This window comes from Photobacterium sp. HL06 (assembly GCF_059552575.1).
Map to the genome: position 1 here is coordinate 2,534,202 of NZ_CM183914.1, position 57,671 is coordinate 2,591,872.

General features: G+C 45.9%; 56 protein-coding genes and 2 pseudogenes (2 of these 58 cut by a window edge). 18 read left to right on the plus strand and 40 right to left on the minus strand.

What is annotated here, in order from left to right; translation table 11 throughout:
• The 3 genes from AC51G0_RS11625 to AC51G0_RS11635 all read left to right on the plus strand — a co-directional run.
• A protein-coding gene (locus tag AC51G0_RS11625; RefSeq protein ID WP_496298596.1) for a hypothetical protein crosses the window boundary here: on the plus strand, positions 1–246 show its 3' portion. Its footprint begins 150 nt before the window's first position; the window shows 246 of its 396 coding nt (coding positions 151–396); its start codon lies off the left edge, out of view; the stop codon is at positions 244–246.
• A gap of 67 nt (positions 247–313) precedes the next feature.
• The gene (locus AC51G0_RS11630) at positions 314–1,936 is read left to right on the plus strand and encodes a mechanosensitive ion channel family protein (protein ID WP_496298598.1); all 1,623 of its coding nucleotides are present in this window, start codon (positions 314–316) and stop codon (positions 1,934–1,936) included.
• A gap of 367 nt (positions 1,937–2,303) precedes the next feature.
• Positions 2,304–2,741, plus strand: coding sequence for an META domain-containing protein (locus tag AC51G0_RS11635; protein WP_496298599.1), 438 nt, complete (start codon positions 2,304–2,306; stop codon positions 2,739–2,741).
• A 54-nt stretch (positions 2,742–2,795) separates the two neighbouring features.
• Here the strand turns inward: AC51G0_RS11635 and AC51G0_RS11640 are convergent, their stop codons facing one another.
• A complete protein-coding gene (locus tag AC51G0_RS11640; protein ID WP_496298601.1) occupies positions 2,796–4,415 on the minus strand; it encodes a CHASE domain-containing protein in 1,620 nt (539 codons plus the stop codon).
• A 136-nt stretch (positions 4,416–4,551) separates the two neighbouring features.
• Complete coding sequence (metE, locus tag AC51G0_RS11645; protein WP_496298602.1) at positions 4,552–6,852, minus strand: 5-methyltetrahydropteroyltriglutamate--homocysteine S-methyltransferase; 2,301 nt, start codon at positions 6,850–6,852, stop codon at positions 4,552–4,554.
• Positions 6,853–7,132: 280 nt separating this feature from the next.
• Between metE and metR the strand changes: the two genes are divergently transcribed.
• Positions 7,133–8,044 (plus strand): HTH-type transcriptional regulator MetR, encoded by a 912-nt coding sequence (metR, locus tag AC51G0_RS11650; protein WP_496298603.1) that lies wholly within the window; start codon positions 7,133–7,135, stop codon positions 8,042–8,044.
• Between the two features lie 11 nt (positions 8,045–8,055).
• On the opposite strand, the gene AC51G0_RS11655 is transcribed toward metR, so the two are convergent.
• Together AC51G0_RS11655 and AC51G0_RS11660 are read right to left on the minus strand one after the other, a co-directional pair.
• A complete protein-coding gene (locus AC51G0_RS11655; protein ID WP_496298604.1) occupies positions 8,056–8,244 on the minus strand; it encodes a DUF4250 domain-containing protein in 189 nt (62 codons plus the stop codon).
• 134 nt (positions 8,245–8,378) lie between these two features.
• Positions 8,379–9,050: an HI_1241 family integral membrane domain gene (locus AC51G0_RS11660; protein WP_496298605.1), complete on the minus strand. Its 672-nt coding sequence runs from the start codon at positions 9,048–9,050 to the stop codon at positions 8,379–8,381.
• A 310-nt stretch (positions 9,051–9,360) separates the two neighbouring features.
• Here AC51G0_RS11660 and AC51G0_RS11665 point away from each other — a divergent pair, with 310 nt between their 5' ends.
• Positions 9,361–10,554: a GGDEF domain-containing protein gene (locus AC51G0_RS11665; RefSeq protein WP_496298607.1), complete on the plus strand. Its 1,194-nt coding sequence runs from the start codon at positions 9,361–9,363 to the stop codon at positions 10,552–10,554.
• Positions 10,555–10,780: 226 nt separating this feature from the next.
• On the opposite strand, the gene AC51G0_RS11670 is transcribed toward AC51G0_RS11665, so the two are convergent.
• Complete coding sequence (locus AC51G0_RS11670) at positions 10,781–13,222, minus strand: putative bifunctional diguanylate cyclase/phosphodiesterase (RefSeq protein WP_496298608.1); 2,442 nt, start codon at positions 13,220–13,222, stop codon at positions 10,781–10,783.
• A gap of 24 nt (positions 13,223–13,246) precedes the next feature.
• Positions 13,247–13,990 carry a substrate-binding periplasmic protein gene (locus tag AC51G0_RS11675; RefSeq protein ID WP_496298609.1) on the minus strand — a complete coding sequence of 248 codons (744 nt, stop codon included), beginning with the start codon at positions 13,988–13,990 and terminating at the stop codon, positions 13,247–13,249.
• Positions 13,991–14,298: 308 nt separating this feature from the next.
• On the opposite strand from AC51G0_RS11675, the gene glpA reads away from it, so the two are divergent.
• The 4 genes from glpA to AC51G0_RS11695 all read left to right on the plus strand — a co-directional run bounded on the left by glpA (position 14,299) and on the right by AC51G0_RS11695 (position 20,706).
• Positions 14,299–15,981, plus strand: coding sequence for an anaerobic glycerol-3-phosphate dehydrogenase subunit A (glpA, locus tag AC51G0_RS11680; RefSeq protein ID WP_496298611.1), 1,683 nt, complete (start codon positions 14,299–14,301; stop codon positions 15,979–15,981).
• A complete protein-coding gene (glpB, locus tag AC51G0_RS11685) occupies positions 15,978–17,312 on the plus strand; it encodes a glycerol-3-phosphate dehydrogenase subunit GlpB (protein WP_496298612.1) in 1,335 nt (444 codons plus the stop codon). The genes glpA and glpB overlap by 4 nt, the downstream gene beginning before the upstream one ends.
• The gene (gene glpC, locus AC51G0_RS11690) at positions 17,309–18,520 is read left to right on the plus strand and encodes an anaerobic glycerol-3-phosphate dehydrogenase subunit GlpC (protein ID WP_496298614.1); all 1,212 of its coding nucleotides are present in this window, start codon (positions 17,309–17,311) and stop codon (positions 18,518–18,520) included. The genes glpB and glpC overlap by 4 nt, the downstream gene beginning before the upstream one ends.
• A gap of 299 nt (positions 18,521–18,819) precedes the next feature.
• The gene (locus AC51G0_RS11695) at positions 18,820–20,706 is read left to right on the plus strand and encodes a methyl-accepting chemotaxis protein (RefSeq protein ID WP_496298615.1); all 1,887 of its coding nucleotides are present in this window, start codon (positions 18,820–18,822) and stop codon (positions 20,704–20,706) included.
• A 286-nt stretch (positions 20,707–20,992) separates the two neighbouring features.
• Here AC51G0_RS11695 and AC51G0_RS11700 read toward each other — a convergent pair whose 3' ends face one another.
• Positions 20,993–22,198, minus strand: a complete 1,206-nt coding sequence (locus AC51G0_RS11700; RefSeq protein WP_496301931.1) for an MFS transporter — start codon at positions 22,196–22,198, stop codon at positions 20,993–20,995.
• 122 nt (positions 22,199–22,320) lie between these two features.
• Between AC51G0_RS11700 and AC51G0_RS11705 the strand changes: the two genes are divergently transcribed.
• The 5 genes from AC51G0_RS11705 to AC51G0_RS11725 all read left to right on the plus strand — a co-directional run bounded on the left by AC51G0_RS11705 (position 22,321) and on the right by AC51G0_RS11725 (position 28,161).
• A complete protein-coding gene (locus AC51G0_RS11705) occupies positions 22,321–23,193 on the plus strand; it encodes a LysR family transcriptional regulator (RefSeq protein WP_496298617.1) in 873 nt (290 codons plus the stop codon).
• Positions 23,194–23,525: 332 nt separating this feature from the next.
• The gene (gene dcuC / locus AC51G0_RS11710; protein ID WP_496298619.1) at positions 23,526–24,881 is read left to right on the plus strand and encodes an anaerobic C4-dicarboxylate transporter DcuC; all 1,356 of its coding nucleotides are present in this window, start codon (positions 23,526–23,528) and stop codon (positions 24,879–24,881) included.
• A gap of 461 nt (positions 24,882–25,342) precedes the next feature.
• A complete protein-coding gene (locus AC51G0_RS11715; protein ID WP_496298620.1) occupies positions 25,343–26,887 on the plus strand; it encodes a methyl-accepting chemotaxis protein in 1,545 nt (514 codons plus the stop codon).
• Between the two features lie 147 nt (positions 26,888–27,034).
• Entirely contained in the window at positions 27,035–27,754 is a 720-nt protein-coding gene (locus tag AC51G0_RS11720; protein ID WP_496298622.1) for a winged helix-turn-helix domain-containing protein, read from the plus strand.
• Entirely contained in the window at positions 27,733–28,161 is a 429-nt protein-coding gene (locus AC51G0_RS11725) for a hypothetical protein (RefSeq protein ID WP_496298624.1), read from the plus strand. The genes AC51G0_RS11720 and AC51G0_RS11725 overlap by 22 nt, the downstream gene beginning before the upstream one ends.
• A gap of 398 nt (positions 28,162–28,559) precedes the next feature.
• On the opposite strand, the gene AC51G0_RS11730 is transcribed toward AC51G0_RS11725, so the two are convergent.
• Positions 28,560–28,787, minus strand: coding sequence for a hypothetical protein (locus AC51G0_RS11730; RefSeq protein ID WP_496298625.1), 228 nt, complete (start codon positions 28,785–28,787; stop codon positions 28,560–28,562).
• A 330-nt stretch (positions 28,788–29,117) separates the two neighbouring features.
• Here AC51G0_RS11730 and AC51G0_RS11735 point away from each other — a divergent pair, with 330 nt between their 5' ends.
• The gene (locus AC51G0_RS11735) at positions 29,118–29,702 is read left to right on the plus strand and encodes an AAA family ATPase (protein ID WP_496298626.1); all 585 of its coding nucleotides are present in this window, start codon (positions 29,118–29,120) and stop codon (positions 29,700–29,702) included.
• 200 nt (positions 29,703–29,902) lie between these two features.
• On the opposite strand, the gene AC51G0_RS11740 is transcribed toward AC51G0_RS11735, so the two are convergent.
• The 3 genes from AC51G0_RS11740 to AC51G0_RS11750 form a co-directional block, all read right to left on the minus strand.
• Positions 29,903–30,334 carry a bacteriohemerythrin gene (locus tag AC51G0_RS11740; RefSeq protein WP_496298628.1) on the minus strand — a complete coding sequence of 144 codons (432 nt, stop codon included), beginning with the start codon at positions 30,332–30,334 and terminating at the stop codon, positions 29,903–29,905.
• 318 nt (positions 30,335–30,652) lie between these two features.
• Positions 30,653–31,504: an endonuclease/exonuclease/phosphatase family protein gene (locus AC51G0_RS11745; RefSeq protein ID WP_496298630.1), complete on the minus strand. Its 852-nt coding sequence runs from the start codon at positions 31,502–31,504 to the stop codon at positions 30,653–30,655.
• 408 nt (positions 31,505–31,912) lie between these two features.
• A complete protein-coding gene (locus tag AC51G0_RS11750) occupies positions 31,913–32,038 on the minus strand; it encodes a hypothetical protein (RefSeq protein WP_496298631.1) in 126 nt (41 codons plus the stop codon).
• A gap of 516 nt (positions 32,039–32,554) precedes the next feature.
• On the opposite strand from AC51G0_RS11750, the gene AC51G0_RS11755 reads away from it, so the two are divergent.
• Together AC51G0_RS11755 and AC51G0_RS11760 are read left to right on the plus strand one after the other, a co-directional pair.
• Complete coding sequence (locus tag AC51G0_RS11755; RefSeq protein ID WP_496298632.1) at positions 32,555–33,388, plus strand: tetratricopeptide repeat protein; 834 nt, start codon at positions 32,555–32,557, stop codon at positions 33,386–33,388.
• Between the two features lie 95 nt (positions 33,389–33,483).
• Complete coding sequence (locus AC51G0_RS11760; RefSeq protein ID WP_496298634.1) at positions 33,484–33,972, plus strand: hypothetical protein; 489 nt, start codon at positions 33,484–33,486, stop codon at positions 33,970–33,972.
• A gap of 602 nt (positions 33,973–34,574) precedes the next feature.
• Here AC51G0_RS11760 and AC51G0_RS11765 read toward each other — a convergent pair.
• Both AC51G0_RS11765 and AC51G0_RS11770 read right to left on the minus strand, forming a co-directional pair.
• A pseudogene (locus AC51G0_RS11765) lies at positions 34,575–34,846 on the minus strand (VOC family protein); the annotation flags it as partial.
• Between the two features lie 241 nt (positions 34,847–35,087).
• Positions 35,088–35,531, minus strand: a complete 444-nt coding sequence (locus AC51G0_RS11770; protein WP_496298636.1) for a GNAT family N-acetyltransferase — start codon at positions 35,529–35,531, stop codon at positions 35,088–35,090.
• 130 nt (positions 35,532–35,661) lie between these two features.
• Here AC51G0_RS11770 and AC51G0_RS11775 point away from each other — a divergent pair.
• A pseudogene (locus tag AC51G0_RS11775) lies at positions 35,662–35,824 on the plus strand (IS4 family transposase); the annotation flags it as partial.
• Positions 35,825–36,261: 437 nt separating this feature from the next.
• On the opposite strand, the gene AC51G0_RS11780 reads toward AC51G0_RS11775, so the two are convergent.
• From AC51G0_RS11780 to AC51G0_RS11910, 27 genes are all read right to left on the minus strand, one after another.
• Positions 36,262–36,573 carry a MarR family transcriptional regulator gene (locus AC51G0_RS11780; protein ID WP_496298637.1) on the minus strand — a complete coding sequence of 104 codons (312 nt, stop codon included), beginning with the start codon at positions 36,571–36,573 and terminating at the stop codon, positions 36,262–36,264.
• A gap of 49 nt (positions 36,574–36,622) precedes the next feature.
• Complete coding sequence (locus tag AC51G0_RS11785; RefSeq protein ID WP_496298639.1) at positions 36,623–37,903, minus strand: tyrosine-type recombinase/integrase; 1,281 nt, start codon at positions 37,901–37,903, stop codon at positions 36,623–36,625.
• On the minus strand, positions 37,903–38,877 hold the full coding sequence (locus AC51G0_RS11790) for a hypothetical protein (protein ID WP_496298641.1): 975 nt from the start codon (positions 38,875–38,877) through the stop codon (positions 37,903–37,905). The genes AC51G0_RS11785 and AC51G0_RS11790 overlap by 1 nt, the downstream gene beginning before the upstream one ends.
• Before the next feature lie 2 nt (positions 38,878–38,879).
• On the minus strand, positions 38,880–39,083 hold the full coding sequence (locus tag AC51G0_RS11795; RefSeq protein ID WP_496298642.1) for a tail protein X: 204 nt from the start codon (positions 39,081–39,083) through the stop codon (positions 38,880–38,882).
• Positions 39,080–39,448 carry a phage tail protein gene (locus AC51G0_RS11800; protein ID WP_496298644.1) on the minus strand — a complete coding sequence of 123 codons (369 nt, stop codon included), beginning with the start codon at positions 39,446–39,448 and terminating at the stop codon, positions 39,080–39,082. The genes AC51G0_RS11795 and AC51G0_RS11800 overlap by 4 nt, the downstream gene beginning before the upstream one ends.
• Before the next feature lie 9 nt (positions 39,449–39,457).
• Positions 39,458–42,163, minus strand: coding sequence for a phage tail tape measure protein (locus tag AC51G0_RS11805; RefSeq protein ID WP_496298646.1), 2,706 nt, complete (start codon positions 42,161–42,163; stop codon positions 39,458–39,460).
• A gap of 121 nt (positions 42,164–42,284) precedes the next feature.
• A complete protein-coding gene (locus AC51G0_RS11810) occupies positions 42,285–42,854 on the minus strand; it encodes a phage tail assembly protein (RefSeq protein WP_496298647.1) in 570 nt (189 codons plus the stop codon).
• A gap of 59 nt (positions 42,855–42,913) precedes the next feature.
• The gene (locus AC51G0_RS11815; protein ID WP_496298649.1) at positions 42,914–43,405 is read right to left on the minus strand and encodes a phage major tail tube protein; all 492 of its coding nucleotides are present in this window, start codon (positions 43,403–43,405) and stop codon (positions 42,914–42,916) included.
• On the minus strand, positions 43,398–44,573 hold the full coding sequence (locus AC51G0_RS11820) for a phage tail sheath protein (RefSeq protein ID WP_496298650.1): 1,176 nt from the start codon (positions 44,571–44,573) through the stop codon (positions 43,398–43,400). The genes AC51G0_RS11815 and AC51G0_RS11820 overlap by 8 nt, the downstream gene beginning before the upstream one ends.
• Entirely contained in the window at positions 44,573–44,764 is a 192-nt protein-coding gene (locus AC51G0_RS11825) for a hypothetical protein (protein WP_496298652.1), read from the minus strand. The genes AC51G0_RS11820 and AC51G0_RS11825 overlap by 1 nt, the downstream gene beginning before the upstream one ends.
• A gap of 263 nt (positions 44,765–45,027) precedes the next feature.
• Positions 45,028–45,396 carry a hypothetical protein gene (locus AC51G0_RS11830; protein WP_496298654.1) on the minus strand — a complete coding sequence of 123 codons (369 nt, stop codon included), beginning with the start codon at positions 45,394–45,396 and terminating at the stop codon, positions 45,028–45,030.
• A gap of 1 nt (position 45,397) precedes the next feature.
• Positions 45,398–46,306: a hypothetical protein gene (locus AC51G0_RS11835; protein ID WP_496298656.1), complete on the minus strand. Its 909-nt coding sequence runs from the start codon at positions 46,304–46,306 to the stop codon at positions 45,398–45,400.
• Positions 46,306–46,965: a hypothetical protein gene (locus AC51G0_RS11840; protein WP_496298658.1), complete on the minus strand. Its 660-nt coding sequence runs from the start codon at positions 46,963–46,965 to the stop codon at positions 46,306–46,308. The genes AC51G0_RS11835 and AC51G0_RS11840 overlap by 1 nt, the downstream gene beginning before the upstream one ends.
• A gap of 8 nt (positions 46,966–46,973) precedes the next feature.
• Positions 46,974–47,276: a hypothetical protein gene (locus AC51G0_RS11845; protein WP_496298659.1), complete on the minus strand. Its 303-nt coding sequence runs from the start codon at positions 47,274–47,276 to the stop codon at positions 46,974–46,976.
• Positions 47,269–47,649, minus strand: coding sequence for a hypothetical protein (locus AC51G0_RS11850; protein ID WP_496298661.1), 381 nt, complete (start codon positions 47,647–47,649; stop codon positions 47,269–47,271). Before AC51G0_RS11850 ends, AC51G0_RS11845 begins: the two co-directional genes overlap by 8 nt.
• Positions 47,650–47,658: 9 nt before the next feature.
• Complete coding sequence (locus tag AC51G0_RS11855) at positions 47,659–48,183, minus strand: phage tail-collar fiber domain-containing protein (RefSeq protein ID WP_496298662.1); 525 nt, start codon at positions 48,181–48,183, stop codon at positions 47,659–47,661.
• Positions 48,180–48,833 (minus strand): phage tail protein I, encoded by a 654-nt coding sequence (locus AC51G0_RS11860; protein WP_496298664.1) that lies wholly within the window; start codon positions 48,831–48,833, stop codon positions 48,180–48,182. Before AC51G0_RS11860 ends, AC51G0_RS11855 begins: the two co-directional genes overlap by 4 nt.
• On the minus strand, positions 48,817–49,797 hold the full coding sequence (locus tag AC51G0_RS11865; protein ID WP_496298665.1) for a baseplate J/gp47 family protein: 981 nt from the start codon (positions 49,795–49,797) through the stop codon (positions 48,817–48,819). Before AC51G0_RS11865 ends, AC51G0_RS11860 begins: the two co-directional genes overlap by 17 nt.
• A 325-nt stretch (positions 49,798–50,122) precedes the next feature.
• Positions 50,123–50,812, minus strand: coding sequence for a phage baseplate assembly protein V (locus AC51G0_RS11870; protein ID WP_496298666.1), 690 nt, complete (start codon positions 50,810–50,812; stop codon positions 50,123–50,125).
• Positions 50,790–51,296, minus strand: a complete 507-nt coding sequence (locus AC51G0_RS11875; RefSeq protein WP_496298667.1) for a hypothetical protein — start codon at positions 51,294–51,296, stop codon at positions 50,790–50,792. Before AC51G0_RS11875 ends, AC51G0_RS11870 begins: the two co-directional genes overlap by 23 nt.
• Positions 51,265–51,783: a phage tail protein gene (locus AC51G0_RS11880; RefSeq protein WP_496298668.1), complete on the minus strand. Its 519-nt coding sequence runs from the start codon at positions 51,781–51,783 to the stop codon at positions 51,265–51,267. The genes AC51G0_RS11875 and AC51G0_RS11880 overlap by 32 nt, the downstream gene beginning before the upstream one ends.
• Complete coding sequence (locus AC51G0_RS11885; protein WP_496298669.1) at positions 51,752–52,090, minus strand: hypothetical protein; 339 nt, start codon at positions 52,088–52,090, stop codon at positions 51,752–51,754. The genes AC51G0_RS11880 and AC51G0_RS11885 overlap by 32 nt, the downstream gene beginning before the upstream one ends.
• Positions 52,091–52,092: 2 nt before the next feature.
• Positions 52,093–52,410: a capsid cement protein gene (locus AC51G0_RS11890; protein WP_496298670.1), complete on the minus strand. Its 318-nt coding sequence runs from the start codon at positions 52,408–52,410 to the stop codon at positions 52,093–52,095.
• Between the two features lie 96 nt (positions 52,411–52,506).
• Positions 52,507–54,564, minus strand: a complete 2,058-nt coding sequence (locus AC51G0_RS11895; protein WP_496298671.1) for a ClpP-like prohead protease/major capsid protein fusion protein — start codon at positions 54,562–54,564, stop codon at positions 52,507–52,509.
• Complete coding sequence (locus tag AC51G0_RS11900; RefSeq protein ID WP_496298672.1) at positions 54,548–56,032, minus strand: phage portal protein; 1,485 nt, start codon at positions 56,030–56,032, stop codon at positions 54,548–54,550. The genes AC51G0_RS11895 and AC51G0_RS11900 overlap by 17 nt, the downstream gene beginning before the upstream one ends.
• Positions 56,025–56,237: a DUF6148 family protein gene (locus tag AC51G0_RS11905; protein ID WP_496298673.1), complete on the minus strand. Its 213-nt coding sequence runs from the start codon at positions 56,235–56,237 to the stop codon at positions 56,025–56,027. Before AC51G0_RS11905 ends, AC51G0_RS11900 begins: the two co-directional genes overlap by 8 nt.
• On the minus strand, positions 56,234–57,671 hold the 3' portion of the coding sequence (locus AC51G0_RS11910) for a terminase gpA endonuclease subunit (protein WP_496298674.1). Its footprint extends 656 nt past the window's final position; 1,438 of the gene's 2,094 nt are visible here — the last part of the coding sequence; its start codon lies off the right edge, out of view — the gene reads right to left on this strand; its stop codon occupies positions 56,234–56,236. Before AC51G0_RS11910 ends, AC51G0_RS11905 begins: the two co-directional genes overlap by 4 nt.

The window sequence follows — 57,671 nt, forward strand, 5'->3', positions numbered from 1 at the left end:
TCATTCTATAAAACTAGAAATGTTAATCTGCAGCTGATGGCTGAAACCATTGCCGTCTCGGCCTGCGACACCCTGATCTGCGACCGCCAACATTATAATGCCCTAATCTACATTTTAAGCCTCCGGCAGCACCCTATGACCGTTATCCTTAATCAGGAAGACTATATGCCTGACTGGTGCAGCCAGCTATCCAATCACCGTTTTTTATGTCAGCAAGATATAGGCTGCAAGGCATTAGTGCCCTGAACAATGACAGCAAGGGGTCGATCTCCTGCTGTGATATTTTCAATCAGTTAGCAGAGTGAGCCGTAACATGCGCATACTGATGATTACCATGCTTTTCATCTCGTCATTGGTATTGGCCGACCAACACGATGAACAATCACAAAAGCTGGCTTTGCTGGATCAAGAAATTACCGCCCTCTACCAAGAATCCCTGACCAAATCAGGCTCGGCAAAAAGTGTCGTTGAAATGCAGCTACTCAACAAAAATGACGAGCTGCGTAATGTCATCAAGCACTTAATCGACAGCCGCACCGAAGAAACCGCCCCTTTGTTGCTACAGCATGTAAAGCAACAAGTGACCTTCATTTCGCAGGCATCTGAATTTCTGAGTGAAAAAATTACCGCTGACGAGAAAAAGCTCGACGAGGCCAGTCAGGAAGAAAAGTTGATGGTGCAAAAGTCCCTAGATGAAGCACGCCGTTTCTATACCCGGATGCTTGGCGAACAATGGGTGAACTATAAATGGCTCGAACTGCTCGGCACACCCGATCCTGAAAGTGCGCAAGCGCTCGTCGACGATATTAAGCACCGGCTAGACTTCATGTCAGCTTCTCTCACCTTTGATAGCCAACAGGAAGCTCTGCTCACCAAGCAATTGAAAACGGCATCAGAAGGCGAGAAGCCATCGATCCAGCTGCAGCACCTTCTGACTCAGAGGAATGTTGCCAGTGACATCGATAACCTGAATTTTCTTGTCGAGCTGGCTGATAAAATGGAGATCGAGACCACCCAATATACCCAGCAAATGTTTGAGGTGACAGGAAACTTAACTGACGAACTCCTTAAGCCCAAAGTGCTGATCTCGCTGCTTTCAAGCTGGGTAAAAAACGTTGGGCAGTGGTTAGTCGACAATACCCCGCAAGTGCTGTTCAAATTGTTCATTTTTGCTTTCATCATTTTCGTCTTCAGGATCTTAAAAAAACTGACGCGAAGAATGGTCACCCGGGCAGTATCATCACCCAACCTGCGTATGTCTCAGCTGATGCAGGATTTCTTTATCTCAATGAGCGGGAAAGGCGTGTTCATCGTCGGGTTGTTGATTGCCTTGTCGCAAATCGGCCTTAACCTGACCCCAATCCTGACAGGTTTTGGGGTGGCGGGCGTGATCATAGGCTTTGCACTACAAGATACCCTGTCCAACTTTGCATCTGGCATGATGTTGCTGATCTACCGCCCTTTTGATGTCGGTGATTTTGTCGAGGCAGGCGGTGTTTCAGGCAAAGTCAGCCATATGAGCCTGGTCAGCACCACAATCAAGACATTTGACAACCAGATCATGATTGTCCCGAACAGCAAAATCTGGGGCGATACCATCAAGAACGTGACCCATGAGCGTGTACGCCGTGTCGATATGGTCTTTGGTATTGGCTATGGTGACAGTGTCGAACAGGCCGAGCAGGTACTGAACGATATTGTTGACACACACCCTGCGATACTGCGATCCCCAGAAAAAACCATCAAGCTACATACCTTGAATACCTCGTCAGTCGACTTTATTGTTCGCCCCTGGGTGAAAACCGAAGATTACTGGGATGTATATTGGGATATTACCCGTGAAGTAAAACTTCGTTTCGACAAAGAGGGGCTGTCCATCCCGTTTCCTCAGCAAGACGTTCATCTTCATATGGTCGACAAAAAAGATGAACGATAAGAACAGCAATAATGTCACGCTGGAAATCATTCAGAAAATCAATGTCACTTGCTTATTAAGCGCACATGAATGGTTAAAATCTATTGAACCGTGTAGAAATGACATCCGCCTAACATAAACCGAGCTAACATTTGGCAAGCTACCCTTAATAAAGGAACAGCCGAGATTAATAAATATTCACAAAAACAGTGATCTTTTCTAATCTATAGGTATTTACGAAGTGTTCATAATAGGGAACTCTTGCTCTATATTAGAGTCATACAAAAAGAAACAGCGTATAATTGATACTATAAGTTATTAACCTATTATTCAGGGAACTTATGTTCGAATAAGCGCAACATAAAAATCATACTCCGGGAATCATATTATGAAAAAACGTTTTCTAGCCGTTTTAGCATTACCAGTTATCCTTGCTGCTTGTGCAGCCAACAATAGCAGCAGTGCAAAGGTAGTCGCCGAGTCAGATTTGGCAACCCATAACTGGGTATTAACCAAAGTAGATAACAAAGCGGTTGAACTACCGGAGCCTTTTAAAGCGCCAAACCTTGAATTGAGCACTGACATGTCAGCCAATGGCCACTCTGGCTGCAACCGTTACTTCGGACAGGCTGAATTAAAAGACGGCAAGCTACGTATTGAAAAGATGGGAATGACGATGATGGCTTGCCCAGATCCTGCAATGGAAATGGAAAGAGTAATGAGCAGCACCCTAATGGAATGGAGCGATGCAAGCGTTACCGGTAATGAGCTGACGCTGACAAATGCCAACAGTACACTGACCTTCAAGCGTAGCGATGTAAAGTAAACCAATACCAGCAGGGCGAGCTATTCCCTCGCCCTGAATGCTAAAATTAAAAAGCTAACATTGCGTCGCCATTACCGCAGGCAGCTCAGCGTGGAGCTTGATCACCCTCACTCTGTTCCTCCCCGCCTTCTTAGCCTGATATAAAGCTGCATCAGCGGTGTTAAACAACATATCAGTTGTATGCCCTTTAATACTTTCCGCCGATATTGCCCCAATGGATACGGTAACAAATGCCGCCTCTTTTGCCCCCCGGTGCTCGATACTCAAACGTTCAACAGCGGCGCGACACTGTTTAGCAACAACTTCACCATTAGTGGTATTTGGCAGCAAAATACCAAACTCTTCTCCGCCTATACGTGCCACCATGTCCGCCGGACGCTTCAGCACACGTTCAATTTCAGTTGCCACCAACTTCAGGCAGCGATCACCGGCCTGATGCCCATAGGTATCATTAAACGCTTTAAAATAGTCGATATCGATAAGGAGCAAAGCGATAGGTTTGTCTTCACGCTGTGCCCGCCGAAATTCCTGTTCAAAATATTCATCGAAAAACCGTCGGTTGGCAATTCCCGTTAGACCATCCGTTTTAGTCATGCGTTCAAGCTTGGTATTTGCTTCATTCAACTCTTTATTTTTAATATCGACTTCTTGCAATATCACCTTATTACGCTTCATTGTTATGAAACCAAACCAGATGGACATACCAAAAAATACATTCCCTACCGCGAACACAATCCAGGGAGTTTCCGTTCTTTTCTTTGCAAAGTACGCCTTTGTTGGGGTCGCTTCGAGTACCCAACGCCGCCCTCCTCGATCAAGGACCTCATGGGTATAGCTGTACTCTGTTTCTAATGAATGCTGCTGGTTACCAAAATTAGATTGCTTATATAACACCTTATTATCAGCCGATGCCCCTACATCGATCAGGGTATACATCATTTTCTCTTCTTCACCACTGACATAAGTGGCCGAAAGTATTTCATCCAGTTTAAACACCCCCAAAACGAACCCTAGCAATGTTTCTTGCCGCTGCTGAAGCGTCTGCGGTGAAACTATCTGATAGACAGGGATAAAGCTTAATAAACCATTTTGCTTATCGTTGGTCTGAACCAGTTTTAGCCCCTCCGAGAGCTGCAAACTGCCTGTATCTCTCGCTCGATGAATTGCATCAAGTCGAACTGAATTCGAGCCTAACTCATAGCCTAAAGCGGCTTCATTGCCCGCTATGGGCTCAAGATAATACACAGGGTAGTAAACCGGCCTAACCGGTGCGCGAACCATCTCTCCCGTTGCAACCCGCTCGGTAAACATAAAACCTGGAATACGTGTTGCCGCTTCTCCTTCCATTGATGCACGTTGATATCCCTTCACTATTGGGATCCACTCTAAGGCCTGGATTGTCGAATGGCGTTTCAGGATTGTTGTCGCTAATGCCGAAAAGTCATCAGCCTCAAGTAGGCCATAGCTGTCATAAGCCAGTTTGATACTGTGCAAAGCTTCAAAATGCAGCTCCATTTCCTTGGCGATGGCATCTGATTTTTTCTCAACTTCGGTTTCAAATTCACGATGGATGTTTACTGTTTCAACTTGATAAAAAAGCCCAAAAAGAAGGCATGATAAAACTATGCCCATCAAAATCGAAAATAATGTGATGAAATATAGTCGGCGCTCCATAAAATCCTTTTTATCAATATTCACTCCATTCTATTCATTTAAGTCTTTTTTTGTTTTTTTTCCAATATTTATGAAAACCCTAACAAAAAAAAGAGCGCACATGCGCTCTTTAAAATCATCGAAGACTCTTTTTATGTTATACCGCTTTTGCCTGCCATTGTTCTCGAAGGGCTTTAGCGGCTGTCACCAAGTTACTTAATGCTGCTTCAGTCTCTTCCCAGTTACGGGTTTTCAAACCACAGTCTGGATTAATCCATAGCCTTTCTGCGGGAATCAACGCTTCGGCTTTTTCTACCAGCTGGGTAATATGCTCAACATCCGGAATATTCGGCGAGTGGATATCGTATACACCTGGCCCAATCTCATTTGGATAATCAAACTCTTCAAAGGCTTTGAGCAACTCCATATCCGAGCGTGAAGTTTCAATCGTGATCACATCCGCATCCAGTGCCGCAACAGACTCAATAATATCGTTGAATTCGCTATAACACATATGGGTATGAATCTGCGTTTGCGGCTCAGCGCTGGCCGCTGAAATCTTGAAAGCATTGACCGCCCATTTAAGATACGCCTGCCACTGCGAAGCTTTCAGTGGTAACCCTTCACGAATAGCAGGTTCATCAATCTGGATGACCTTAATCCCGGCAGCCTGGAGATCAGCCACTTCATCACGTAATGCCAGAGCAATCTGGTTAGCAACAGCTTCCCGAGTCAAATCTTCACGCGGGAATGTCCAACCAAGGATTGTCACTGGCCCGGTGAGCATGCCCTTCACCAGTTTGTCAGTTAGCGACTGGGCATAGCTTGTCCACTCTACTGTCATCGGTTTGGCACGGTAGATATCAGAGACAATAATCGCAGGCTTTACACAGCGGGAGCCATAACTTTGTACCCAGCCAAAACGGGTTACAGCGAAACCTTCCAGTAGCTCGGCAAAATACTCGACCATGTCATTACGTTCGGCTTCTCCGTGAACCAGCACGTCTAGATCGAGCTCTTTCTGACGCTCAATCGCATCGGCGATATGGCCTTTCAGTGCCGTATTATATTCGGCCTCTGTGAGTCGGCCGGCCTTAAAGTCGCGACGCTGAACGCGTATTTCATCGGTTTGTGGGAATGAGCCAATCGTCGTCGTTGGCAGCAATGGCAAATTAAGTGCAGTACGTTGTTGCCTTGCTCGCTCGGCATAAGGCGCTTTGCGCTCTGCCAAGGCAGGCGTGATTGCCAGAGTACGCTGGCGTACCTCAGCATTGTTTACCAATTCGCTGGTTGCTCGGGCTTTGATCGGGGCGCTGTAGTGCAGGCACTCTTGCTCAGCTAATTGACTGCCATCCAGTGCCTGAGCCAGCAACGTCACTTCACGACATTTCTGCTTGGCAAACGACAACCACTGGCGCACTTCAGAATTAATCTCGGTTTCCAAATCTAAATCAATCGGGCTGTGCAGCAATGAGCAAGAACTCGCCAGCCACAAACGTGAACCCAGTTTTTCCTTGACTGGTTGTAAGCTTGTCAGCAATTGCGCCAGATCGGCACGCCATACATTACGGCCATTAATGACTCCGGCAGAAAGTACCCAGTTTTCAGGCAAAGCTGCAACCACTTCACCCAGTTGCTCTGGCGACGATGATAAATCAACATGCAGACCATCGACTTTCAACTCAACAATTTTGTCTAGGTGATGAGTAATGTTGTCAAAATAAGTCGTCAATAGTAGTTTCGTACCGCCATTTAATACCTGGTAGGCCAGTTTAAATGACTCAGCCCATGCTTTTGGCAACTCAAGCGCCAATACCGGCTCATCAATCTGTACCCACTCCACACCAAGTCCGGCCAGCTTACCCAGGATCTGCTGATACGCCGTCAACAAACGCGGCAATAGAGACAGGCGATCAAAACCTGCATCTTTTTCTTTACCAAGCCACAGATATGACACAGGCCCCAACAGAACAGGCTTCACGTCATGTCCGGCTTTTTTAGCCTCCGCCACTTCCTCAAAAAGTTGCTGCCAGCTAACACTAAACTGATCTTCTTTGCTAAATTCCGGCACGATATAGTGATAGTTGGTATTAAACCACTTAGTCATATCTGAGGCAGCACAGGCGCACCCTGTCGGAGCCTTACCGCGAGCGACACGGAATAAGGTATCGAGATCAGGAAAACCGTTGTTGTGGCGCTTAGGGATGTGGCCCAGCAGCATGCTGGTGCTCAACACATGATCGTACCAGGCAAAATCACCCACCGAGACATAGTCTAATCCGGCACCTACCTGATCCCCCCAATGACGATGACGCAGCAAACTGCCGACATCCTTCAGATCTTTTTGCTCAATCTCGCCTCGCCAGTACTTTTCCTGGGAAAACTTTAACTCTCGCTGGCTACCTACACGTGGGTAACCCAGAATATGGGTGGTGGTTTTATTAGTCTTCGTTGTCATTATTGCAGTCTCTCTAATGCTGGTAACTGTCGATGACTAAACAATGACTTAACCTCATAACATGAACAATTTCTTATCACTCACATTGATTATGAGAAAAATTAATAGTCATAAGATCTCATAACCAACCACCCATATAGCCGTCTAGATGTTTACACCGCCCAAGTTAGCAGGTACATTGAAACTATCGACTCATCCCGCAGTCATCTGAAACCGGCTGTATTTCAACGGATAAAGTTTAGGAATGAGTATTTTGCGACAGGGACAGTAAGAAGAAGTCATGATTGAAATTAAACACCTTAGAACACTATCGGTATTACGGGATACAGGCTCGCTGACAGCAACAGCCAATACCTTATGCCTGACCCAATCTGCACTATCCCACCAGCTTAAAGATTTGGAACAACGGCTCGGCGGCCAGCTATTTCTAAGAAAAACCCGCCCGGTCAAGTTCACAGCAGAAGGTGAAATACTCCTTCGCCTGGCTGACGAGCTGATCCCGCGTATCACCAAGGCCGAGCATGAACTTGCCAGCCTGAAAGAAGATGCCAATGGCCGTTTGCATATGGCCATTGAATGCCATTCCTGTTTTCAGTGGTTGATGCCAGCACTGAAGGAATACCAGATCAACTGGCCTAGCGTGACACTGGATTTTTCATCAGGTTTCGGCTTTGAGCCCCTGCCGGCGCTGAGCGCTGGCGAACTCGACTTGGTGATCACTTCCGATATCCAACCCCGTAGTGAAGTGCACTTCGAGCCTCTGTTTGATTTCGAAATGCGCCTGATAGTATCGCCACAATCTCCACTGGCAAACAAAGACTACATCTCCCCACAAGACTTGGCCGAACAAACCATGCTCAGCTATCCGGTTCAGAAAGGACGACTCGATGTAGTAAAGCATTTTTTGCAACCGGCAGAAATCGAGCCAGCCAACTGGAAGCAGGCCGACAATACATTAATGTTGGTACAAATGGTGTCAGCAGGATTGGGAGTCGCGGCACTACCTAACTGGGCTATCTACGACTTTGCCCGCCAGGGGTTAGTGGTTAGCAAACCACTTGGGGATGGGTTATGGCGACGGTTATTTGCTGCGATTCGCTCCTCTGAGCGGGAAAGGCATTATCTGCAGGCGTTCTTTGCTACAGCCAAACAGCAATGCCAAACCCACCTAGAGGGAATTAAGGCAGCTTAAAGTAAGGTCGCTTATTTAAACTGGTTAGAGATGGGATCGTAGTGATAACCCAACGCTTCCATCTTATTGTTCAATTCATCAGAATCCAGCTCGTATCGACTCACTAACTCTTCGATCGTCGAGCACTCCAGGCGAAGCCTTTCGTTAACAATACCGAGAACGATATTGCCATCCATATTCAGTAAATTGCTAATTTCCATACTAACCCCTTAGATCGTCTTCATCGGTATCAGTGCCCTGTACCTACAGATAAGCATAGCCATTCTCCGCTAGCCTGCTACAAAAAGCCCTTCCATTTGGAAGGGCTCAGACCATCAACTTGCTAAGAATGGGATCAGAATAGTGCTAGCTGCATACTCCCTGACGCCACCAGCAGCAATGAAGCCGCCAACAGCTGCCAACGGTTTACAGTCTTCGTCAGTAAGAGATGCCCAGCCCAGACCAACAACGACAACACCAGTAAAACCAATGCCCCCACAACGTCAGTCGTCATTGTCTGCAATGTTGGCTCGTCCATGCCGGTAAGTAGCCACAGCATCAGCAACACGCTAATAATCGCACTGACAAAGCCGGTAAAAGGTAAGATCCGGTGAAATGCCTGCAGGCGCGTACGCGCCAGGGTCAATAATAAATGAGCCAGAGACGCACCAAACAGAGCCACGGCCATAAGACTCAAGCCTATCTGAGGAAGACTCATTGCTGGCAAAAGCAATAGCCAGCTTAGTGCTGCCAGAGTATCAGCAGCATAAAGTACTTTAAGGGGCCCGGCATCACGCGTTTTACCTGTCTTTACCTTAAAGGTAAAGACACCCAACGTAAGCAAAGGCAACACGGCAGCAGGCTGGCTGATCACCGCCACAACCCAACCAGCCAAGATTACAGGCAACATTTTATGTACCCTGCCTCGTTGGCCCGGACAAATCTCACCTTTGGTTAACACCAAAGTCAGAATCAGCTGTGCTCCTAATAAAGCGGGGATCAGAAACGTCAAATAACCTGTAAACATGCTTACACTTGTGTTGATAAAAATGAGGGGGGATCATAGCAAGTTCATTGATTGATTGCACAAGCAAGTCCTCGGTAAACCGCCCTTTCTGCCATTTTTTCTGTCAACATTTGGCGACCCATTAATTTATCGAACCAATAACATTAGAAATACCAATCAATATACTGGATCAATATCACGGTTTGTTTATTCAATATGTAGAATAATTATCCTTTAATCACGGACAATTTGTGTTGACTTTGCGCTGCCTCATTTTATATGCAAATAAAAACAATAATTGGCAGACAAACATTCAAATAACAGGACGCAGATGACTAGGCCGACTCAAGGAATGCAAGACAATCAAGAGCAGCTGTTAAAAACACTAAAACTATATATTCCTGATTTATGGAGTGCAAAAGCGCATAGCGCGACGTTTCAGAACACCCGAAGTGGTTATCTGCGTAACCGTATATCTATGCTTTCCGTGGTTTGGGGCATTTTGATCATTCTCTGGGTACCATTCGATATTATTTTCCTGCCCGAACGCCTAGGGGCAGACGTTGCCATCGCCCGTATTGCTCTCGGCGCAGCTTTATTTACCATTGCCAGAATCAACAGCCAGCAAACCACACTAAAGCAAGCACAGTGGTGTATGAGCTCGATGGTACTTGGGCTAAACCTGTTCTATCTCTATTCCATGCAGGTGCTCGATTTTCCAGTCGCCCACAGTGGTATTGAATATGGATATACCTTACTCCCTATCCTCCATGTCGCCATCCTGACCATTCTTCCCGTCACCTTAAAAGAAAGCCTCGGGCTATTGGCTATTACTGCTATCACCCAATTATTTGTCGATTTCCAGGCCCACCGGATACTCACGCCTGAAAATCTTGCCGATTACTGGCTGCAGAATGTCCTTGCTCTAATGGTCATCTGGTCACAACTGTCCAAGCTGTATATGCTGATGCGCCTGTATCGCCAGGCAACCCTAGACCCACTAACCGGCATCTATAACCGACGCATGCTACTGCAATTGGCACAAAAATCGCTCTCCCACTGCGATTCACGAGGGACGCCATTTTCTGTCCTGCTGTTCGATATCGACAAATTCAAACGTATCAATGATACCTGGGGTCACGGTGCTGGCGATAAAGTACTACGTGGGTTTGCCGATTTTATGCAAAGCAAAATCCGCAAAACAGATCTCTTCGGCCGCTATGGCGGGGAAGAGTTCATCCTCTTTCTCCCACGCTGTGATGCAGACATGGCAGAACAAATCGCAGATCGAATGCTCCGCCATATCCGCCAGCTCGAGCTACCCATTGGTTATGACGAAACCAAGTTACAAATAACAACCTGTATTGGTATTTCAACCTTCTCCGGCGGTGATACGCTGTCATCAATGATTGAACGCGCAGATCGCGCCTTGTATGAGTGCAAAGATTCAGGCCGAGATTGCTGTCGCTTCCATCCCATTGGCTTTCGTTACCAGGGCAATGAGCGCCGTAAAGTGTTCGCCTGACACAAGGTGAGGCTTACACAATCCACAAAGAACCATCTGTGCGCATAGCATTATACGTTATGCACACAAATGGCTCAGTAGTTATACTGCCTTGTCTGCCATTGACAGCGGTAATCGTTAGCCGAGTAAAGTTACTCGATGAGGAACAATCCGTCTTAGCGTAGAAACGCCAACAAGATCATTTGGAATTAGACATAGTCTCTTGAAAATATGAAAATCGGTGCAGCTATACTTCTTCACAACTTTGCGCCAAAACCTCTAAGCGCTCTCTATTCCTCATTGATTGCTGAAACTCCTGCAGCGGTTGTGGATATCCTAATAGATAACCTTGAAACTGCTCACAACCTAGGTGATTTAAAATTGAGAGCTGCGCTTTGGTCTCAACCCCTTCGGCTATTACGGTCATCCCTAATTTTCTTGCCATGGTCACCACAACTTCAACAAGAGAAGAAGTATCTGAACCGTCCGTCAGACCATCAACAAAGGAGCGGTCGATTTTAAGTACATCAAGTGGGAGCTCTTTTAAATACTTTAAAGAAGAGTAGCCAGTTCCGAAGTCATCAATAGCGAATGTTATGCCTTTATTTCTGAGCAACTGCATCTTATTTTTCGCCAGCTCAAAATTATGCAGCAATAGGTTCTCTGTTATTTCAAGTTCTATGTACTCTCCAGCCACATAAAACTCATCTAAGAGTTCAATAATGTAAGACACAAAATCGACTTGCAGGAAATGAGCGGGACTGACATTAATGGCCATTCGCTTAAAGCTATCCGGGAGCCCATCATGGCACCATTTGCTTAATACACTAATACTTTCTTTCAGGACCCACTTATCAATATCAACAATTAAACCATTCTCCTCAGCCTGCGGAATAAAAGCACCAGGCATCACGATGCCTTTCTCAGGATGGCGCCATCGAACAAGAACTTCAGCGCCAAAGATTTCACCGTCCGATCTGGTTTGAGGTTGGAGCCATATTTCAAGCTGATCCTGGCTTAATGCTTCATGTAACCCTTCTTCTAACTGTAATATTTGTCGGGCGGCAAACTGCATTTCTCGTTCGAAGAACTGGATACTATTTCGACCTAAGGCTTTAGCTCGATACATCGCTGTATCCGCTCGGCGTAATAGCTCATGCGCATCAATACCCTTTTCTGGAAATATTGCAATACCAATACTACTTGTCGTATGAAGTGTTATATCGTCTATTTGAATCGGCTCAGAAAGAAACGTTAACAACCGTTTGGCCAGTAGTAGCGCACGCTCAGCTGCAATTTCACTACTGCTATCTATATGAGGTAAGGCAAGCACAAACTCATCGCCTCCTAGCCGGCCACATGTCGCCTCATCCGGTGCAATGTCACGAATTCGATTTGCTACTTCACATAAGACGCTATCACCGACCGAATGCCCCATTGAATCATTAATATTCTTAAATCGGTCTAAGTCAAAATAGAATACCGCACCATATATTTCTTCTCGAAGATGCGATTGGATTCCACTTTCTAGCCTTTCTGAAAATAAGCGTCGATTAGCAAGTTGAGTCAACGAGTCATAATAGGCCAGTTGATGAATTCGCTGTTCTGCAACCACTCTTTCCGTTACATCCCTAGCATTCACCATCACGTAATCATTACCATCAAGTAATAATGAAGCAACTCGGCATTCTAAGTATAACTCTTGTTGTTGGCCTAGCTTGGCTGGGAGAAATACATCTTCATAGCCTAGGATTTCTTCCTTAATCACTCTTTTAAAAAACAGTTTCAATTCGGCTAAAGAATATAATTGGCTGTAAACCGCTAAACTTTCCCCTGTTAATTGATCTGACTCACAGCCTGTTATAGATTCGGCTCGGTTGTTTACCAAGAAAATTTCAGTATTCGGCAAACAGAGAAACATGGCATCACTGGAGTTTTCCATCAATAACCGAGAAAACCTTTCATTTCTACTGACTTCCTCTAACATCTGGCTGAGTTTCGCCGACGTAGACTGATTTGCATGCCACTCTTCTCTGAAGCGCTGAACCAGTAACCCAAGTTCGTCCTCTTTAGTATAAGGTAAAGAATCAATATCTCCCGAGGTGTTTAAACTCCTGATCCATTGAGAAATACGGATCACCGGCATTGAAATATAATGATAGGTAATACCCAGAAACAATGCGGAAAGTATAAGAGTAAAAAAGATGGAGAAACCAATACTGACAATAACTCGGCTCGCTATTCCATTCGCTAATGCCGACTCATCAACAGCAATTTCAAGGCTCGCTTGTCGTTTGCCTCTCGAGCCAACATTAATGCTATAAGTGCGCTGCAGAGGCACATGTATCAACATAGAGACCAGACGCCGGAACTCCGTCATCACGTATGACTCACTACGCTCTTTTACCCCAAGGACGTCACCAAAATCATCGAGTACTTGAGCGTGTTTTATTAAAGGGTGGCGAATTAGAGAGGTAAGAATATCGTTAGCCTGCTGTTCATCCAGATTATATGAAGCACGACCCAGTGTATCACGATGTAAATCCACAGAACGCTCAATACTTTCTGACTGGCTGATTCGCACTTGCTGCAAATCAAAATATACTTGCGCTATCGAAGACAGAATCCCGCAACAGAGCGAGGCAATGAGAACGTAAACAGCTTGCTTAACTGCTAAATTCAATTTCAAATCCTTTTCCCTCAGTCATCGAATCTAAAAATACTTATCTTGTATTCGTTGATAAGTACCATTTTGTTTGATGACAGCAAGCCCTTGATTAAAAGAGCGTACAATTTCAGCGCTGTTAGGATAAGCCTTACTTACACATAGATGCAGATTATGCGACGGTATATCATCTAAGTATGTTGCTTTAATATGGGGTTTTTCTCCCATATTCTTCGCACGATACCGCGTGGGAAACTCAGGGCCATAGAAAACGTCAACCCCACGATACAACACACTCACTAAACTGGAACGAAGGTCTTTGGTCACGGTGTGGGGGATCCCTTGTTTGATGAGCTTAGTTTCGCTTCCCCATCCCTCAATTGTGGTAACACTGTAGCGCTTTAAATCCGCTAGCTTATGGATTGAACTCGTATCCATTTCCTTGTGCGTGATCGCTGCCTGCCGAGTGATACTGACTGGCTCACTAAACAACATGTATTCCAATCTTGACTTACGTTGGCTGCAAGACATCGATCCTGCAATCTCGCCATTTTTCATCAACTTCATAATTCGCTTCCATGGCAATACGTCAAACTCAACGGGCTGCCCGACAACATCAAACGCTGCAGATACGACGTCAACATCCATACCGCTTACTTGATTTCTGTCGTTTACGAGAAGATAAGGAGGATAGTTTACGGCATAAAAAACAAGCTCATCCTGAGAGAAACACGGCAAACTCATCATGCAGCTGAACAGCAAGACACTTCCGGATAGCCAACCTTTCACCATAACGCCCCTAACGAATATTCCTTATTCTGTATACACAATACTAGCTGTAAGTTATCAGTCGTTTCAAGTTAAAGAAAATGCCATCCTGAGGCCGTCTTCGTATTCACCGGTCCACCCTATAACTCATGGCTCTTTTTTGTTTAGTTTTCACTCAAACAAACGAAAACGGGTGCGAACGAACGCTCGTTCGCTCATTAATGTGTAATAGATCAAATAAAACCCGCGCCAAAAGTGGCATATTTATTCTCATAAGATAGGGAATCAAACAGTTCCTGAGTAACTGGCCAAAACAATAAGCGAAAACGAACATGAATAGTTGGTTTGAAACAGACGTTGTTATCATCGGTGGGGGCGCAACCGGCACGGGCATCATGCGTGATTGTGCATTACGAGGGATGAATTGTATTCTGGTTGAAAGGGATGATCTCGCTTCAGGCACAACCGGACGCAACCACGGCCTGCTCCATTCAGGGGCGCGTTATGCTGTTACTGATCAGGAATCCGCCGAAGAATGTATTCAGGAAAACCGGATCCTGAAAAATATTGCCCGCCACTGCGTTGAAGATACGCAAGGGCTGTTTATCTCATTGCCTGATGATGATCTCGACTTTCAGAAAACCTTCCTGTCAGCCTGCCAGAGTGCTGATATTGATGTCGAGCAGTTAACCCCTCAGGAAGCACTGCGACTAGAACCAAACTGTAACCCCGATCTCATTGGCGCCGTTAAAGTGCCTGACGGTACACTGGACCCATTTCGTCTTGCCGCATCCAACGTACTCGATGCCGTTGAACACGGTGCGCGATTGTTCAACCACACCATGGTTACCGGCCTGATCCGCGATGGTCATACCGTAAAAGGGGTAAACTGCCTGAATTTGAAAACAGGCGAGCACTTTGCCATCCATGCAAAACAGGTTGTCAATGCCGCCGGGATCTGGGGTCAGCAGATCTGCGAATATGGCGATCTAAATATCAAGATGTTCCCGGCAAAAGGATCCCTGCTGATCCTTGATTATCGTATCAACAATTTGGTGATCAACCGCTGCCGTAAGCCTTCAGATGCCGACATCCTGGTACCTGGTGACACCATTTCCCTGATCGGAACCACTTCGGAACGTATCGACTACGACAAGATCGACGATCTGCACGTAACCAGTAAAGAAATCGACGTCTTATTGGAAGAAGGTGCCAAGCTCGCCCCGATTATGGCCAATACCCGTGTACTGCGTGCTTATGCCGGGGTACGTCCTTTGGTTGCTGTTGATGGCGACACCACTGGCCGTAATATCAGCCGTGGTATTGTATTGCTTGACCATGCTGAGCGTGATGGCATGGACGGCTTCATTACCATCACTGGCGGTAAGCTGATGACCTACCGCATGATGGCTGAATGGACCACGGATCTGGTGGCTAAAAAGCTTGGCAATACCCAGCGTTGTATTACCCATGAAAAGCCACTTCCAGGTTCAGAAAAAGCGGTCGAGAAATCGAAGAAAACAGCTAGCCTTGCAAAACCCGTCTATCAATCAGCCTACTATCGTCATGGTGAACGAGCAGAAAAATTTCTCAAAGGCGACAAAAAAAGCCAGGCAGTGATCTGTGAGTGCGAGATGGTGACTTGTGGTGAAGTGGAATATGCCATTAAAGAGCTTGATGTCCACAACCTGGTTGATTTACGTCGCCGTACCCGCGTCGGCATGGGACCTTGCCAGGGAGAACTCTGCTCTTACCGTGCAGCAGGATTATTCTCAGAGTATGGCAAGACCTCCGGTACCGAAGCCAGTCACCTGCTAAGCGAGTTTCTTGAAGAGCGCTGGAAAGGCATCAAGCCCGTGTTCTGGGGTGATGCACTGCGTGAAGGTGAGTTCACCTATTGGATTTACGAAGGCTTATTTGGTGTCAGCGATCTCCCTGAACAACAGACTATAGCGACAAAGAATCAAGCACCTAAAACCACAACCAGCGAAACATCAGACGAGGCCGCACAATGAAATTTGATAGCTTAATTATTGGTGGTGGTGTTGCCGGCTTAAGTTGTGCGATCCGCTGTGCCGAGGCAGGATTGAAAACGGCTGTTATTGCTGCAGGCCAGAGCGCCCTACACTTTTCATCGGGTTCTATCGATGTACTGAGCCGTCTACCCGACGGACAGCCAGTTGCTAACCCTTTTGCAGCTTTTGATACACTGAAAATTCAAAGCCCTGATCACCCTTATAGCAAACTTGGCGACAAGCCAGTCCGAGAAGCACTGGCTTGGTACCAAGCCATGATGGAAAAGCGCAGTGTATACCTGACAGCGCAAGAAGATGACTCCAACCATCTACGCGTTACACCGATGGGAACATTCCGTTCAACTTGGCTATCCCAACAAACGGTTCACCAATTTCCATTTTCAGATGTAGCACAAGGTTTGAGTAAAATCGCACTTGTCACCATTGATGGCTTCCGAGATTTCCAACCTAAGCTCGCTGCCGACAACTTGGCAAAACTACCTCAATTTAAAGATGTTGCTATCAGTACTGCAGCTATTGAACTACCCGATTTTGACACCATGCAGCGCAACCCGTGTGAATTCCGCTCTATTGATCTTTCACGTGTACTGCGCGATGAAACCAAGCTTCATACTTTCGCCAAGTCGATGATCCATCAAGTGGGCCAGGCCGATCTGGTGATACTGCCAGCAATATTCGGCAATGGTGACGGTGCTGCCACCATCAAGCTGCTAGAAGGCTTAACGGGCTATAAGATATGTGAAATTCCGACCATGCCACCTTCCCTGCTAGGCATTCGCCTTGAAGAAACCATGAAGTCACACTTCATGGCGCTAGGCGGCTTAATCCTGGCTGGTGACGAAGTACGAAGTGGTGATTTCGAGAACGGTGAACTTAAACGTATTTACACCAAAAACCATCGTGATATGCCACTAACCGCCGATCACTACCTTATAGCAAGCGGGAGTTTTTTCAGTCGCGGCATGAATGCGCAGCGCCATGCCATTGAAGAACCCGTATTCGGGCTGGACATGACCGAACTTCCCCACCGGGATCACTGGTATCAATCCGAGTTCTTTACCAAGCAAAGCCACCCGTTCCTAAAAATGGGGGTTACCAGTAATTCATACTTACAGCCGTCAATTAACGACCAGACAATCGGCAACCTTTATTGCGCCGGTGCCCTACTCGCACATTATGATCCTGTCTTTGAAGGGTGTGGAAGTGGTGTCGCAATCAGCACCGGATACTATGTGGCCGAACAAATGATTAAGGCACAGCAACACTGCCAAACAACAGAAAACGAACAACAAGAAAGGACTATCGCATGAGCCTTCTAAAAAAAGACACCAGTTTTGATCAGTGCATCAAGTGCACCGTATGTACCGTATACTGCCCAGTTGCGAAAGCGAACCCACAGTATCCCGGGCCAAAACAGTGCGGTCCTGATGGCGAACGCCTGCGTATTAAAAGCCCTGAATTTTATGATGAAACCCTGAAACTGTGCACCAACTGCAAGCGCTGTGAAACAGCCTGCCCATCCGGAGTGAAGATCGGAGACATGATTGCGGTCGCTCGTGATGAACATGCCAAACTACCGCTGAATATCAAGACGATCCGAGATTTTGTTCTCAGCCATACCGATCTGATGGGCTCTGCGGCAACGCCTTTTGCGCCAGTCGTCAATGCCATCACCAGCATGAAACCTGTCAAAAAAATCATGCACAAAACTATTGGGGTGCATGATCACAAGAGCCTGCCAAAGTATTCCCACGGTACTTTCCGCCGCTGGTATAAACAAAACTGTACCAGCCAGGCATTGTATCCACAGCAGGTTCACTACTTTCACGGCTGCTATGTGAACTACAACCATCCACAACTTGGCAAAGACTTTGTCAAAGTGATGAATGCAATGAGCATTGGTGTTCAACTACTGGATAAGGAAAAGTGCTGCGGAGTTCCGTTGATTGCCAATGGTTTCTTTGATAAAGCGAAGAAAAATGCCAAGTTAAACGTTGAAAACTTTACCGCAGCCATTGAAAAATATGACGCGCCAATCATTTCGACCTCTTCAACCTGTTCGTTCACCCTTCGTGAAGAATACCCTGAAGTGCTAAAAGTTGATAACAGCCAGGTCGCTGACAAAATGGAATTTGTCACTCGCTTTTTACTCAAGAACTTCATGAACGGTAATGCTCCGAAGATGAAGCCGATCAATAAGAAGGTGGTCTACCACACGCCGTGCCACCTTGAGCGTACTGGCGGCAGCCTGTATACCATTGAGCTACTCAAAATGATCCCGGGATTAGAACTCGTCGTTTTAGATAGCCAATGCTGTGGCCTTGCTGGTACCTATGGCTTTAAAACAGAAAACTATGACACCTCGATGGCCATTGGTAGCAAACTCTTTAAGCAGATCCGCGAGGAAAACGCCGATTTTGCTATTACTGATTGCGAAACCTGCAAATGGCAAATTGAAGAAAATACCGACCTTGAGACGATTCATCCAGTCTCTGTACTAGCCATGGCTATCGAGTAATTCAAAGGGGGCCTAGCTGGCCTCTTCTTTTTTATTACTAATATCCTGATATAGATCCTATAGTTATTCATGTGCCATAAGAAAAACAGTCAATACTGTCCAACAATACGGGCGATGACTGCCTTTATGGTCACGCCCTGCCTCTCAGGGATGAGAGAAAGGCAACATGCAGGGGCACATCAGGATGATAACCCTATCGCTGAAGTATGCAGTAGCTAGCCACTTACTATCATCATTGATCCTACCCTATGGACATCACCGTGTGGACTCGGTGTAGACAACGACTATGGGAGTCAATAATGCGCATACTGTCTCTTCAGACTATCAAAGCAAAGTTATACCTCATCTGTTTTTCTCTTGTCGCTTCAATGTTTGCATTCGGCGTCTTTGAAACTATCTCTTTCAAAAAAATCGATGATTTGCAGTTTGCCGCACAAGAGATCGCACACAGCAAAGCCGACTTGCTGAAATTACGCCGCCATGAAAAAGACTTTCTTGCCCGGTTAGATGCTAAGTACATTGAGAAATTTAACAAGGATCAAATTGCGCTAACAGACCGCATCAACCGGATCAAAGAGACCTTGAATCAATACAGCAGCCAGCATGAAAATAGTTTCAACAATGCTCTGGATTTGCTTGACCAATATTCGACCCAGTTTAACGTCATTACCGATCAAAGCATCCTAATTGGCCTGACTATGGCTGACGGACTACGTGGCAATATCGATAATGCCGCCAATGTTGCCGAAGAGAAAGTCCTCGTCACGGGCGATGAACAGTTATACCGCATGCTTCTCACCCTCCGGCGCAACGAGAAAGACTTCATCATTACCAAAAACGCCGAGCACCTGACATTCTTCAATAACAATATCGACACTCTACAACAAACGATCAGGGACAAACCATACAGCCGGGCTGAGCAAAAAGGACTAAGGCGCAGCCTGATAATGTATCAAATGATGTTTGAAGAGCTGGTTGAAGGCTACACCACGATCGGTTTGACTTATACCGAAGGGCTTTATGGCGAGCTAAGGCAAAAAGTCCATGTAGTTGAACAAGAAATCGACCAACTAGAGTTAGCAATCCTGGGTGATATCAATAGTCTACAGACGCAAGAGAAGCTCACTCTTGCTATCAGCGGTATCGCGCTCACCCTGATCATGACCATTGTCCTACTCGCTTTCAGCCGTCAAATTACCAAACGTCTGCATACTGTTAACCATATGATGAAGGACATCGCTGAAGGCAACGGGGATCTAACCGCTAGGATGAATGACGATGGCAATGACGAGCTGGCAGAGCTCAGTCACTCTTTTGACAAATTTACCTCCAAACTTCAGTCGATTATTTCGGGGATTGCGGGCATATCACAGCAACTGTCCAATGCTGCCAGCGAGTCAACCTCTGCATCTGATAACAGTTTGACCAACGCCGAGCAACAACAAGCCGAATCGTCCAATGTCGCCGCGGCTATTAATCAGCTATTAGCCACCAGCAACGAAATCGCCAGCAATATCAATGACGCCGCCAATTCCGCTGAAAAAGTAAAAGCTGAAGCGCAGAGCAGCTTGCAAACCAGCCAACAAGCTGGCGAATGCATCCAGACCCTTGCCATGGATATCGCCCAATCACAGGCACTAATTGAACGCCTTGAAGTTGAAAGTACCAATATTAATAAAGTGATTGCCGTGATCCGCGACATTACCGATCAGACTAACCTGCTGGCTCTCAATGCTGCCATCGAAGCTGCACGGGCCGGAGAACACGGCCGTGGCTTTGCTGTTGTTGCGGATGAAGTACGCCAGTTGGCACAGCGTACCCATAGTTCAACCCGGGAGATAGAAGAAACAATAGACAGACTGCACAGCGGGGTTGAGGAGAGCGTTACCATCATGCAGCAGAGCCAGTCGCAAACAGAGCTGACCGTCAACCAGACCAACCAGGCTACGGATTCGGTCAATCGCATTGTGGATGCGATTACAGAAATTTCTGACAAGAATCTACAAATTGCTTCAGCATCGGAGCAACAAGCTATGGTATCTGCTGAAATTGATAAAAATATCACTCGCATTTCAGAGCTGGCAATAAGCACCGCTACGGCGGTTAACCAGTCATCAACAGCTAGCCATGATGTTTCGACAATGGCCCAGCAACTTGATGAGGTTGTCGGCCAATTCAAATATTAAGTTAGCACCCATGTCCCCCCTTAAGCCGCAGGCTGAACACCTTCTACTGCGGCTTTTTCTTTATACCAAACTGAACAATTATCTTATCCAATCAGAGCGATGCCAGCCGTTTGATAGCAAGCCAAATTGATGAAGATATAGTGGTTCTACATCAAAGCAATTTGGGGCAGATATCGAGCGGTTGGCACGCTCCCAGAGGGCGAGTTGCTAAGGCTCAGCTACAGCGTTGCTTGATTTTGATGGATATGAATACACCTGCGATCAAGCGCCTTGTATCTGAGCCTTTTCAATCTCGCTGATAGGCAAGATAATTATTCAGTTTGGTATTACTCATTAACCGAATACATAGCAAATAAATCACGCCATACAACACCATGCCGCCAGCTAATACTCCAGGCCAGGCACCATATTGCCAGCAGGCAATCAGGTAGAAACCACCAAGGCTTCCCCCCGCATAGTAATGTACAAGGTATAGCGCAGTCGCTGTCGCTTTGGCCGTAGACGCCTTTTGGCTCACCCAAGCATAAGCCAGCGAGTGGGTAAAGAAGGCTCCGGAGCTGATGAGCATCAGGCCAATCATCATCGCCGGAATGTTCTCTGCTGCCGCAATCCACATCCCCATCACACTGATGGTGGTTCCGATTATCATTCCGGTAACTGGATTATGGGACTGGCTCCACTTGCCACTGAACTTAGCTGTCAGGGTGCCACTGAGATAACACAGAAAAATCATCGATGCCCAGCTCACCGGCACCGAATACGGGGCAGCTACCAAACGAAAGCCCATCACGGTGTAGAGGTTAACGAAAAGCGCAAAGTTAACCCCGCCAACCATCATTGCATACCACAGTACCGGTTTTCTCAGATGCTGAATCACGCTCTGGGTATGCATTCGCAACTGCCCCTTTTGAGCGACAAAATGTTGCTGTGGCGGAAGCAGTTTCCACACAACCAGTGCAACCACAAAGCTGAATGCTGCCATACTGATCACCGCCGTTTTCCAGCCCCAGTTATCTGAAATAAATCCCCCCGCCAAACGCCCGGCAATGCCACCTAATGAGTTGGCGCTAATATACCCGCCCACAGCAACCATTAGTGCCCTGGGCGTAAACTCCTCTGCCATATAGGCAACAGCAACCGCCGCAAACCCAGCCAGTGCTACTCCCATACCGGCCCGGGCAATACTCAGCATCAGCAAACTATCTGCTCTCAACATCAGCAGGCCCACAACAGGCAACAAAAACAAACTGATAAGCATCACACGGCGGCGACCAAGGATCTCCGAGCCTACCGCCCATGGCACAAGCGTCACGGCCAGTGCCAATGTCCCCGCAGCTAGCAACCAGTTCACCTCAGTCGCAGTGGCAGAAAACTCATCGGCCATCAACGGTAACATTGGCTGGAAAAGATAGAGGTTACAAAACACCAGAAATGATCCCAGTGCGAGTGCAAAGCTTGCACGCCTGTAGCCGGAGGTTTTTAGATCAATCATTGCTGTGACTGCCATACCGTAGAGGACTAATTGAAGTAGAGAACTCATAAAACGGTAGCAATTCATGGGTAATAATGAAAATATATTAAAAATATAGAGATGATAAATTTTGTTTATAGCCAATGGATATTCGCCAGCTTACCTACTTTGTTACCCTTGCCGAAACAGGTAACTTCACTCGTGCTGCACAACGGCTGCATATCGCCCAGCCAGCATTGAGCATTGCGATCAAAAAGCTGGAAGGCCAACTAGAGCTTCCTCTTTTCCACCGCAATGATCGCAAAGTTGTCCTCACCCATGAAGGCAATATCTTGCTTGGTCACGCCAGGTTGATCCTCCAACAAATGGAAGACGCCAATATCGCAATGGCAGAACTCAGGGGGCTTGAAAAGGGTGAGGTACGCCTCGGGCTTCCGAGCATGCTGGGATCTTACTTCTTTCCCGAAATCCTGATGGGCTTCAAAAGCCAATATCCCAATTTAAAGCTCACTATCGTTGAGGCTGGTACACAATCGATTCGAAATATGCTGCTTAACGGTGAGCTGGATCTCGGTATTATTCACAATGCCGACGTGCCTGACAGCCTTGTTACCGAGCACCTCATTACGTCGCAGATGGTCGCAGTGGTTAGCGAAGGGCACCCGTTATCCCATCAAGAAACAGTGAATTTTGCAGATTTCTTCAAGAACGAGCTAGTAATGTTCAAGCAAGGCTACTTTCACCGTGAGTTCATCGATAATGTCTGCCATCAATTCCAGCTAACCCCTAGCATCGCATTTGAAACTAATTTACTGCCGATGATATTGAAAATTGTCCGCAATGATTTTGCCATCACCGCATTGCTAGAAATGGTCACACACCACGAAAAAGGACTCATCCCTATTCCATTCAGCCAACCTGTTCACCTCGATATCGCGATTGCCTGGCGAAAAAATGGTTACTTATCTGTCGCCGATCGTGCCTTTATGGAATTTGTTAAAAAACACCGCCAATAAATCATATTCTTTACAATTAGCAGTACTATTATTAATCATTCCTAGTAAGCAACACTGCTTACAACTGGGGTTATCGCATTATTTCTCACCATACAACCCAAAACTATCACTTAACTTTGTTTTTACAGCAAATTTCACAATAATTTTCATACCTGCAGCACAATAACCTTACCCCAACAAAAATACTGCTTTAGATCATAATTTATGCTTGTTTATATCGTGCAAATAACACTTATTGGGTAAATTAATCGCAAATAATGTGTAAGAAAGCATTTTAGAAAATACACATTTTTACTTTATTTGTTTTATTTGTAGTTTAAGAGGACATTTCCATGTTGGAGCTAATAATTGGTCTTCTAGTTGCAGTGGGTGTAGGTCGGTACATCTTCAAAGGATACACAGCAACTGGAGTGCTTTTAACTGGCGGTATTATTTTGCTTGCCATCACTGCGGCACTGGGCAAGAACGTATTGCCTACTGGCGTGACATCGACGGGTAACCCGGTCACAGATGTCTTTGAGTACATCAAATACCTGCTGATGTACCGTGCCGGCGGCCTTGGCATGATGATCATGATGCTATGCGGTTTCGCTGCCTACATGACAAAGATCGGTGCCAACGACATGGTCGTGAAGATGGCCTCCAAGCCACTGCAATTTATTAAATCACCATATACTTTGATGGTGGCTACCTATTTTGTTGCCTGCCTAATGTCGCTTGCGGTTTCATCGGCTACAGGCCTAGGTGTTTTGTTGATGGCAACACTGTTCCCACTAATGGTTAACATGGGTATCAGCCGTGGCGCAGCTGCTGCAATCTGCGCATCTCCGGCAGCAATCATCCTGTCACCAACGTCTGGCGACGTTGTTGTGGCCGCTGAATCCGCGGGCATGGAACTTATCGACTTTGCCTTCAAGACAACGCTACCTATCTCTATCGTGGCTATTATTGCGATGGCTGCCGCACACTTTTTCTGGCAGCGTTATCTGGATAACAAAGAAGGTGTGGTTCACGAAAAGCTAGATGTTAGTGAGCTGACTGTCGATGCACCTAAATTCTTCTGTATCTTGCCTTTTACTCCAATTATCGGCGTTTTGCTTTTCAGCGGTAAATTATTCCCTGAACTTCACATCGTCACTATTTTGGTTATCTGTATGTTCCTTGCTGCGATTATCGAACTTGTTCGCCATCGTAACTCCAAGGCCGTATTTGAAGGCCTGGACGCAGCATATAAAGGCATGGCTGATGCATTCTCAGGTGTGGTCATGCTATTAATCTCAGCAGGTGTATTTGCTCAGGGCCTGAAGTCAGTCGGCTTTATCGATAACTTGCTTCACCTTGCTGAAGTCGCCGGTGCTGGCGGTATCGCTCTGATGGTCCTTCTTGTTGCCATTACAGCAATTGCGGCTATTACAACAGGCTCCGGTAACGCGCCTTTCTACGCCTTCGTTGAGCTAATCCCAAGCCTGGCAGCCAAAATGGGTATCAACCCAGCATACCTGATCATTCCTATGCTTCAGGCGTCAAACCTTGGCCGTACCGTATCACCGGTATCTGGTGTTGTGGTGGCCTGCTCAGGGATGGCTAAACTGTCTCCGTTCGAGGTCGTTAAGCGTACCTCTGTGCCGGTCTTTGTGGGTATCGCTGTTGTTATTGTTGCCACCCAAATCATGGTTCCAGCACTGTAAAATACTTAGTCACTGATTTTAAAGCCCGCATACTCTGCGGGCTTTTCTTTATAAACAAACACTTAAAGATTAAATGTCTTAATTAATTCCGTTCTGAACAAAAAATGGTTCACTTCCTTTAGCACATCTTGATTAACCTACCTAGCTACAACAAATTGAATGAAATATTGTGTCGTAGTTTACGCAATTACAGCCACCACAACTGCAATCCATGTCATAACTAACTCAAAATAAGAAGAATCAATCGATATCAAGCCCATTGAGCTGTTTAAGTAGAAACTACGTAAAAATCAATTAGGTACAACAGCAATATCCCATCTACATTTGATTTTAAGCGGAGATATACCGCACTGTTTGTAATGATATTACTGTCATTATCAACGCAAGTTTTCTGACTTGTAGAGCATGATGTATCGCTTCTGCCGTCAGCTATGACTTTTGATGTAGAAGAGGGACTATCTATGAAAAAGAATCGCCATGTCACAGGCAACGAAGTTGTGCTGGATCAGAACGCCCAGCTGGTAACGACGACCGACCTAAAAGGTATCATCACCTATGCCAATGATGAGTTTGTTGCAATTTGCGGTTACTCTTCTGAGGAGCTCGTTGGACAGCACCACAATATCATCCGCCATCCAGACATGCCTCCACAGGCCTTTGCGGACTTATGGCTGCACCTGAAAGCAGAAAGGCCATGGCGAGGCATTGTCAAGAATTGCTGCAAAGATGGGAGCTACTACTGGGTGGATGCTTATGTTACCCCGCTGTATGAAAACAATCAGGTCTGTGGCTACCAGTCGGTAAGGCGAAAGGCCAGCAGTGATATGATCAACAATGCGACTCACATTTATCACCAGCTCAACAACAAAAGAAATCCTTATTCATTCCAACTGTCGGTCTCACACAAAATTGCTCTGAGTATCCTGGCCACAGCCTTGACGGTTGCGGGCACACATTTCTTCCTTCGCGAATATGCTCAATTCAGTTCCCTGATCCCGCTATGCCTCATTGTCTTGCTATATCGCAGTGAGATGTTTAAGACGCCTGCTTTCCTTCAGCATCTAACAAGCCAATACGATAGCCTGACCCGTATCATCTATAGCGGAGATTCAAAAGAATCGATTGCCAAGTTTCACCTACAACTGGGTGATGCCAGGCTCAAAACAGTATTAGGTAGAATCGATGACGCCTCCTTAACGTTACAGAATGTGGCCGATACGCTTCAGCAAGCCTCCAGCTCGACCAAAACATCAATCACAGAGCAAGATCAAGAAACACAAATGATAGCCTCGGCGATCACCGAGCTATCTACCGTATCGAACGAAATTGCCCAAAACACCCAGCTGACGGCAGACAAAATTGCCACAGCGCAACGGCAATGCGTGAAGACGACACAGGCACTTGATTTAACCCAAAGCAATATCAATGAGCTTGAACAAGATACGGAAAATACGGCCGAAACAGCGAAATCACTGGTAAAGGTCTCCGATCAGATTGAAACCATGATGGTCGAAATTCAGGGCATTGCAGAGCAGACAAACCTCCTTGCCCTTAACGCAGCCATTGAAGCAGCACGGGCCGGAGAACAAGGCCGAGGGTTTGCCGTCGTCGCGGATGAAGTACGTGCCCTTTCGCAGCGAACACACGGTGCAACGGAGAAAATCCAACACAGCATCAGTGACATTAATTCGACCCTACATCAATGGCAGTCACGCACAAACGAAAGTATCGAGAAGACCAAGCAATGCGCAGCGAATACCGATACCACAGCACAAAGCATTCGCGAAGTTGTTGCCATGGTCGATGAAATGGCTGAAATATCTACTCAGATCGCAACCGCCGCCGAGGAGCAAGGCATGGTAGCAGGTGAAATCAGCAATAATGTTAACCAAATCTCATACTCATCAACCAAGAATCTTGAACAGGTCGAAATGATGGAAAAATCATCCAGCTTAATGCGCGATAAAGTCACAATGCTCAAGGGGCTGGGGAAATCCTTTGGCTAGCCACAACGTCTTGGGCCTTTCCGGACAGGGACACTCCCCTGTTCGGAATTACTTGCACTCTTTTGCTTATTAATTTGAACCATCCCTAAAATCAACCGTCTATATCTTCTACCTAAATACAATTATTCGCTGTACTAAATGACCGATATGGCAAAACCGCTCGACACTACTATCAGTTATATTACCCTTCAAAACCTGCGGCTTTCGCTAGCCGATCTGTCGATCACCAATACTAACGATAATGGTCAGTCCCAGTTACGGATAAAAGAAGCAGAGTTGCTTAAGTATTTATGCCAGCGCTACCCCGATGTTGCCCTCAGGACTGAAATCGCGGAAAACGTCTGGGCCAATACCTACGCCTCAGAATTCACCATCAACCAAACGGTAAACAGTCTGCGCTCTAAGTTGTTTAACCAAGGCAAAGCACTGATCATTACAGTACCAAAGCGCGGTTACAAACTCGGAGTGATGCCGGAGTTTCATAGCAGCTTGCCGCCAGCTCCGGAATTTCCAGGTATTCAGCCCGATATAACGGTAACGGCTAAGACAGAGCCCGCTGTTAAGCAACCGGCCAGCAAGCCGACAACAGTCAGTAAGACGTCATCGTTCGACATCAGCAGAACTGCATTCATCCTGAGCTGTGTCCTGCTTAGCCTACTGCTCGCATTTACTGCCAGCCTCGCTATCCGAAACAATGATGAAGCAATGGTTATTAATAATACCAGTGTGCTATTTACCCCAAGTAACAGCGAGATCGAGCAAATACGCTCAGTATTACAATCAACACGCTATGACTATATCGACAAAGTTAACAACACTATCTACGGGTGTGAAGAGGGCAAGCAATGCGTAGCAATTACACCATAACCAAACTTTTAATTAGCGTGGCTATCCTTTCAGTGACTTTTTTCTTTATAAAAGACAAGCTAACGCCGGTTTTTTACGGTGTTAATGGCTTCTGGGAGAGTGAGTTTGTCGATGGGCAGGAATTTTATATTGAGTTTAATGGTAATAGCATGAATATCTATGGCCAGGACAAGAATGCCAAAAAGTTCAACGTCCACTATGAGGCTCAATATAAAAAAGATCATGATGGGCGGATCATTTTAAGGCAGATCTCAGCTAAATCTGATGATCAGTCCCTGAAAGATCGCCTAGACAAAAAAACCAATATTCTGAGTTCGCTTCGACTCAAGAAAATTGATGAAGGCATGATCGCCAGTTTTTTTAATGGTGAAGAACTGAAGATTCACAAACTTAAGCAGGTTGAGTGATCCTATACAGGTAGTTTAACCTGTTTCATCACAGCTCTTGTGTCAGCTGGCTTGATAAATAAGCAATGATACAAGAGCCACGATGCGAGAATATGCTAAGGGCTAAATTTACTTATACCCAAACTACCTCAAGATGCAGGATTCAGAGTGATATCAGCATGTCCAGTTCAAGGAAAATAGCGGCAGGAATGGTGGCCCCTTTCGGCGTTATTTGACATAGAAATGGGCTTGCTGAATCACTCCCAAAGGGCGAGTTGACTGAGCTGGTATGCAATGTTGCTGCTTTTTAACGTAGAGCCACTATGTTTTCAAATCAACGCCTTGCCTACCAGCTCAGTCATTCTCGCTGAAACGAGCATCTTGAGGTGGTTTGGGTATACAACCCATTAATCAATAATTTATTCGACAAAATCTTCGCGGCGCTCCTCTCGGCGATCCTCGCGTCTGTCTTCACGGCGGTCTTCCCTTCTTTCCTCACGACGATCTTCACGCCTTTCTTCACGTCGCTCTTCTACACGCTCTTCATGAATCTCTTCTAAAATATCAGCCTGAATAGTCGGCGCATATAAAGAAAATGCCAATAGCATTGCAGAAGTGATTTTCATTTTTTTCGAAACATTATTCATCAGGTATATCCCTCAATATATAACTACCAGCTTTAATTACCATCTCTCAATGTTGGTAATAAATAGCTCAGTCACAGTTTCATTCCTGCCTTTCACTACTTTTATAGAATCAGTGCAATAGCAGGTTTTTGACTGCTGGGTGTTGCTGGATAATTACTCAAGGGCCTTAAATCAACAAGTTAAATATATATGTTTTATTTTTTGAATAAAAATTTTCCTAAATGAGGAATAAAACAAAATCAAGTTCTGCCTATCAAATACATCAAGGTTAATCAAAGCACAAGGTGATTGGTGCTATGATTGACATAACTCAGTTCTTTGGGGCTTGTTATGAAAAAACAGCTAAAGGTCGTCGTAACGGGAGGTCCTGGCGGTGGAAAGACCACGGCGCTCGACCTTTTTCGCAGAGAACTCTCCGATAAACTGGCGATTGTGCCTGAGGCCGCAACCGTGCTCTTTTCGAGTGGCATTACTCGATCTTGTGATGAAGAAGTGCTAAAAACGGTTCAAAAATCGATTTTTTTCCTTCAGAAAAATTTAGAAGACATTCAACAAACGCACTACCCTAATCGGCTTCTAGTCTGTGATAGAGGAACACTGGATGGCTTGGCCTATTGGCCTGGAACCGATGAAGACTTTTTTAAAGAAGTCGATTCTGACCTTGAGAGTGAAATGGCACGCTATGATGCCGTCATTTTTTTTGAGTCTGCGGCCACAACTGGACAGGATATCAGTAGTAACAATCCAGTAAGAAATGAGTCGTCAGAACAGGCTGCGGAGATAGATAAACAACTGCAAAATATCTGGTCTAAACACCCTAATTTCTACTACGTGGGTAGCTCTGAGTCGTTCGTAAAAAAAATCATGTTTGGGATCATGACCATTGAAAACGTCATCAACAGGTACAATAAATAGTTAGAGTATCTACTCATTCGCAACTTGTTCATTCTTACCTGCAATACGTGAACATACATTAAGCAGTAGCTGTTATTAATTGGGAGTATGATTCTTAAACTCCCAATATAAGCAGCTGTTGGTCAAAATGCGAACAAGTCGATAGTGAGACAGCAATCGAACTTGAGTGATGGTAACGGCTTAAACCAATCTCAGGTTTCTTAACTACATTTTACATTCAGCAGGTAATGACTATTTTTGGATGATTTAAGATGTTTTGCAAACGCCCGGTCATGTTCATCAGCCGTTATGTGCTCAATAAGCCACTGAGCCAAAAAGACAATGATTTCTTTGAGTTCGCACTGGTTGCTCTCATAGCGCGTATACTGGTTTTTTAACTGTTTCAGCAACATGCGATGAACGTTTTGATGTTGCTCAAAGCCACCATAATGGGTGATCATCATCAGATTATCTTCACTGAGAAAGTGAAATTCAGCATAGGCTATTACTTCCTCAAGAAAACGACGCACAATGCCTTTAGGCTCGTTTTGGAACATAAGGAGTTTATTAATCAGTGCCAATAAATTTTTATGTTGTAAATCAATGACTTCAACATGAAGGTCATATTCTTTTTGCCAAGTATAGAGGTGCATTTATTAAATCAACTTTGAATATTACGAAGTAATTAGCAAGGCGGGAATATATCTTATTATGTTAAAGTTTTGTGTGAGCAACCTCGTATTAACAAAATGCGAAGTAAGAATTATTGAGCCAAATACTAACTCCATATTCAAATATCTCTGTAAATAATGCCCTATAGCATTAAAACAGCTAGCAACACTTCTAACTTTGAAGTAACCATTCTTATTTCAAAGGTCATAATTAGATCAAACACTCTATTTCACACTGTATTCCCAAGCTTGCAAGGGTAACCGGATCAAAAGAACTAACTCCTTTCAAAAGCCATGCAGTTAGGGTTTAACGTTGACCCTAACAGTAGCGGCACAATGGTCTGAAAGCATGACATCTTTATTTGATACGCTATCGTCATCGCCAAATGCGTGGAATGAGGCTTTATCCGCTTTAAAACTAGTCAAGATATGATCTATCGGTTTTGGATATTTCGGATTGCATCCCTTAAGTGATTTCGTGGTCATGGTGAAGTTATCAAATTGCTTAGCGATGTAGTCCCCTTCGTTAGCTAGCTGGCGATTCCAGTCACCAAGCAACACAACATGGCTACCCTCTACCAGTGTCAGCCATTCAAGAATCCTTTCTACTTGTATTTCCTTAATCATGCAAGTTGCATCAGGGGATGGTAACTTAATGTCAAAACATTGGGACTTCAAATGAAGGTTTAGTAAATATAAATTCTCATCTGGCAAAAATAAGGCTAACCCATACCTTTGGTATCCATTGATAGATAAAGAAAGAATGTTCATATCATTTGTATATTCGTATTTGATCCCTTTTTTTATCGCCCAACCAACTCGTTGTTCCGTTGATTGATTGCGGTTTCCTCTGCAGGGGTAGGGGCCTGTTGAAGGACGTTCGGATACAATCACATAGTATTTATCGGGACTGAAAACACGTTGGAGCGCTTTGATGTTTTGCACCTCTTGTAACCCGATGACATCTGCATTTAATGAATCGGCATATCTCTTCAAAGCTAAATAATCACTCGTTGTACGGCTTCTACAACCAGCACCATTAACTTCAGCAAGGTGCTCCATATTCCAGGTTCCAACAACTAATGGCTTCGCAATTAACGGTGCTGGAAAAAGGAAAACCAAGACCAACATACTCACGATTTTTTGAATCATCACTTTTTCCTTAACGCAGTAACTAGGCCAAATAGACGTTCTATCAACCACCAAGTGATATCGTCATTACTGCTTAGAAATATAGCCCATTGAAATGTTAAGGAACTAACTTGCTTGTATATAAGCCCAATACCGCCATGCTCCCGACTACAATCACACCTCTACAAGCAATGCCTTCCATCGAGGCTTCTGAGCAAAATACTGCCCCAGCCTATTAAAAGTCGGCGACGTTTGCTTGTGAAGAATGAGCAGACGTTTCCCCCCAATTCAGGCTAAGATTGAGGCCAATGTATGCATACTGATGTAACACCAATAAATAGCTATCCTAAATACTGGGCGGAATGCTGACTAACTTACCTACAACTCTCTGAACTAACAACAAAAACAAAGAATACCCTTACTTATCAGCTAGTTGCCTACTGCTCTTTTATTGTTTATATCATTTTTTAACTGCCCCTTTTTTGCCCCTATTTGCCCCAAAAGCCCATTTTTGAATTCGTTTTGCCCCTTTTTTGCCCCCATATCATAAGCCATTATTCTCGTTCATATGCCCTCTAAAGTCTCACATGAATCACACTGCAACCTAACGTGTCTAGCTTCATTTTACTTCTGACACAAAGCTATTTAGAGCATATGTTCATTCTTATTATGTTAGTACTGGTTTGCCATAGACTTATTCATGCATATTTTATGAGCAAATTTCATGGTGTCGATATCATATGGATAGCATTGGTATAATTCACCTTCCTCTCGTTTATAATCCAGAGTGATCATTTTCACATGACTATCAAAGTTGATGCTTGGATCAGCCTGAGAGTGGTTTGCAAGGTATAAAATTGCGGTATCCAATTGAAATAAAAGCTACATGAACACTAAACTTCCATCATTTTTCATTTGATGCTTGTAGATAAGGCGCTAATATTACATTCAAATTTAATCATTCAAAATTTAAACATGCACATTAATGTCAAACTTATTACGCTAAAACTTATAACATTACTTTTCGTGACTGCCTGTGCCACCACTTCTAGTAATGTTAAGGATCTCACTTTGCGAGCTGAGCTAGGTGATGCGAAAGCGCAGACCTATCTTGGTCGGATGTATGACACCGGACGGGGCGTTGAGCAAAACTACACAGAAGCTTTGAAGTGGTATCGACTGGCTGCCGATCAAAACTATGCGAGAGCGCAAACCAATCTTGGCTGGATGTACAAAGATGGTCGGGGCATAGTTCAAGATGATAAAGAAGCGGTAAAGTGGTATCTACTGGGTGCCGAGCAAGGCGATGTGAGTGGGCAAATCAGTCTTGGCTGGATGTACAAAAGTGGCCGGGGCGTTGAGCAAGACGATACAAAAGCAGTAAAGTGGTTTCGACTGGCTGCCGAGCAAGGCGATAGAGTGGCACAAGCTAATCTTGGGTGGATGTACAAGAACGGTCGAGGCGTAAAATACAACTACAAAGAAGCAGTTAAATGGTATCGACTAAGTGCCCAGCAAGGCTATGCGTGGGCGCAAGAGCAGCTTGGATATATGTACGCGACTGGCCGGGGTATCGAGGAAGACGACAAAGAAGCTGTGAAGTGGTATCGACTGGCTGCCGAGCAAGGCTATGCGGATGGACAATACTCTCTTGGCTGGATGTACGAGGACGGTCAGGGCGTTGAGCGAGACTTCAAAGAAGCAGTAAAGTGGTATCGACTAGCTGCCGAACAAGGCTATGCGGTTGCACAAAACTCTCTTGGCGAGATGTATGAGGGCGGTTGGGGTGTAGAAAAAGACTTCAAAGAAGCAGTAAAGTGGTATCGACTGGCTGCCGAGCAAGGTTATGCGAAAGCTAAAACCAATCTTAGCGAAATGTACGCTTCTGGTCTGGCTGTTGAGTAGATAACAAAGAAGCCATTAGTTTCTCTCGCTAGGCCGCCAAGTATGGCTTAGCGAGCATGCAAATCGATATTGGTGTTATGTACAAGAGGAAATTCATGTTTAACAAAGCCTCCAAGACTATTATTTTAGTTGCTACTCTAGCACTTTCCGGTTGTACCGGATTCAACGAAGCGATGGAACTACAAGATCAATATGCTTCTAGCCTTTCAATAAGCTATGGTCCTAAAATATCCTTGAATAAGAAATATACGCCTAAAGTAACTAGGGGGATTATTTCTACAAACTTCTCCGCTGTACTCCCAGAAGGAATCTACACACCAATTGCTAGTTCTGCAGGTCGAATTTTTTATCAAGCCCCATATGATTTTAAATATAAGGAAAACGGCAAGGTGAAATCTAGGGTTGGTGGGCTTGTTCAAGTAGCAGAAAACGATGACTCTACTTATTATGTTTGGTTCTTCCCCCATCAATACACATATTATGAAGTCCAACCAAATGGAGAATGGATTTATGATGTAAAACCGGGTATTTCTAATATTGTTACTAGACCATGGATTGAAGCTGGTCTCAAAATAAACAACTAGCCTAGTTTCAACTTGGAAGTAGCCATAAATTGAATTCAACACGCATAACAATCGACTACAGTGTCAAATACTTTATATGCCTATCTAAACGAATTGACTATCTTTAGCCTTACGTTTTTGATTTTAGATGTAGTAATGACGTTCACTACCCCGTTGGTAAGTGTTATGGGCGTGATGCACATCCAGCCGCAAAGGTAAAACCTGCGCGGCTTAAGCTACATAGCGACTAACATACGACATGAAAAATCATCATTACGTTACGCATAACGCTCATAGTCTAATTGAGACCTGACTACTTATGATGAAGGCCCGATGGTGGTGACCAAGAAGGCCAAAAAATTTTTTTAGCCCGAGGGTTCCCCTCGTTTGCTGACTTTTAGCGCTCAGAAGTACCTTACGTTGTTTTATCTAATGTGGACAAATTTAGATGCAATCTGGCACATACCTTGACCGGATCAGACAGATTGCTCTAACTCGTTCCTGCCCCATAATACGTTAAAGCTGAAGCTCATTCACAGGTTGTTAATGTTGAATTGCAATACATTTTCTAATATTTTTCTGGATGTGATAACACTAACTAAAGGTCTGTCGAGTGCAGACCTCTATTCTTTTTTATTAGATATTGCCCATTTTACATTCATCGAATGTAGACCAAACATATTGCCTTCAGTATCTATTACTAAAGATATGAAACCATACTGTCCAATTGTCATTTTGACTGTTGGATACTTCCGCCTGCCTTCATAACTCTCGACTCTTCTATCTCACAGTCTTCACAAGAAAAATAAACTATCGTGCTATTGCGACCAGCAGAGAAGCCCTCCATTTTGACGAGAGCACCAGTTGCACCGTATTGCTCCATGTTTGAAGGGAAAAGCCATATCAATTACAGGTGAACTCCTCAGGTTCCGGCAAATTTTTTCATTCTCAATGAATATGGTCCGGACCAGATAAAATCGGCCTCGTTCTAAATGATTGTGGTCCCATTCTCAATCAGCGTGGTTCCTTAATATCTTATAGTCGCAATGATTGTGGGCTGGAAAATGCGGATAAAAGCGGTCCGGGCAATTATAAAACTGGTCCGCCACAGTTACGAATCCGACTTTAAAGCATTGTTATGTATTAACTTTTAACTCCATAATGAACTTTGTTTCTTCAACACAAACTACCTGAAACCCATGAGTTTCATAAAGTTTCACGAGGTGATCTTCACAACGGAGATAAAGAGCTGGTAGTTGTAACTCAATAGCCTTGGATTTAGCAAACTCAATTAGTGCTGTTGATATACCTTTTCCACGATACTCTAAAGGAACATAGATCCCATCTAACCAATAGTTATAACTTGAATATTCTGGATACTCACGATATTTAAGTTCGCCAGCTCCAGCTAACACTCCATCAACATGCGCTACAAACGCAGTTCGGTTGGCAACCGAAGATACCTTTTCAATTACACTTTCTAGAGTTGCTTTCGGGTCTTTATGATCCCACTCATTAAAGTACCACTTGGCAATAGCCTCAGTCTCACTTGGATAATCCACTAAATCCGAAATTTTCATATTGCTTCGATTACACATAACGCCCTGTTCTCAGGAATCCCCACAAAAATTCCTTGTTATTCAATAATTAGGCACGCACCTTGCTTTCTGAACTAATGAATTCACCACAATAACAAAAGAAGAAAACAAAATGCGTGATATTCAGATACTACACGATTCCCTTAGAGAACAATGCCTAGCATTCAAAAAAACTACTCAACTCACTCATGGACTCGGTGAAAGCACTGATAAATAACGATGCACTGACTCTTACCTTGCTTGGCAGTTCTCTACCTTCTAAAGCAAAAACCAAGTCCCTTTATAGACACGCGTTCGCCTGCTAAGGGGGATTTGATGAAGGGATGGCAACCAGAGAACCCTATAGAGTGGGCGGTATTTTCATATGTGTATGCTCTCCTGGTTTCATAAACTACCTTTTCAGTTTTGTTATATCTCTTGACTTTTGACTCTAATAAAAAGGTAAAAGATTTTCCGTTTATGGCTAAGTACGAGCTCGCGAAAACACATAAATATCTAATAAATGAGCGAAGGATCGAATTAGCATACGCAACAATGCTCATTAACGGAGAAAAATAATGTTCTGCGTTAACCTAATTAAACTAATGACATCGGTTAGACTGAGCTGCATAGCAACTCTCAGTAGACGTCACAAATCAACACAACAGGCAAACATGATGGAAACCCTAAACCTATGGCTAGAATTCATTAACGAGCTATTAAAACTGATCACCTAGCTATTTAAGCAAGGCTTACTGTATCGATAAAAAATGCCTCCCGTTTTGCTTGGCTCAGAACGCCGGGTTAAATAGCCTCTCTCATACAAACGTCTCAACGTTGTACTGGACCACGAATTAGATAGCGAACATCGCCGTGCAATTTGTTCTGGTGTTACATCCTCCTCCGGCCCCATCAGCTTAAGTACTTTCATTTGAGTTTTACTCAACTTAACTAATCCAACCTGGTGCGGAACTACACGCGCAATACTTGCCAAACGAGGGTCAATTGGGCCGCTTTGAGCCAAATTATCCATATTTTTTATCATCCTCTGAGGTTTAGGATCGGATCACTTAAGGATCCAGTCGTGATAAGGCTTAGTGAAGGGGTGTCTCTTGAATTGAAATAGGTAATAGCCAGTTGTGCCAGCAAGAATTTAGCCACTCATGGTACGTTTTGAGGGCATCTTTCTTCTGCAATTCCATATGAGTGTGAATATATGCCTGATCAAGCTTGTCACGAGCATGGTTCAGTAATGCCTCACAAACAATATAGTCGATACCCAATTCAAGCCAGATTGTCCTTGCTCGCTTTCTGAGGTCATGGGCAGACCACTTTCTAGCCGAGATATTCCTCACCCATTCACTTGCCTTTGTACTGTGAATTGGTTTGCGGCTTCGTTTTGACAGAGGGAACAGCATCCCAGTTTGATATCCTTGCACAACTTGCCACTCTTGGTATGAACGTAAGAGTTCAACCATGCCATCGGTCAGTGGATAGACAACAGACTTACCGTTCTTGGTGTCTTCTGCAGGGATGGTCCAGCGCTTCTGAGTCAAATCAATATATTCCCACTTGGCTTTTCTGGTTTCCCCTATCCGGGTGCCGTGGGCAATGATTAAAGTAAGCAGCAACCGCTTATCTGGATCCGCCTTTTGAGTGGCAAGCAGCGCTTCCGGAAGCTGGTCAGTATGGAAACGGCAACCTCGAACCTGTGCTGCAGAAATAGAAAACGTATCACCGAAGAAATCTTTGAACCGGACATCTGACATCGGGTTCACTGTGATTTTCTTAACCTTCTTTGCTGCAGAGTATGCTGTCTTCATCAAGTTAAAATTGGCACGTACATAGCTCAGAGAGTAACCCTGTTGAAACATCGGCTGGATAAGCTGCTTGTCTACTGTTTGGTGGCACAGTTTCATGACTGGCCAGCCTTCAAAAATACAGCCCACATGCTGTTCTGCCATGCTCTTAAGGTTCTGTAATCTCTGAGTTGTGGACCGGTGTAATTTAAACTCCCGTTCAACATGCCAGTTAATTAGCTGATCAACCGTTTCAAATCCGCTGCATTCAGCCTGGTCTCCGGAAGCTATCCGTTGGGATGCAACACTCACTACATCCATAATATGCTTCGCCTGAGTGGTCGGGTACTTACCGATACGGTGCCCAAACTGACTACCATTTTTATACTCCATCAAAACCCAGGTGCCACCGGTTCGGGCCTTGTTGAATTTCAGATAAAGGGAACAACGCTCATCTTTGAGCTGGCGAACTCGTGGATCACGAATGTGTTTTTTAATTTGAGCGTCTGAGATTTTGAGAGAAACAGTTGAAGAGAAGAGTGCTTGCTGATTAAGTCGAAGATTAGTTGATAACATTACTCACCTGTCAGTGTCGCTTGAATCGTCATTCGTCGGGGTTGTAACCCCTGCCCTGAAAAGCTCACCTGATCTATTGAACACTTGCCATGAAGTGCCCGAGGAAATGAATCATCCATGACCACGATCCCTTCAGCGAAAGCGGCTGGATTAACCGGAGCATCTAATGTGATTTTCCGCCCCTGTCGTTGGATCTTTTTAAGCTCAGTCGTGCAGGCCTGCTCCGCTTCACCTTTGCTGTTCTTATCTTTTCCCAGCAGCTTAAACGGACTGGTACCAACTTTTACTTCCTGCCTACTGCCATCAGCTATAGAGAGGTAAAACGCTCGAACACCGTTAAAATCATTACGCCCATCAAGATCGGCAGACACATTTACAAAATCAGGTAGCTTAGGGTCGTTATTACTTGGAAGTGACAGTGTAATGGTTTCAATGTCATTTCCTGATGCACTACGTTGCTCGCCTATCGGCACAAAAATAAATCGCTCTTCAACAGGCTTGGCAACGGCATCATATTGTTTTGCAAGCCGATTAAGAAAAGCAGGTGTACTCTCTTCACAACGATCTAAATGCTCGATTTCAATTTTTTGTAATCCCGGATGCACAAAAACTGAAAACCCATGAGGGGTAACACAGTCAGAGACAACCTGCCCCAACGTTGTTTTATCCCAGCTAACTGACTTACGTTCCCGAAATCCGGTTGCATCAGTAATGGAAAATGGCGCTACCGTTAGCACTAAGGTAATTTCGCGGGGATGCAGGCTTACAGAACGCTTTGAGATCTGGAACTCATCACGGGAAACATCTCCCAGCATGACAGAGTACCGTTCCCCTTTCGGTGGAATACCATCAATATCATCTGAATTGATAACAAGAGTAAGGTTGTCACCTTCAGTACCGTTACCGTCCTTCAATCGCCATGATTTGAGCCGGCTCAACATCAAATCAGCGTTTTTTCCTATTAGGTTAAACATTATCAGTCCCATGATTTAGTTACTGTTTTCAGTTTGGGCGTAGCCTTAACGTCGGGGAGAGTGACTGTGGTATTTTCCCGGAACACTTCACCTCGAACATGCGGGTTAAGTTGGTAAAATGCCTGTTCTAACTGGTCGTTATCCTGTCCGGTATGCCTATAAAGCAAATCAGTGATCAACTCTCCGGCCTTAGCGTTTACCTTCATCCCCGGTACTCCTTCAGCTGCAGGGAAACATCTGTCACCATGGCCCGGCCATCATGCACCAGTGATGATTTCCCCTCTTTCAGCTGCTGAATAGTCCAACGACCTAGGTTACGGCCCTGCCCATCACTGACTTGCTGAGGTTCATCAATTAAGGCTCTGATCTTTTCAACGGATTCATGTGCGCCGTATTGCAGCCATTTCCCGCTGATTTCAATTGTTTCAAGCGGTCGCCCAGTCCTTTCGGACCGAGCATTATCTATCAGGCCAACTTCCGAGAACGCACCAGGTGAAGTGCGCTCAAATTTAGTGATGGGCGTTTTATCACCCACCGAAAACACAAATTCACCAATAACCAGGTGATGCATGAATTACCTCTAACTATCTCGGTCAATTGCGGCATAGCCTAATTGGGTTGTAAGGGTGTTCTCACCCATCAAATAAGCAAACTGCTGATCCATTTGGCGAGTGACTTCTTTTGCTATGACTTGTTCATCCTGGCCTTGAGCACCGGTGATCTGAATATTGGGAGAAAACGTAACTGGAGGTTGTTGCCTGGCTTGCGCCTCTTTCTGTTGAACAGCATCAACTTTTGCTGCGATTTGATCCGGTGAATCAAGCTTACGACCAAACCAACCACCAAGCATTTCGCCACCCATACCGCCACCAATGGAACCCAGCAATCCGCCTATCGCAGTACCAATACCAGGTAAAATCATCGTGCCTATTGCTGCGCCTAATGCGCCGCCCCCCATAGAGCCACCAATATCACCAAGCGCCTCGCCAGTTTGTTCCATATTGCCAGTAGCAATACCTTCAGTGGCTGAGATCGCATTCATGGTAAGTCCAAGCGGCTTCAAAACCCGGGCAAGCCCCATTTTCCCAGCGCTATCAGCTACATCACCACCGATCTCGATAGCATCTGCAGCCATGGCACTCATTGGCATCATGGCAAAACCAGATCCAGCCATCGCTAAAGCTGCACCTTTAGGTTGTACAAATCGGCTATCCAGTACCGAACGAGTTAATCCAGCTAAACCTCGGCCCCGACGTTTACGGCGGGAAGGACGAGTTCGCTCCCTCATCTCACCACCAAGACCACCACCTACGCTGCCTTTCCTTGAACCACGACTTGAAGCAACCGCAGTATTGAGGTTACGCCATTGCTTAGCTGCCAAAGCAGCAATTCGACCACCTTCTTGGGTTTCCCGATTGAGCCCTTTACGGAATAAGCGAGATTTATCCAAGGTATTGCCAAAGATAAGTGAAGCTACTTTACCTGCCAGCAGGACACCTTTCAGGCCAATAAATGCAGCCACACCGATCCCAACAGCGGCAGCAACCCCCTGATTGGCTTCAGCAAAATCGGCCAACATGTCAACACCTTTGCCTAACGGCTCAAGCACCCAGTTCAATGCCGGTAGCAATGCCGTTCCCACAACAACACTCAGGCGGCTGACTTTATTAACGAACATATCCACGCCATTTTCAGACGTATTGATTCGAGTCTCATATTCTTTCTGTAGGGATTCGATATGAACATCCTGCCCCTGCTTTGCAAGAGCAAGCGATTTGGTAAAGTTATCAGTATTGCCAGCCAGAGCGGCCACAGCACCTTTTGCTTCCTCACCAAAAATCTGGCTTATCAGGGCACTTTGCTCTTCTATAGGAGCGTCATTAAGCGCATCCAACACCTGAAGCAATGTTCCTGATGCATCCTGCTGCATTGAGCTGGCGATATACCCTGCATCTAGGCCAAGTGCAGCCATCGCATTTTTCTGAGTACCACTGGCCGCTTCACCCAATGTCAAACGTCCAGAAATGTTTTTAAGTGCCGTCGCTGAACGCTCTTCCCCCATCCCCGTAGAAAGCATGGCTGAGGCTAGAGCCGCTGATTCATTCACAGAGAAACCGGCAGTTTTAGCCGTGGCACCTTCCCGGGCCATTACCCCTGCAATATCTTTGGCTTTTGCGTTAGAGTTATTTGAAAGGTGGTTAGCTAGTCCCGCCAGGCCTAACGCGCCTTGCTGATCGAGCCCCATAGCAGCTTTAAAAACAGCAAGTGTTTCACCGGCCTGCCCTGCTTCCATATCAAAGGCAACGCCCATCTTTGCCGAATCAAGTACAAAGCTTTTCAGCTCATTGATATCGCTAATACCACTTTGACCGCCTGCAGCTAGCATGGCGTTGATATCATTCGCACTCATAGGCGTGTCAGTTGACGTTTTCAATGCCCAAGAACGCAGCTGTGCAGATTGTTCCGGTGTCATATCCACGACTTTATTGACATCAGCAAATGAACTTTCATTTTTCATTGCTGACCACATAGTGCCAGCGAGTGGCGCAGCAGCTATCGCCAAGCTAGTTGCCTCACCACCGATCTCACCAAGTTTCGCTTTCCGGGAATCAATACGACCTTGAATGGTCTGCATTTCCTTGAGCCGCTTATTCTGCTTCTCAAGGGCTGCTGTTGATTTCTCAGTCAGGGATTCTAGGCGCTTCTGTTCATCACCAAGCTTGTCAGTACTGATACCTGCTTTGTTCAGTGCATCACCCAAACTCTGCAAACGATTTTGCTGTTTTGCCTGGCGTTCAGTCAGAGTATTAACCTTGCCTGAAGCCTTTTTATAGGCGGCACCTAACTCGTTTGTTCGAACTTTTCCGTGGTGTATTTCTCCATTAAGCGACTCAAGCCGTTTATTGGCTTCATTCAACTTTAACTTGAGCTGTTGAGCCCCTTCACCTGAGGCCTTTTTCATTTGCTGATTCAGGCTTCGGATTTCAGCCTGAGTAATGCCATACTCACCACGTAACTGAGATGTTTTCTGCTTGTTTTCTTCCATCGCAATGCCAAGCGAATTCATAGACGCCTTGGCATCTGCTACCTGCTTAGCAAGCTTTTCTGCTCGACCGCTGGCAGACTCGAACCCTTTAACATCTTTAAGCTGCGCATTTAGAGATTTCACCTCGCCGCGTTGCTCTTCAAGAACAGCTGTCAGGCGCTCAGTAGCCGTGGTGGTCGAAACAATATCCTTGGTACCCTTTACCGTTGCATCAAGGATGAAACTAATCTTTTCGCTCATCGCTTCACTCCGAGCTTAGAGAGAATCAACTCATAGCGCCGCATCGCCTGATCTTGCGGCCATTCGCGTAGCTCGCTTTCAGATGTATTACGGTGCATCGGGATTAGATCAATGAGAGCTTCTACATCGTCGGGCGAAAGTAATCCCCCGCAAGTTGAAAAAAAGCGCCGACCTGAGGCTTGATAGCCAGATAGTCATTCAGTGCCATGGCATCCATATCTTGCTTATCCAGGTTGCAAACCACTCGGAACATGAAGTTCTCACGCTCAGTATCATCTGTGATTTCTGCAAGAGCTTCTGAATGCTTCACCTTGGGAACAACAAACTTGATGTGTGAAATGTTCTCACTCAGCTCGTTGGTGAAAGGGAACAGCAGATCGAATTCAAAATCAGAGCCAGTCAACGGCTTCTCCTGAATTTCATCTGATGGCTTTAGGATAAAAACACGAATATCTTCATGCAGCTGGGTAAAATCAGGCGCCGAGAGTTCTTCAAATTCTTCATTGGTAATAACGGTACAGGCCAGGATCATGGCTTTGAGCTGACGGAAAAGCTCAGAGGGACTCAGCTCTTTATCCACACCAAGATTCACAAACGGAAGCTTTCGAAACTCACCGAGAGATATAGGGTTAATTTCAATCTCATGGTTACCGTTTCGGTGGTAGAACGGTAGCTTAGTGGTCTTTTTCATGGAAATTCCAATACAAAAAAAGCGCCGTAAGGCGCTTATCAGTAAACAAGGAGGGATAATTACAGGCTAATTCCCGCTTCCCCCATCAAATCAACACCGCCCACAATGGTTTTCCCGGTGTTCACATTAATATCATGCACCACAGTGCCAGTATCACGCTGGGTATACGCCTTGCAGGTACCTTCGATGGTGACTGTTGGCTTCTCACCCATCTTTACCGGCTCTTTCTTGATGCCAGTAATTGGGCCATACATTGAGTATTCTTCAGTGTATGCAACGCCCTCAGTACTCTTGCCTTTCTCAGTCACGTTCACCTGAGCATTACCCATAGTGAATTTACCCAACGCTTTTGAGATCTCGCCATGCTCGCCGCGTACCTTGAGTGACCAACTTAGCTTCTCAAGGCCAACCGTATCTTCCGAGGCAACAAAAGAGCCCTCATTATTAGCCAGCTTGGCTTTAATTTCGGGCGGGGTGAAATCAACAATCTCGTTCATCAAAGGCACAGATTCAACCTGCGCCTTAATTCGCATACGAATACGATCAGCCATTTACCACCTCCTCAAGCCAGGCTGCAATCAGGCCATTATCTACACTCATCTCGTACACCATGTGCTCGTTCGGTGAGTAGCGGCCATAGTTAACACACAGGAACCAACGACCAGATGTGTAGTTTTCAAGGTTGTTTTTACTTGGGTGAAGGAAAGCTTTGAATACTGGAATCACTCCCTGAGCAACCAAGTCTTGCCCCCAGTTCGTCAAGCGATCAATCACCTGCTGCATAAACTCTTCAGTGAGTTGCTTACCCATTAGCGGTTGGCTAGTTTCTTCCAGCTTACGCGCCATCAGATCTTCAAGGCCAACGTGAGAGATAAAGCGTCCGGTATTTGTACGGTTACCAATGATGGAGTAACCACCCATACGGGTACGGGCAATAGTCACCACACCATGTTTATTGAGGAAGTTGGCCTGCGTGGTTTTGTCATTGATTTTATACGACACGTTACGTGCTGTTTCATCACAAAGCACGGAGCGGTTTTGCGGGCTAACCCAACCATCTACGGAAGCCATTGCCGCTACCAGAGCGATAGAGGCTGGCATTAATAGCTGTGAACCGTCATAGGTCTTAAGGAACCAAGGGTCGATAATGCTTACTTTATCTTCCCCGGTACCTTCTGCTCCAAACTCAGCGGCAAACTCAGCTGCGGCCATATCGTTAGTGTTTGGGCCGTCCAATACAGGGCGGCAACGAACATCACGGCTCATTAGTGCTAACTTCTGCCCTACAGGTTTAGAACTAAAGCCAGGAGCTGCAATAATCGTAGGTGTTTCAGGACAACCTTTGACTGTCTCAAGGCCTTTAATCGCTCCTGTAGCAGAATCGACACCACCGATCACATTGGCTTCAGTTGTCGCATCATCGGCATGTTCTTCAACCACTGTCACATAGAGGATGCACTTCACATACTCCAACAGATAGCGAACCACATTTGGCAATGTGCCCTGGCGGTTACCGGTACTATCTAATGCCATCATGGCATCTGAATAGTTCCAAAGGCGAGTAGGCTCATTGTAAATAAGCGTTCCCCGTTTTTCCGGTGCGGTACCCACTAAATGAACCACCTGCAGCGCAAGTGGCCCCATACTTGGCAATGGCTCAATGGTATTAACTTCAACACCGTTAAGCTCAAAATCCTGAATTGGTGCAAGGGCTGCCATTATTTGCTCACCTCTTGTTTGTTTTGTGTGGCTTGCTCAGGCTTACCAATCTTGCCGTTCTTTAACAAAAAAGAAGTCTGCGCAGGCTTTAGGGAAATTGTTTTATCTGCTGGGTAATACCAGCGGCCGTTAAGGCGGAAGGGTTTCAGGATCGGGTAATCCTGCACCTCGGGTTGCTTTTGGGTTGCCATAATTTTTCCTGCAGAAGGTCAAACGCTGATAAAAGAAAACCACCAGGCGGCGGTTAATGAGGGATTATTTCGCACTTGATGGGGATGGTGTAGGTTACGCCCTCGCGTACCACTTGCTGTTCACATACGGGCTCAGTGGTTAATTCGGTCCATCCCCAGCCAAGCAAAATACTAACAATCACGATTGTGATTGGGTCGATTCGGGCTTTCATTGGTAAAGTCCATGAAGCTGGAATTAGGTACAAAAAAACCGCTCGCGCGGCCTATTGGACGAAATCAGGATGACTACCCCAAACAATATCGTCTGGGTTATCAAACTTTTGAGGAATATCAGCAAGATATTGAACACGCTGATCCAATTGACTTAATTGCTCTAATGACAATGTTGTTGGATTCTCTACATCACCTGGAGTTTTACCCATACGAAGCTCACGTTCGTGACGCCAATAGTAGCTATTTAGCTCATTAATTAATTTGTCACGCTGCTTACGTATTACTTGCCAATCATGCAATATGTTAATTGTAGTTACATCACTTTCATTTAATTCAGGATAATGAATAGGATAACCTTCATTATCAATTTTGGGTAAACGACCGTAAAAACGGCCTTTGTATTCAACTAAAAAATCCATTTTACACCTGAGAAATTTGAGTAAATGGAACAGAACCAAAGGTTTCCCAACCTAAAATAAGCTCCGACAATGGGCGATTCCCATTATAGCTTTCAACAAATAAACGAGTGCCTTTAAGAAATGCATTACTCCAATATCCTAACAAGTGATTATTTTGGGCTGCTGATTTATCTTCGATGCCTTGTGATGCAACTAATCGAACTGTGCCTGTTGACTCAATAAAACCAACTGTATCCGCATAAGCAGATGATGTGTCACAATTTAAGTAAATTTTATTACCACCATAAGAATTCATGAATGCCTTCTCGTTCATTCTTATGCCACAATTTCCATCATAGGTAATTGGATTGCCAGACGATATACGCCATTCCAAGTTCAAATTGAGCCGATAACCGCCAAACGAAAAGCGGCCATCATCCATATCAATCAGCCCGATGTAATTTCTGCCCGGCTTATGAGTGAATACAATTCGGGGAACCATGTGCTGATTGTTTTCAACACTTTCATTATTCGGTGTATAGCCTCCCCCTTTATCAGCAAGGATCGTAACCTGATTACCTTTAAAAAAGTGTCTATCATACACATAGTATGGATTGTTCTGTGCATCCGTAACTCGACCTATACGAATTTCACATGAACGCTTTGTGATAGCTATGCTTAATGCTTTATCGAGTGTTGCCAACTTAGAGGATGAAGTTAATCCCGTATTATTGTCATTCCCTGTTTCATGGTTTACCCATAACACCGTGTGAGATTCTGGAATTGATTTAATTACTTCATCAATTTGCTGATTGAAGTTATCCGTAGCATTCTTTACAGACTGATCAATATCCCCAATTTTATTATTCACCGCATCGGTCAAATTATTCGACGCCTCTACCAACGCGCCGATCTGTTGCTCAATACTCATTATGCCTGATTCCCATTAATCAAATTGGCAGCATCATTGAATGATGCCGCAAGCCGGGTAAAACCATCTGCCACTTCCTGTTCCAGCGCTGAATGCTGGCCTGCCGTGGCGTAGTATTCTGGTACGTTCCCACCAAATAAGCTGGTATCTGCTGCGGTACCTCCTTTGGTTAAGAACTTCGCATCCGCTGCTGTGATGGTATAAACCGAAGACTTATCAGCTTTCTTCGCAAGCTCAGCAGTCATAGTGGCTGCAAAGTTAGGGTCATTACCTAACGCTGTTGAGAGTTCTTCAAAGGTATCCAGCACCTCAGGTGCAACACCGATTAACTGCTGGATACGAGCATCAATCTCTGCCGGTGTTAAGGTGTCGGTCTTATCCGCCTTATCATCCAAAGCAGCAATAGTCACCTGCAGCGTCACATTACCTGAACCGTCAAACACAACAGAACCTGCAGCATCTCGCCCGAGTGAAATAATTCGCCCTATTTTCAGCTTGTTTGCTGTTGCCGCATTGGCGCCCAATGTGGATAACGGGTCGTCCAGATAAGTACGCGTATATACATCGCTCTTATCTGCTTTGAGTCGCAGCTTGCCGTTAATAACCCCCATGAGGTTATTCAGAGCCGCAACCATCTGATCTACTTTTGTTTTAAGCACCTAACCTCCTAAGCAGAAATCTCACCGGCATGAAAATTAAAACCATTAGTCATACTGACGATCACATCATCTAACGTTGTAGCTGTAGCAGCTGACTGTTCATTAGCGGCACTGGCTGTTTCCTTAGCTTCAGCAGCCATTGCCAACACCGCTTCACTCACGGTACCAACCGGCCCCTGCTGACCTACCGTAACAACCTGCACATCTGGCCTAGTTTGTTCGCGTACGACAGCAACACCCTGCGGCAAGCGAACGGTAATTACCCGATCAACAACCAGGTTTACGAATACCCTTGCACCGGAGCTAATCATCAGCCGCCCCTTTAATTAATTGGGCAGGCCCTCGTAGAATGCTGTAAGGATCACCGCTTGGGAAAATAACCCGCAATTCATAGGTTGAGTTCTCCCAGCGTTGAGGATCGTGGCCGCTGGTTTGGTCATGGCTTACTTTGACATCCAGATCATCACTTTGCTGCTCTCGCTCAACAATTTTGATATGTCCTGATTCAGTCGTTCCCTTAACCAGCAACTCACCATCCAGCGCACGAACCACGAACACAGCCGTACAGCCCATCAGCTTCACGTACGGGTTTTCTTTATCGCCAGTAGTCCAGCTAACATCAAAGCCAAACGTGGTACCGGCGACGATTTTCAGCAGCGGAGGTCCTTCCATCGAACACGACATAGCCCCTCCTTACACCTGCTTTTCAAGGTCATTCACACGAAACAGCAATTCAACATGGCGGGCCATGTTGCCTACCTGGGCCGCTCCCATAATGGCAAGCTCTTCAGCCAAGAACAGGTTTACATTCTCTGTGCCAAGCTCCACGGTCACGCTATCGGTAGGTAATGGTGAGATATCAAGAGTGAACTTTTGCAGCCAGCTAGCGTTAGCTGATTTATAAGCAAGCAACGTATTTGGAACGGAATACACCGCAAGCAAAGTACCTGATTCAAGATAGAATCCGACTTCCCTCACTTCATATTCTAGGTTGCCCTTAAACACAGTCCCCAAACGTAACTGGGTAGCACTTAACTCTTCCCAATCAACAATTAATTCACGCTGCTTTTCGTTATAGAGGCGGGTCTGGTCAACACTGGGCTTATAACTACGGTCACCGGCGGCAATCCACTTAATCGCCCCTTTGATACCCTGATTTTTTGCGCTAATCAGCTCAGCTAAACCCGCTTTTGTGTACTGTACAACAGGTGTACTCATGCTATTGCTCCGGGATTCATTTCAGTCATAACAACCATTCGAGTCGCACCTCCAAATAACACCGAGCCGACACAAACAGGAGATGGCGGCAATACACCATTAACTGAATCGTCATAGTGAGTAATGCCTTTTTGAGCAATTCCTGAAAACTTAAAGCCTGAACTCATCCCCAATGCAACAATCAGCTCAACAGTGTCTCGCTCTGATTTGGTGTGCTCGATACGAGAAAGCATCCGGTCGGCAGTTTTCTTATTGACCGGGCTATTTCGCTTCCAGGCAACCACCTCTAGGTGGTAAGGCCCAGGCGGTGAGTCCATCTGGTACCAAGGCTTCACATCGATATCGCAATCTAATGCATCCATTGCGACAGACAGGCCATGACGTGTACCGGCCTTTCTATGTATTTCAAAAGCCTTATCAGCAGTCTTGCGCTGTTGCTCCAACGTATCTTCAGGGCGCCAGTCCATAACGCCACGTTCTGCAGCCAGTAAGGCTACAAACTCATCAGGGGAATAGAGCGGTTGTTTTAGTTCAGGATAAGGATCGGCCAGACTGTTAATAGCTTCATGCCAGGCGTATTCCAAAGATTCTTCAATGATGGTGCGGTTTTCGGGCTGAACAGAGACAAAGGGATTATTCTGCTCTGACATCAATAAGCACCTCCGTACAATGTGGTGCCTCATCCCAAGCGCAAATGACATCCTGAGCGGGTTCGTGTACCTTCGCCCGTTTTACGCCCAGTTCGTAAAAGATGTGGGCCACTTCCTCACGATCAATCACACTTTCTAGTCGGTGAAGTCGATCCGCAAAATCCCAGGCTTTTTGATCGGCATCTTCTTTACTGACATGATTGCCCGGCTGAGCACCAGTGTAGAGCGTTGCCACTATCCGATAAGGCTTCGGGGTCGCGCTTTTCGTGGTCACTTCATCAGATTCTTGAGCAATATCGTCCCTGTTTATGTAGTCACTTACTCGAGTAAGTAATTCCGAGCTCGCGGTACCATCAGGTGTTTCACGGCTTAGGATTGCCACACACACTTTGCCCGAATTAGGCTCGATCATCTTTGGCTTCGCATCCTTCACCGGCATAGGACGATTAAGGTTCTGAAACTCAAACCGCATCACCACCGCATCAGGCTCTGATTCAATCTTGATCACTGGGCGTTCATCTAGAGTTAGAGCGTGGAACTTATATCCCATCCGTGTGCCCGTGGTGTGAAACTGATAAGGCGCCAAATCAAAACGCTGCAACAGGCTGTCATTCGACTCCATTACGGGAGGTTTCGGAGGAAATACCGAGTCATCACCCGGCTCCATCACTTGTCGTTTGAGGCCGTACTGCAGCGCCAGCAGGTCTACCATGTCAGATTCCATCACGAATTTACGAAACATCTGCAGAGCCTGGTGATTCTGTTCGCGAATTTCAGCGATACGCTTCAATACGAAGGCTTCTGTTGTCTGCGCTAATAGCTCAGATTCATTATCGAAAGCCTCTTCAAGTAGTTTCGCTTTATCAGGATCTTTTTCAGCACAATAGCTGACAGCCCATTGCTTATAGGCTTGCAGCAAGGTTTCAAAGTTCGGTACCTGAAAAGCACTTGGTAGCTGTGTCATAGTCTTCCCTTTAGCACCAATGGCTGACCACGCCACTCACCCCAAACCGATACCTGAAAGCCGTTCCTACCAGGTACCGCCTTGCATTGAGTAGCCTTAAATTCAGTGAGTCCCCATCCGGGGTTGGCTAAAGCTTCCAACGTTAAATTTTGGATTATCATCGCTTCCGTAGGGTTCTGATCTTTGCCAAGCCGCTCTACAGCTCGGTTGCAGAGATCTCTACGTTTCACCCTTGAGGCTGGACTTGTCGTTAATACCCGGGAAAAACGGCAAGAAAGCGCTGAAACGCCAGTAACTGTCATCCCAGTTTGAGGATCAATTCCAATCATGATTTAGCCTCAGTGGTTGCTCGCCCTTCTTCATCATCATGGTGGTGCCCTTTCAGGCTGTAGCCATCAGCAACCACATCACCACCAGAGATATTCATTCCTCCCGAGACCGTTGCCGCCCCACCACCTGAGCCCGCTGCAACAGCAAAACCGCCCTGATGATTAAAGTTACCCGTACTAACCGTATTACCCGTCAGAATGGTATCCCCTGTTCGGTTAGTGTTTCCTGTGTGCTCTTGGTTACCGATGTGCGTCAGGTCAGCAAGCAACGTCATCCCGCCCGGGTACTTTGCGGTAAGCTCACCACTATCCAGGTTATAAAGCTCAGTCATCCCATCACCGTAATCCGTCATCACTTCATTGGCTTCCGTGGTTGGACATGGGTACTGAGTGGAAGGCAATCCCATTAACGCGACTGCATTATTGAGGTTGTCACCGCTGCCAAGATTGATCAGCAGACATTGTTCACCAACACTCGGGCGGCGGTAATGGCTTACCCGCCCGGCGCAGTGAACAAAGAAAGGGATTCGTGTTGCCTTGTTTAAGCCGGTCTTTATTTCGACGGTTGTCTTATCAGCCTTCGATACCACACCAAGGCGAATGATATTGGCTGCTGCTCTGCGGTTTTCTTCGAGTTCTTCACGTAGGGCTAGAACTTCTTCCTCAAGCGACCTGAGTCGTTTCATCAACTCCAGCATCATAGTGGCTAGTCCCCACAATCTCGTGCCAATCTTCTTCAACTGGCCCCATGTAAATGCGCTGCTTAATGGTCACTACTCGCATGAATACGCCGTTATCAGGGTCGAATTTACGGGGAACATTGGAAATAAGCCGAGTTTCTTCAGCATCGTTAAAGCAACCAAACCGCTCATTCAGTAATTCACGTTCAAGACGGGTTGATGCGTCCAGCGCTTCCAAGTCAAAGCCATCAACAGCGGTGGGCACTTCAACCAGGAAACGAAGCTCAATTTCGTGCAGCTTGCGACCATCATTCCCGTTGTGATTAACCGGTTCACTTTCGCCGACCTGATAAGTAATAAGGGTATGAGCAGGCTCTTTTGACTCTCGACGGTAGGCGGTACCAATTTTGAGGTTAAGGCGTTGCTCCAGTGTTTCCACCACCTTTTTTACCCACTCACTAGGCGCCCGAAAGAACGTATTGGAATTCACGGTGGAAATTCTCCTCAAACTTACGATTTAGTTCAGACTGATAGCTTTCAATGATCTCTTCAGCCTCTTCACGAATGTCTTCTGTTACAAGCTCTATCACCTTGCCGGATCGATACTCGGGATTTCGTCGCCAAACCAATAACTCTGAACTATCCATAGGGTTTATCCAGGCGCTTTTATACGAACGATTCCCCACCGTAACACCGTGCTTCGACTGTTTCGGTGTGCCAAAACGATGAACGCCAATCTCTCGAACACCTACCCATAGCTTTGATATGCGGCCATTTTTATACACTCGGAATCGTGTTTTCATCGCCTTACTATCTATAGCCAACTCGTAACCAAGATCAGCCATTGAAACAGCTCGAAGCCAGCGATTGGTTTTCACCACAGCTCGCCTAGCCGCTCTGGCTAACTCATCCGGCAAGTGAGAGAACTTACTCAGGAAGCTAGTATCAAGCATCATCCGAGAATTCAGACCAGCCATGTTTAGCCCCCGCACTTTCAAGGATCATCAGATACTCACGTACAATCTGGCTATCACCTTTTCCCTGTTCAGGGCCGGAATAAACCAGAACATAGCGCTTGCCTTCATCCATCAGCGCGGCCTTAGGTGACAATACGGCATCGGTCAGCAGCCGCTTCACCTTGTTGCCAGCAGCCTCTGTAACTTTGATATAGCCTTGAACCGTTTGTTGATTACCATCAGGCATCATCACCACAATAGACCGACCAAAGCAGCGTTGAAGTGATGCCCGGATTTCTGCCCGGGCACTCTCAAACAAGCTGGTCACAGTTACACCTGAACGCCAGTCAACAGCACACCACCATCAATGAACACACCAACCGGCTCTTTCACCGTGCCATCAGCAGTTGGGGCGGTTTTGGTAAACTCACCACCATCAAAGTAAGCTGATTCCCCTTCAAACGCCGGAGAGTCACCCGCCTTAATCGGGCCATCAAACAAACCACGATAAGTACAGCTCACCACCTGCCCTTCAGGGCCAGAATAGTTAGGTACCACAATCAGAGCGCCGTACTTAACCGGCACATCTTTGGTAAAGCCGCCTGCCGGAGCTTTCAAATCAATCTTATTTCCGTCTGCAATACGCATCGTTGTTACCTGTCCTGTCTAATCCAATAAATAGTCAAATCAATAAATAGTCAGATCAAAAAAGGCGCCGAAGCGCCTTAATGAAGAAGTAAATGATTAAGCAAATGTCGCCTTGGAAATACCGCGACGATCTACCATCTTCGAAGCAATATCGTAGGTGATTCGGAACTTAGCGCCGTCACTGCTCCAACCGTCACCAGTTTCTAACCACGGGTCCTGCTCACCGTCCAGGAATGCCATCACTACAGAATCGAAGTCCTTGCCTGTCAGGGCAATCGCACCATTGATTTCAGCCATACGGGCCGTTTCAATCACCTTCGGGAACTTCTTATAAGCTGGGTTGAAGGTGTCAGGCTTGCTGGCCGTATTCAGCACCGCTTCTAGGTATGAAGCATGATCAGGGTTTGCCAGTAACACTTCACCACGCAAATCGAGCGCATCCCCTTCAGAAGTGGTCGCCGTTGCGAAAGACTTGTGAAGTGCCATAATCAGCGCCTGATAGTCATCTTTCGTAATGCCCGTTTTCAGGTTGCCCCATTTGTTGTTTGTAACAGCCTGGAAGACAGATTTACCATCCCCCATCTGACCTGAAAGAATGGCGTTAAACATCAGCTTGTCAGATAGACGGTAACCCGCCTGCATGAACTTACGAGGGATTTTAGAAATCAGCGCGATTTCATCATTGATGATCGCCTGACGGGTGAAAGCAATTTCACGGCCAAAGGTCGCCAGCTGGATTTTCTCACCGCTACCTTTAATGGTCGCCGCCTTGTATTCACCATCTTCAGATACCGCCATCAAATCCGGCGCATCGTTAATCAGGATCAGGTCTGTTTCTTTGAAGTTGGGCAAGTTCTCCGTGTTGGCCAGCTCACGCCATAATGGCGCTCGCACCTTAGCTTCATCACGCATTACCGTACGAACACCTTCCGTGATGATGTCGGAGAAATCACCGCTGTTAAACGCCCGGGCAACCAGCTCATTTTTATTACTGCAGTATTTGGCGTCTTTACCCACCGAAATCTCAGCCATATCCAACAAAGTTTTCAGGCGATATGGATTATCTTTTTCCGGCTCAGCAACACCGCAACGGGAATTTAGGGCGTTCTGCAGTGAATCTTTAGTGATATTGCCGTTATCTACGTGGATATGAGCATTAGTCAGATTTGACTGGGTAGTGTCTGCATCCTGCCCTAAAGCAGAAGATGTGCCTAGGTTCTGCAGAATCTTTAAGGAAGCCTGTGCATCAGAACAATCAGGATCGTTCAGCATCTCATCACGCAGCGTATCACTGACTTTGTGTTGAGCACACAGCGCACGGATCGCAGACTGGCGAGCGATTTCGTTTTTTACTGCGTTCTGCAGTTCATTGGGTTTTGGCATATCGTTGCTTACCTGTTGTGATGGATCGTAGCCTGCTTGAGCGGCCAGCGGTAAAGGGTCATTAGTACTATCTGGCTCCAACTCTGTATTTGGCGGAGCTAGTTCAGGATCAGAGGTTGGTTCAGCGCCTGGCTCATCTTCAGCCAACTGATTAACCAATTCATCAGGGGGATTCTTAAAGCTAGCCAAAGCGGTTGGAGCGATATTCTTAAGGCTATTGGTCAGGTTTACCGGGTCAATCACCTTATCAATCAAACCCCACTCAAGTGCCTGCTGAGCCGAGAACCAAGTTTCCTTGTTCATGGCCTCTTGTACTTCATCTACGGGTTTACCGCTTCGAGCTGCATACTCTTCTGAAGTGGTCACCTTGGCCTGTTTCAGCTGAGCCAAGGCACTTTCAATTTCAGTTTCCCCACCCCAAGCGCCAATGCTCGGATTGTGAATCATGAAAGAAGCATTTTCTGGCATATGAATTTCATCACATGCCATCAGAATATAGGTCGCAATAGACGCCGCCAGGCCATCAACAATACCTGTAGTCATACCCTTGTGGGCCTTGATGGCATTAAACATCGCGAGCCCTTCATAAACAGAGCCGCCATAGCTTTGAATACGCAGTTCTAAATCACTGGTACCGACTTCCTGAAGGGCTTTGATAAGGTCGATGGAATCGATATCCCAATCACCAATAATCCCATGGATGTACAACTTAACTGGCTCGGTACCACCTTCATTTTTCAGCGTGTACCAAGATTTATTCGCCTTCGGCATTTTTTGCCTCTCTGTTCTTATGCTGAATCTTTGATGAGATGTTGTGCGCCGGATCGGCGATACTCACGATTAAGTCATCGTTCATTGCCTGGCGTTCAGACTTGATTTCACGTCTAACCGATACAGGGTTGAAGTTTCGTTCTCGTTGGTAATGGCTCAATGACTGCAAGCCAAGGCGGGTGCCTTTCTCAATGCCTACCATCTCTCTGGCAGGATCAATCCACGGCATAACTGGCGCCTGATAAATCGCATTTAGTACCGTTTCCGGATTAACATCTTTCGGCACTTTAAGCTGGCCGGATAGGATCGCCATCTCCAAAGCATGTCGGTACTGTGGACGGGTCCAGCTGGTTACAAACTTGCGCTGTAAGATCCGGTAGCGTGAAAAGGAATCAATCAGTTCTTGTCGCTGTGCAGAATAGTTACCTGTGTAATGGCGAGTCACACTGGAACAGTTCACACCGGAACCGGAAGCAGCCAACCGCATTTGAGAATCACGGAATGGGCTGCTCATCGCTTCACGGCGATTACTTTCAACAATTCCGGCATCCTCGCCAGGTGCCAGCTCAAAGCTGTTACCCATGCCAAGGAAAATATCCCCACCACGCTCAAAAGCATTATCTTCGCCGCCAGCATCCCGCTTAATGAAATACGCAAAACGGCTAGCAATCTGGGCGCTGATACGTTCAGACTGATCGTAATCCTCAATATCAGAAACCAAGTCTAATATCGAATGCAGTAGCGTTACGCCTCGGTTCTGGTGCAAACGACGAGTGAACTTCAGGTGAGTCACAAAACGTGCTTCCACCTCGGAAAATTCAAAGCCGAGAGCATCACGCTGGATCAGGATTGAAACCATTTGCCCCAGTTTATTGCGGCGAATCCCTTCTAATACCCCTCGTTCAGGTTCACTGATATTCACCGGCACATAATCCGGCTCAAACGGTTGAACACCAAAAGGCGTATCAGAGGGATAAGTGATATCTGGGTGATAGCCCATGTAATAACGAGCAAAGACTTCACCATCACGCAACCAGGTACGGCAAGATAGCCATTCTGTTTCAGCCCGTGAGTGCTCACCGTCAATGTTCTGCTTTAGCGAAAACAGCTCAAACCATTCATTAATCTGACGAGCAAACTCAGTATGAACATTACCCTCTTTATCCAGGGGCTGAGGCTCAATCATGATGCCTTTTGGCCCCACCACATTGGCGCAGAACTCATCCAGAATAGCCGTAACCAAGGGGGTGTTTTCATCCATATGCCGCGCCCGTTGGTATAGCGATTTGGCATCTTTGTTTAACTGGTTGGCTTTTCCTGTTGAGCGAGGATTACGTTTTTTAGTGTGAGGGTTGGCCGGAAGTGCCGCCTGATACTTGTTCATCAAGCTGCGGTTATGAATACGTTCAAGCCCAGCCTTAGGGCTAAAGTAGCCCACCATACGATCAACCAGGTTGAGTTTACTCAAGGTAATTCCTCCTGATTATACTTCTGCGGCCCCCTTGATTTTCCCGGGCAATCAACGCCTGCAGGCGTTCAATCTCACGTCGCACAGTTGAAAGGCTGGCAAAGGTCAGCTTTTCACCTTCAGCTGTTTCAACAGACTGCTGCATAAGAATCTTCTGCTCAGCATCCAAGTACCACTGCAAGCGCTGGCGGTTAGTTGTTGTCATCCGTAAATGCCTCTTGAGTGGTTATAGCGACGGCGTGGTTGCCGTTCGAATTGTGGCTTCTGATCAGCATCAACAACATTAGGGTTCATCTGCCAATCATCTGCCCACGGTGGTGGGTTGTTCCAGTCGATATCATCCCCGCCCTTATAATGCATACCAGCTTCGGCGTAAGCACACAGGTCAAAGGATTCGTTCCGGGCACCGTCTGGCTTTTGCCATTGGCCCTTATCATCAATATATTCAACGGTCAGTTCATCAAACCAATCACGGCTAGCCCACCCCGGCATGTGGAAGAAACGCGCGCCAAATTCAAGACGTTCATAACTTGAAACCACACGGTTCTTCAGACGAGTGGTATGCAGCAACAGCAAAGGAATTTCACCGTTTGCCAGCTTGCTACGTTTATCTGGATAGGTTTCTTTCACCAGATGCTCAATGTCTCGGCTTGCCCCCTTCACCAACCTGAACAAGTGAGAAAGACCTTTCCCTTTAAGCCGGTTGTAAAATTGGTAAGCCTGATCGGTTACAGAGCTGGTTTTTACCTTGCCGTTCTTCTTCTCGCCGGAACCGCCTGAATCACACAAGGTGATCAACGGCTTCATTACTCGGCCTGAACCATCAGCAAGGGGATATGTTTTCTTAATGGCTTGTTCAACCAACAGATCCCAATCTTCGGGATAAACAGAAGGGTTAACCCTCTCACCGTTGCGGTGCGGATTAGTCAGAACCTCAAAGCGGTCAATCACCCAACGCTGCAAGCCAGCACCGTAAACCTGTGCCTGTACAACGAAACGAGGATTTGTTTTACCGCCCTGTACGTCAATCGTCATAATCAGGAAGCGGCCACCTTCAGGAATCACTCCCCGTTCATAGTTAGCCGCCCGGGCCATGAGTTCATGAGCACCAATATCCTGACCGCGAGACTGAATGATGTAAGAACGCCCCATACGGACGTTAATGAACGTCTTTAACGCTTCTTCATCTCCGGTTTCTTGAAATAACGCATCAGCATTCAGATAGCGGTAAACCAAGTTTTCCCAGCTGGCATACGCAGCAACAATTCCTTCAAACCAGAATGTTGCCCATTTGGACGTTCTAACCTGAGATTCATCGTCAATAACTTGCCCATATTGATCAATGGCTCCCTCACGGAACCATTTCCCCTGTAAGTTCTTCGCTTGCTTTTGCGACTCATCAATACGGTGAGTACAGCGAGGGCACTCCACCCAAGCCGTTTTGGAAGCCTCGATAGGATCGTCTATTTCTTCCCATTTCAGAGTTTCAAAGTCAGGGCGAAAGTATGCGCCGCAATCGTCACACAACCAGAAGAATCGACGTCTGTCGCCCTGATTGTAGAGATCGGCAATACCGCCGCAGGGCTGAGCTTCGTGGGGTGCTAACTCTCCGGTAGATTTCGGATTACGAACAATACGA

Bases quoted from the DNA above. Each gene is read 5' to 3' on its own strand.
- AC51G0_RS11725 (WP_496298624.1), top strand. From the start codon at position 27,733: ATGCGTAGCAATTACACCATAACCAAACTTTTAATTAGCGTGGCTATC.
- AC51G0_RS11715 (WP_496298620.1), top strand. From the start codon at position 25,343: ATGAAAAAGAATCGCCATGTCACAGGCAACGAAGTTGTGCTGGATCAG.
- AC51G0_RS11820 (WP_496298650.1), bottom strand. From the start codon at position 44,573: ATGGCAGCCCTTGCACCAATTCAGGATTTTGAGCTTAACGGTGTTGAA.
- AC51G0_RS11855 (WP_496298662.1), bottom strand. From the start codon at position 48,183: ATGAGTACACCTGTTGTACAGTACACAAAAGCGGGTTTAGCTGAGCTG.
- AC51G0_RS11635 (WP_496298599.1), top strand. From the start codon at position 2,304: ATGAAAAAACGTTTTCTAGCCGTTTTAGCATTACCAGTTATCCTTGCT.
- AC51G0_RS11665 (WP_496298607.1), top strand. From the start codon at position 9,361: ATGACTAGGCCGACTCAAGGAATGCAAGACAATCAAGAGCAGCTGTTA.
- AC51G0_RS11905 (WP_496298673.1), bottom strand. From the start codon at position 56,237: ATGACAACAACTAACCGCCAGCGCTTGCAGTGGTACTTGGATGCTGAG.
- AC51G0_RS11750 (WP_496298631.1), bottom strand. From the start codon at position 32,038: ATGGCTTATGATATGGGGGCAAAAAAGGGGCAAAACGAATTCAAAAAT.
- dcuC (WP_496298619.1), top strand. From the start codon at position 23,526: ATGTTGGAGCTAATAATTGGTCTTCTAGTTGCAGTGGGTGTAGGTCGG.
- AC51G0_RS11780 (WP_496298637.1), bottom strand. From the start codon at position 36,573: ATGATAAAAAATATGGATAATTTGGCTCAAAGCGGCCCAATTGACCCT.
- AC51G0_RS11640 (WP_496298601.1), bottom strand. From the start codon at position 4,415: ATGGAGCGCCGACTATATTTCATCACATTATTTTCGATTTTGATGGGC.
- AC51G0_RS11890 (WP_496298670.1), bottom strand. From the start codon at position 52,410: ATGCGTATTGCAGACGGAAATAAGATTGATTTGAAAGCTCCGGCAGGC.
- AC51G0_RS11845 (WP_496298659.1), bottom strand. From the start codon at position 47,276: ATGATTAGCTCCGGTGCAAGGGTATTCGTAAACCTGGTTGTTGATCGG.
- glpB (WP_496298612.1), top strand. From the start codon at position 15,978: ATGAAATTTGATAGCTTAATTATTGGTGGTGGTGTTGCCGGCTTAAGT.
- AC51G0_RS11790 (WP_496298641.1), bottom strand. From the start codon at position 38,877: ATGTTTAACCTAATAGGAAAAAACGCTGATTTGATGTTGAGCCGGCTC.
- AC51G0_RS11730 (WP_496298625.1), bottom strand. From the start codon at position 28,787: ATGAATAATGTTTCGAAAAAAATGAAAATCACTTCTGCAATGCTATTG.
- metE (WP_496298602.1), bottom strand. From the start codon at position 6,852: ATGACAACGAAGACTAATAAAACCACCACCCATATTCTGGGTTACCCA.
- AC51G0_RS11760 (WP_496298634.1), top strand. From the start codon at position 33,484: ATGTTTAACAAAGCCTCCAAGACTATTATTTTAGTTGCTACTCTAGCA.
- AC51G0_RS11705 (WP_496298617.1), top strand. From the start codon at position 22,321: ATGGATATTCGCCAGCTTACCTACTTTGTTACCCTTGCCGAAACAGGT.
- metR (WP_496298603.1), top strand. From the start codon at position 7,133: ATGATTGAAATTAAACACCTTAGAACACTATCGGTATTACGGGATACA.
- AC51G0_RS11835 (WP_496298656.1), bottom strand. From the start codon at position 46,306: ATGAGTATTGAGCAACAGATCGGCGCGTTGGTAGAGGCGTCGAATAAT.
- AC51G0_RS11850 (WP_496298661.1), bottom strand. From the start codon at position 47,649: ATGTCGTGTTCGATGGAAGGACCTCCGCTGCTGAAAATCGTCGCCGGT.
- glpA (WP_496298611.1), top strand. From the start codon at position 14,299: ATGAATAGTTGGTTTGAAACAGACGTTGTTATCATCGGTGGGGGCGCA.
- AC51G0_RS11865 (WP_496298665.1), bottom strand. From the start codon at position 49,797: ATGACACAGCTACCAAGTGCTTTTCAGGTACCGAACTTTGAAACCTTG.
- AC51G0_RS11880 (WP_496298668.1), bottom strand. From the start codon at position 51,783: ATGGCTGGTCTGAATTCTCGGATGATGCTTGATACTAGCTTCCTGAGT.
- AC51G0_RS11745 (WP_496298630.1), bottom strand. From the start codon at position 31,504: ATGATTCAAAAAATCGTGAGTATGTTGGTCTTGGTTTTCCTTTTTCCA.
- AC51G0_RS11720 (WP_496298622.1), top strand. From the start codon at position 27,035: ATGGCAAAACCGCTCGACACTACTATCAGTTATATTACCCTTCAAAAC.
- AC51G0_RS11805 (WP_496298646.1), bottom strand. From the start codon at position 42,163: ATGAGCGAAAAGATTAGTTTCATCCTTGATGCAACGGTAAAGGGTACC.
- AC51G0_RS11895 (WP_496298671.1), bottom strand. From the start codon at position 54,564: ATGCCGAAGGCGAATAAATCTTGGTACACGCTGAAAAATGAAGGTGGT.
- glpC (WP_496298614.1), top strand. From the start codon at position 17,309: ATGAGCCTTCTAAAAAAAGACACCAGTTTTGATCAGTGCATCAAGTGC.
- AC51G0_RS11795 (WP_496298642.1), bottom strand. From the start codon at position 39,083: ATGAAGGTAAACGCTAAGGCCGGAGAGTTGATCACTGATTTGCTTTAT.
- AC51G0_RS11660 (WP_496298605.1), bottom strand. From the start codon at position 9,050: ATGTTTACAGGTTATTTGACGTTTCTGATCCCCGCTTTATTAGGAGCA.
- AC51G0_RS11675 (WP_496298609.1), bottom strand. From the start codon at position 13,990: ATGGTGAAAGGTTGGCTATCCGGAAGTGTCTTGCTGTTCAGCTGCATG.
- AC51G0_RS11815 (WP_496298649.1), bottom strand. From the start codon at position 43,405: ATGGCTGATCGTATTCGTATGCGAATTAAGGCGCAGGTTGAATCTGTG.
- AC51G0_RS11695 (WP_496298615.1), top strand. From the start codon at position 18,820: ATGCGCATACTGTCTCTTCAGACTATCAAAGCAAAGTTATACCTCATC.
- AC51G0_RS11825 (WP_496298652.1), bottom strand. From the start codon at position 44,764: ATGGCAACCCAAAAGCAACCCGAGGTGCAGGATTACCCGATCCTGAAA.
- AC51G0_RS11785 (WP_496298639.1), bottom strand. From the start codon at position 37,903: ATGTTATCAACTAATCTTCGACTTAATCAGCAAGCACTCTTCTCTTCA.
- AC51G0_RS11800 (WP_496298644.1), bottom strand. From the start codon at position 39,448: ATGCATCACCTGGTTATTGGTGAATTTGTGTTTTCGGTGGGTGATAAA.
- AC51G0_RS11810 (WP_496298647.1), bottom strand. From the start codon at position 42,854: ATGAAAAAGACCACTAAGCTACCGTTCTACCACCGAAACGGTAACCAT.
- AC51G0_RS11655 (WP_496298604.1), bottom strand. From the start codon at position 8,244: ATGGAAATTAGCAATTTACTGAATATGGATGGCAATATCGTTCTCGGT.
- AC51G0_RS11770 (WP_496298636.1), bottom strand. From the start codon at position 35,531: ATGAAAATTTCGGATTTAGTGGATTATCCAAGTGAGACTGAGGCTATT.
- AC51G0_RS11740 (WP_496298628.1), bottom strand. From the start codon at position 30,334: ATGCACCTCTATACTTGGCAAAAAGAATATGACCTTCATGTTGAAGTC.
- AC51G0_RS11735 (WP_496298626.1), top strand. From the start codon at position 29,118: ATGAAAAAACAGCTAAAGGTCGTCGTAACGGGAGGTCCTGGCGGTGGA.
- AC51G0_RS11830 (WP_496298654.1), bottom strand. From the start codon at position 45,396: ATGGATTTTTTAGTTGAATACAAAGGCCGTTTTTACGGTCGTTTACCC.
- AC51G0_RS11870 (WP_496298666.1), bottom strand. From the start codon at position 50,812: ATGAAACGACTCAGGTCGCTTGAGGAAGAAGTTCTAGCCCTACGTGAA.
- AC51G0_RS11630 (WP_496298598.1), top strand. From the start codon at position 314: ATGCGCATACTGATGATTACCATGCTTTTCATCTCGTCATTGGTATTG.
- AC51G0_RS11860 (WP_496298664.1), bottom strand. From the start codon at position 48,833: ATGTCAGAGCAGAATAATCCCTTTGTCTCTGTTCAGCCCGAAAACCGC.
- AC51G0_RS11700 (WP_496301931.1), bottom strand. From the start codon at position 22,198: ATGATTGATCTAAAAACCTCCGGCTACAGGCGTGCAAGCTTTGCACTC.